This window comes from Paenibacillus silvae (assembly GCF_014639235.1).
GTDB classification, from domain to species: domain Bacteria; phylum Bacillota; class Bacilli; order Paenibacillales; family Paenibacillaceae; genus Paenibacillus; species Paenibacillus silvae.
The window spans coordinates 1-57671 of record NZ_BMFU01000019.1 but is presented as its reverse complement, the minus strand read 5'-3'; the positions used below and the strand labels follow the sequence as shown (position 1 = coordinate 57671).

Below are 57671 nucleotides of genomic sequence, written 5' to 3'. Positions count from 1 at the left end.
TTTTGTGACGCAGACCCATAATTTCACCTTCTGCTGTCTCCGCTGTAATCTCCAGGCAATCCGGCAGACTGCTGCGCTCTACAATCAGGGAATGGTAGCGCGTTGCTGTAAACGGAGAAGGCAGTCCGGTAAACACGGACGTACCCTGATGGTGCATCTCGGACGTTTTGCCATGCATCATACGATCCGCACGAATAACATTGCCGCCGAACGCCTGTCCAATAGCCTGATGTCCAAGGCATACGCCAAAGATCGGAATGCTGCCTTTAAAATGATCAATAACCGCCAGGCTGATCCCCGCCTCATTCGGTGTGCACGGCCCTGGAGAGATCAGAATATGATCCGGTGCCAGCGCTTCAATGCCTGCCAGATCAATTTCGTCGTTGCGGCGAACTTCCACCGTCTCCCCTAATTCACCCAGATATTGAACCAGGTTGTACGTAAAGGAATCATAATTGTCGATAACCAGAATCATATGCCCGCTCCTCCTCATCTTCCGCCGCAGCAAGCGGCAGGTACCTTATTTATTTTAGTTTAGTTACGCCGCTCCTAATTTCGTTGGAACTGTTCCTGATCAAGCTGCTCCTTGGTCTTCGCTTTGACTTCAGACTCTACTTCAGCACGTTCACTATAATTTACAGCTCTCATCATCGCCCTGGCCTTGTTCCGGCACTCTCTGTATTCACGATAGGGGTCGGAATCAATGACAATACCTGCACCAGCCTGCACATACCCTGTACCATCCTTAATTGCAAGGGTGCGGATGATGATATTCAGCTCCATATTACCACTGTAATCTATCCACCCGATGGAGCCAGTATATGGACCCCTACGTACCGGCTCAAGCTCTTCAATAATCTCCATGGTGCGTACTTTAGGGGCACCCGTTATCGTCCCGCCTGGAAACGTTGCGGCAATCACATCAAATACCGACATTCCTTCAGCCAATCTGCCTTCTACCTGTGATACAAGATGCATCACATGGGAATATTTCTCGATGGTCATTAGCTCAGGCACATGGACTGTGCCATATGCAGCAATTCGTCCAATATCATTACGCTCCAGGTCAACCAGCATAATATGCTCGGCCCGCTCCTTCTCACTGCCAAGCAGCTCATCCGCCATCGTCTGATCTTCTGCCGCATCACGACCTCTTCTTCTCGTTCCGGCAATCGGGCGTGCGCTTACTTTGCCATTCTCCACTTTGACCAGTAATTCCGGCGAACCGCTGACCAGCTGGAAGTCTGGACTGCGAAGCATCCCCATATACGGTGAAGGATTCACAATCCGCAGCCATTCATAGATGTGCTCACCACTCGACTGCAGCTTCTTCTCATGTCTGAGCGACAAATTCACCTGAAACACATCACCTTGACGAATATACTCCTGTACCTTGTGCACCGCCTGTTCAAAGTCCTTCTGCGGGAAGGTGGTATGCCATCCTTCCGTCTCCTGCTCCGATTCTTCCGGCCGCAATGCAAGATGTACCTGTCTATGACGCAGCTCCAGAGCCTGCTGCTGCTCTTCTGCCTGGGCAAAGCCCAAAATGTGAAGCCATCGCTGCTGCATGGCTGCTGCGCGCCGCTCTGCTGCCGCATAGAGGCTGCGAAGATCCGTATGCTCCTGCTGCTCTGGATTCAATTCCAGATGCACCATACAGAAGAGCGCCTGCTGTTCATGGTCGTAAGCCCATATCTCTTCAAAACGCATCCACCAGTAATCCGGCAGCGTAGGATGATCTTCAGCCAGTGTTGGCAGCTTCTCCAGCGACCTCGCCACGTCGTAGCTGAGATAACCGGCACAACCACCTGCAAAGTCCGGTGCTCCACTCACCCTCGGTGCGCGGTAAGGAGCCATCCATCTTTTTAATACGTCCAGCGGCTTGCCAAGATCTGTCCGAGTAATTCCTTGAGATACGTCAACAATTGTGGCCTCCAGCCCTTTGCCAGAAACGATAGAAACGGGATTCAAGCCAAGGAATGTGTATCTTCCTCCCTTGCCATTTTCCAGCACAATCGCATTAGGGGAGGCATACTGCCATGCCGCTTCCCACGTCAGCGGTAAACCGCCATGATACAGCCCATCATCCGACCTCGTAATAAAAGGCAGCATCGTCCAGCCTTGAGCAGCCCACGCTTTCCAGTCGGCGTATGTAGTCATCTGGTGTGTCATTGCTGCCAGCCGCCCTTTCCTCTGTCGCTATATATGTTGTGTATTACATGCTCAACTTATATAGTTCTTATTGTTTGATAGTATACTAAAGCGTCGTTGCTTTTAAAAGTATTACGCAAAAAATCCTCCCCACCCGTCAGGGCAGGAAGGATTCATTTTTACAAAGCATACAACAGAATCATCTCGTCAGAATATATGATGCATGCCAAATCGTTATATTATGCTTACGCTTCAAAGTTATACAGCGGTGTGCTCAGGTAACGTTCACCGTTACTTGGCACGATCACAACTACACGTTTACCTGCTCCAAGCTGCTTCGCTACCTGGAGACCTGCACGAATCGCTGCACCGGAAGAAATACCGGACAGGATGCCCTCTTCTTTGGCAACTGTGCGAGCTGTTTCGAACGCATCCTCATTCTCGATGTGAATAATTTCGTCGTAAATTTCCTGATCCAGAATCTCGGGAATAAAGTTGGCTCCGATCCCCTGAATTTTGTGAGGGCCAGGTTTGCCTCCGGCAAGGATTGGCGATGCTGCTGGCTCTACTGCTACAATTTTAATGCCAGGGAATGCTTCTTTAAGCACTTCACCCGCACCTGTAATCGTTCCGCCAGTACCAATACCCGCAACGAACGCATCCACTGTTCCACCTACGGACTGGATTGCCTCAACAATTTCAGGACCTGTCGTTTCGCGGTGAATTTTCACATTTGCTTTGTTCTTGAACTGCTCTGCCATGAAATACGTTGGATTCTCTTTGAGCAGCTCTTCGGCTTTCTTAACTGCACCGTTCATTCCTTCTGCCCCAGGAGTAAGCACCAGTTCAGCACCATAAGCACGAAGCAGGTTACGACGCTCCAAGCTCATCGTTTCAGGCATAACGATAACAGCCTTGTAGCCTTTAGCCGCAGCGACCATCGCGAGGCCGATTCCTGTGTTACCGCTTGTTGCTTCAATGATGGTGCCGCCTGGTTTCAGCTTACCTTCTTTTTCCGCTTCTTCAACAATGCTTACTGCGATACGATCTTTAACACTTGAGCCCGGGTTCTGATACTCCAGTTTCACCAATACTTCAGCGCTGCCTTCAGGTACGATACGGTTCAGACGGACAAGCGGTGTACCTCCGATGAGTTCAGTTACGTTATTAACTACTTTAGCCATATGAATGCCCTCCTTAGTGGGATGAATATATTATAAATTCATGTATGTCAGATCTCGATGTGTTTTTATATCCGAGTAAACGAGTAGGTATTTGATTATTTTCATCTTATCAACGTTACAGGACATTGTCAATATGAGTACTCAAAAAAATACTTTGCCTTAGGCCCAAGGGCTGTAGACAAAGTATTTTTATCCAGATGCAATATCTATAAGACGGGACAATAGTCATTTATAATCATGATCTCACGATGCTGGAATATCAGAGATAATGACGGCTTTGTATTTATCTCGCAGCATCTCTTCCACTTGTGACAACGGATCAGCCTGACTTAGCGCCAGCTGCAACCGAATCTCTTCATGCACTTCCTCAGGAGATTGTTCCTGGCGCTCGGCTTTATCATTCAGCTTGATGACCGCATAGCCTTCTTCCACCTCTACAGGACCACCAAGTTCACCAACTTGCAGTTGGGCCGCAAGCTTCAGCATCGCCTTAGGTTGAAACGGATCATTCTGTTCAATCCAGCCCAGCTTGCCGCCGGAGTCGCGAGAATAGCTATCCACGGATTGCGTGCGGGCTGCCTCTTCAAAGTCCTGCCCGTTCCTCAGAGCAGTCAGCAAAGCCTCTGCTTCCGATTTCTCTTTGACAACAATCATGGACAGGTCATACTTCTCAGGTGTGATGTAATCTTCACGGTGCTCTGCCCAATACTGCTTAATATCATCATCTTTGATCTGTATGCCAGCGGTAGCAATCTTCTCCAGCAGCAAACGATAACCCGCCTCCAGCTCCAGATCCTGTTTTGACAGGCCAAGCTGCGATTTCATCGCATCATAATAAGACTTCTCGGAGTCATACCCATCCATGGCCTCAGCCATTTCTCGGGCAATCTCTTTCGGAGTCACGACCAGATTTCGCTGTAAAGCCTCGGCATATACCGCTTTCCGATTCAGCATCTGAAGCAGAATTTCGCTGCCGTAACGTCGTTTTAATTCCTCAATCCAGGCTTGGTCTGTAATGACTTCCCCATTAATGGTTGCAACCGTGCTGCCCTCTTCCTGATTTGTATCCTGAGGTTTCTCTGCTTCGTCTTTACCTTGGTTAAGCACCTGCATAGCCATCACTGTACCCATAACCATTACGCCCAATGTCAAAATAACAACTGCCGTCCAAAGTCCCTTTTCCTGTCTGTTCATACCTCATCCCGTCCCTGCATCGATCAGCTCTTGGCTTGTTCTAGGATGGTTTCCAGCTGCTCTTTGTTAAAATCATATGTTTCGTTACAAAATTGGCAAACCACTTCGGCCTGTCCTTCTTCCTCAATTAACTGCTCCAGCTCAACCTGACCCAGACTGATTAACGTTTTCTCCAACCGCTCACGTGAACAGCTGCAATTAAAACGAATATCCAGTTCGCCCATAACCTGCACATCTGGCAGAAGACGGCGCAGCAGCTCCTCCAGCTCAAGTCCCTCATTCAGCAAGGTTGTTACGGGTGGCAGAGCACCGATCGCATTCTCAATCTCCGTAATCTCCGGGTCCGTTAATCCTGGCAGCAGCTGAATAATAAAACCTCCCGCGACAATAACGGAGTTATCCGTATCTACCAGGACCCCTACACCAACTGCGGAAGGCGTCTGTTCTGATTGTGCAAAATAATACGTAAAGTCTTCGCCCAGTTCACCCGAAATAATAGGGATGCTGCCGCGATACGGCTCCTTCAAACCCAGATCCTTCGTGATGTTGATGAAACCTTCTGTACCTACGGCTCCGGCAACGTCCAGCTTGCCAAAACGGTTACTTGGCAGATGTACATGCGGATGAGTAACGTAACCCCGTACCTCACCCTTGGCATTGGCATCAGCTACGATCTGACCAATTGGACCGTCGCCCTTAACCTGGATGGTCAGCTTCTCTTCACCTTTCAGCATCGCTCCCATAATAGCCGCTGTTGTGACTGTACGCCCCATGGCTGCTGTAGCCGTGGGAAACGTATCATGTCTTCTTCGCAGTTCTTCCACCAGTTCCGTTGTCTGAACGGCAAAGGCTCTTACCTTTCCGTTCATCGCTGTACCACGGATCAACCGGTCAAGCTTGTTGTTGTTTTCCAAGTCATTCAGCCTCCTTTGGCGTGTAATTTTGGTTCCATTCCTTTAACAGAAAAAAACGGCTCAACATTAAAGCTGATACTCCAGCCTGCTGTATGCCGCCCTTTGTATGTCTACCTCTCCCTGTTCCGCTCATAGATGACTCGCAGCCCTTCAAGCGTAAGCAGCGGGTCCACCTTCTCGATACTTCGGGTCTCTTCAGCAATCAATGAAGCAAGGCCACCTGTTGCAACAACCATGGGATCAGCATTCATCTCTTGACGAATCCGCTCCACAATGCCGTCCACTTGTCCGGCATATCCATAGATAATGCCTGCCTGCATCGCATGCACCGTATTACGTCCAATCACTTTCTTGGGCTTCTCCAGCTCTATTCGCGGCAGTTTGGCTGCCCGCTCATAAAGCGCCTCGGTAGCAATGTGAATGCCGGGCACGATGGCTCCTCCTAAATAATGACCCTTTTCATCAATACAGTCAAACGTTGTGGCTGTTCCAAAATCAACGACCACAAGCGGGCCGCCATATTTCTCTACGGCCGCCACAGCGTTTACGATCCGATCCGCTCCAACCTCACGCGGGTTCTCGTATCGCAGGTTCAGGCCGGTTTTGATGCCCGGCCCCACAAGCAGTGGTTTTCTGCCCACATATTTCTCACACATCGCCTCAATAACATTCACCAGCGGTGGGACAACCGATGAAATAATAACACCCTCGATGTCATGGGCCGAGATACGGGACATATGAAATAAATTATAAATCAATACGCCGTATTCATCCACTGTGGACTGACGGGATGTGCTCAGACGAAAATGGTGCAGCAGTTCACGGCCCTGATATACCCCGAGCACAATGTTACTGTTGCCCACATCGACAACTAGAATCAAAGAGGTTCACCCCTCTTTCTTTTCGTTTAAATCCAGGCTGATGTCCAGGCTCTCAAAAGAATAGGTTAACCTGCCAACTGAAATTACATCCACACCCGTTTCCGCAATTCCTCGAATAGTTTGAAGAGAAACGTTACCAGAAGCCTCCACTTTCACATGCGGAGCCTGTTCACGAATCATTGCAACTGCCTCCCGCATCCGATCAGGCTGCATGTTATCCAGCATAATGATATCTGCCCCGGCATGCAAGGCCTCCTGTACCTGAGCCAGATTTTCCGTCTCTACTTCAATCGTCATCGTATGCGGAATGACAGCACGCGCACGCTGCACCGCTTCGGTAATTCCGCCTGCACCTTTGATATGATTATCCTTGATCATAACGGCATCATATAACCCGAATCGATGATTAGCGCCGCCGCCAACACGTACAGCATACTTTTCCAGCAGGCGATGACCTGGTGTTGTTTTGCGTGTATCGACCAGTCTCGTCTTCAGGCCCTCGAGTGCATCCACGTAAGAACGTGTACGCGTAGCAATACCCGACATTCGCTGCAGCAGGTTTAGCGCGAGCCGTTCCCCGGTCAGGAGGGAGTGTGTGCTGCCCTCAACCTCAGCCAATATCGTACCTGGATGGACAGCATCACCGTCACTCACTTTTGCGGTAAAACGAAGTGCCGGATCAACGACTTGAAATACAAGCTCAGCAATGGGCATGCCTGCAATGATTCCTTGATCCTTGGCATGGATGACAGCTTTGGATTCACTGCCTGTGGGGATGGTCACACTGGTGGTGACATCTCCCGCACCTACATCCTCGTGCAGCCAGCCTTTAATCGTCTCGATTAATTGTTGATTGTATCCATTCAATATCATGACATCCATTCCTCCACAATCGCTTGTTCTCGCTGCTGCAGACTATGCTTCTGCCACATCGCATCGTCTCTGGCCGGGTAATCCTCACGATAATGCGCCCCGCGACTTTCCTCACGATGGAGCGCTCCGCTAGTCACCAGCCATGCACAGGTAAGAAGGTTTGCATATTCCAACTCTTCTCTGTAATTGAGGCTTTGATCCAAAAACGGAAGCTCCTGCTGCAAAGCATCCAGGGCCTGCTGCAAATTTTTACCATTTCTTCTCAGACCGACTTTACGAACCATCATCTTCTGCAAGCTCAGCCGTTTTTCTGATATCGGTTTGGATTGCTGCTGTTCAGCACTTCTATTGTCCATGTTCCGAGATTTCACATCTCTGCCAAGCGACGGAGCAAGGGACGGCAGCGATTCGATACGCTCCACAATTCTGCGGCCAAATACAATCGCTTCAGACAAGGAGTTGCTTGCCAGGCGATTCGCTCCATGTACACCTGTAGATGACACTTCGCCGCAGGCAAATAATCGTGGAATGCTGCTTTCGCCGCTCAGATCGGTTTTGACCCCGCCCATCATGTAATGTGCTGCAGGTGCAACCGGTATCCAGTCTGTTGTCATATCAAGACCATATCTCATACAGGTTTCATAGATCGTAGGAAAACGATGCTTTACCATCTCCGGCGACTCATGTGTAATATCAAGGTAAACAAATGTGCTGTTCGTTAATTCTATCTCGCTGACAATTGCTCTGGCTACGATATCGCGCGGCGCAAGCTCCAGCAGGGGATGATATTTTTCCATAAAACGCTCCCCTTTTACGTTGCGCAGATATGCGCCTTCCCCCCGTACTGCCTCGGATATAAGAAAGCGCGGAGCACCAGGATAACACAAAGAGGTAGGGTGAAACTGAATAAATTCCATGTCACGCACAACGGCACCTGCACGATATGCCATAGCGACTCCATCAGCGGTTGCAACATCAGGATTGGTTGTATAACGGTAGAGCTGTCCAGCCCCGCCAGAGCACAGCACCGTGGCCTTGGCTCTGACAAATACTTTTGAGCCGTCTTCCTTCAAGACCAAAGCACCGATACATTCGCCCTGATCCGTAATCAAGTCGATGACAAAATGCTCATCCCATACATCAATTACCGGATGTTCGTGTACCTCAACGGCAAGTGCACGAACAATCTCATATCCTGTCGCGTCTCCATTGGCATGCAAAATACGGCGGTGGCTATGCGCACCTTCCTGCGTCAACGCCAGCTCGCCGTTCTCCAGGTCAAACAATGTCCCCAGACGGATCAGTTCCCTGACACCTTCTGGCCCTTCATTCACCAATACTTCTACTGCTTCGGAGCGGCATAAACCCGCTCCGGCAACAAGAGTATCCTGCAGGTGGTATGCAGGCGAATCATCTTCAGCAATAACAGCCGCAATGCCTCCCTGCGCATATCGGGTGTTACTCTCAAGTAAAGACTTCTTCGTAATCATCAGCACGCGATGCTGTTCACTGGCCTTAATCGCCGTGAACAGTCCGGCAATGCCTGAACCGATCACGAGCACATCGGTCTCCACCATGGGCAGCGCAGAGAGATCAAAATCATGTATATATTGCGGTATCTGCGGTTTCATCTCATTCACCTGTCTCGGAGCAAGAGTAACGCATGTTACTTCACCAGTAACATACGCTCTAGTGATTCTCTGGCTTTATCAGCAACAGCCGGTGGAACATAGATCTGTGGTTTCATCGTTTCCAGACATTTAACCAGCTTCTTCAGATTGTTGACCTTCATATTCGGACATACAAGGAACTTCGTCGCGAAGTGGAACTGTTTATCCGGACTGTCGAGACGAAGCTGATACCCCGTTCCATCTTCAGTACCTACGATAAATTCCTTTGTTGATGACTTTTTGCAATATTCAAGAATAGCTGTTGTGCTGCCTACAAAATCTCCCATCGCCACAACTTCAGGACGACATTCCGGGTGCACCACGAATTCGGCATCAGGGTATTTGGCTTTCATCTCCACCACGTCTTTGACCGTCAACATATCATGTGTATTGCAGTAGCCTTCCCAGATGATCATCTTTTTGTCTGTGTGCTGCTGCACATAATGTCCAAGATTTTTATCAGGTACCCAAATAATTTCATCAGAATCTACGGACTGGATAACCCGAACTGCATTCGCTGATGTACAGCAAATATCCGTTTCTGCCTTGATCTCAGCCGAGGAGTTAATGTATGTGACTACTTTCGCATTCGGATGCTGTGCCTTCAGCTTACGCAATCCGTCTACGTTCACCATATCAGCCATCGGACAACCGGCACGTTCATCTGGAATCAGAACCGTTTTGTTTGGAGCCAGAATTTTAGCGCTTTCACCCATAAAATGAACACCACAGAACACAATCACATCTGCATCCGTCTGTGCAGCCTTCTGTGCCAGAAGGAATGAGTCTCCACGGAAATCCGCGACTTCCTGTACTTCGTCACGTTGATAGTAGTGAGCCAGAATAATGGCATTACGTTCCTTTTTGAGTTCCATCAGCCGCTCACGCAGCTCACGATTCATCTCAGCCTTGCGCTCTAAAGCCAGAGCTTCCACCTGTGATCCTCTCCTTATCGGGACAGCGCCAAGCGCTGTTTCATAGGGCTAACCTAAGTCGTTATGTTCGCTTGAGAAACGAATCACAAGCGGTTTAACAACTAATGTACACAACGTTCACGACTCTGTCAATAAATGAAAAAAGGCAGGATATCCCCTCATATCCCACTCATTCTATCCGGTTCGCCATCTAGCTCTCGATTATCCGTTTCTCCTTCAAAGGAATAATTGTTACAAAAAAAAAGAGAGCCGCGAGGGCTCTCTTTCTTATTCCGGCTAATTGCCGGTTATATGACATGTTATGATGTTGGCTTGGTGCCGCCATCATTCGGATCATTGCTGCCCTTATCTACGTCTGGAGCTTCGTTAGGAATATCTCCAGCCAGCGGCTCAGATGTTTCATCTTTGCCTTGAATACGGACACGAACATCACCGATGTTATCAATGATTGGTTCGCCACCTTCACTTGGCGTGCCTTCTCCAGTGTTGTCGCCTTCTGCTTTTGGTGTAAGGGAACCTGTTTCGATCAATTGTTTGATCTGATCCATTTCCAGTGTTTCCACCTCAAGCAATGTTTCAGCAATCAGATGCATCTCTTTGGTATGTTTGATCAGCAAAGCTTTACACTTCTCATAACATTCATTAATAAAGCGCTGCATCTCTTGGTCGATCTCATATGCGATAGAATCCGAGTAATTCTGTTCGTGACCGATATCCCGTCCAAGGAATACCTGCCCTTGTGAACTTCCGAATTGCATTGGACCCAGTTTCTCACTCATACCGTATTCCATAACCATGCTGCGCACGATACCTGTCGCTTGCTGGAAGTCACTGTATGCACCGGTACCGATCTCTCCGATAAACAATTCCTCCGCAACGCGGCCCCCAAGGAGTCCGGTTACTTTATCCAGCAGCTCTTGTTTGGTAACGAGCATACGATCTTCTTTTGGCAACATGATTACATATCCACCCGCACGTCCGCGCGGAATGATGGTCACTTTATGTACCATATCAGCATGTTCCAGGAAGTATCCTACAATGGTATGGCCTGCTTCGTGATAAGCGACAATGCGTTTCTCACGGTCACTGATAACACGGCTTTTCTTCTCCGTACCTACAATGACGCGGTCAATCGCTTCATCCACTTCACGCATCGAAATATCTCTTCTGTTACGACGGGCTGCAAGCAGTGCCGCTTCATTCAGCAAGTTCTCCAGGTCTGCACCGGAGAAACCTGTTGTACGCTTCGCAATAATATCCAGTCTCACATCTTTCGTGAGTGGTTTGTTGCGGGAATGCACTTTCAGAACAGCTTCACGGCCTTTAACATCAGGACGATCCACTGTAATCTGACGGTCAAAACGACCTGGACGCAATAACGCAGGGTCCAGAATATCTGCACGGTTCGTAGCAGCAACGATGATAATACCTTCGTTTGCTCCAAATCCGTCCATCTCAACGAGCAACTGGTTGAGGGTTTGTTCACGTTCATCGTGACCGCCGCCAAGACCAGCACCACGTTGACGTCCTACCGCATCAATCTCGTCAATGAAGATAATACATGGGGCGTTTTTCTTTGCATTTTCGAACAAGTCACGTACACGTGATGCACCGACACCGACAAACATTTCAACGAAGTCGGAACCGGAAATACTGAAGAATGGTACACCCGCTTCACCGGCTACGGCACGTGCGAGCAATGTTTTACCTGTACCCGGAGGACCTACGAGCAATACGCCCTTTGGAATCCGTGCACCAACTGCTGCGAATTTACGAGGGTCCTTGAGGAAGTCTACGACTTCGACAAGCTCCTGTTTCTCTTCATCAGCACCTGCCACATCTTCAAATGTAACCCGCTTTTTCTCTTCGTTATAGAGTCGAGCACGGCTTTTGCCAAAGTTCATTACTTTACCGCCGCCGCCTTGTGCCTGATTAAACAGGAAGAAGAACAGCAGGAACATAATGATCAAAGGAATAAAGGAGGTCAGCAGTGTTAGCCAGATGCTGTCACCTTTCATTGGTTCCTGGTGATATTCGAATTTGTTTGTTTCACTTGCAGCTACAAGCTCGTTGATTGCCTCATCCGTAGGAGGAATATACGTTGAGAAATTTTCTGATTTGGCTCCGTCAGGTGTTTGTTTGTATCGACCAGTTACGAGATACGTCTGACCGTTAAACTGAACCGTCACTTCGGAGACATTGTTGGCTTTGATCGCTGCACGCAGCTGATCATATCTAGGATTATCGGTGGCTTCGCCGCCATTGCTGACGAACTGAACGATCCCCACCACAACCAAAAAAAGAATCAAATAAAAAGCAGAATTCCGGATGAACCGATTCATCCCCTACCTCCTCTCGAGACACTTTAATTATTTTAACATAGCCCGACACGGCTTCTCAATAGAAGCCATATACAGCTTCGGGCTTGGGCCCTAGCACGATATTAGCTAGTATAAATTTCTGGTTTCAGAATCCCGATATAAGGCAGGTTCCGATACTGCTCGGCATAATCTAGACCATACCCAACGATGAACGCATCTGGAATGTCAAACCCTGTGTAATGGGCTTCCAATTCCACTTTGCGACCCGATGGTTTATCAAACAGCGTAACCACACGCACCGTCTCGGCACCGCGGTTCTCCAGCAGTTCAATCAAATAGCTAAGTGTGAGTCCACTGTCGATAATATCTTCGACAATCAGAACTTCACGTCCTTCAACAGATACATCCAGATCCTTGATAATTTTGACAACACCGGATGACTTGGTAGATGCACCATAGCTGGACACAGCCATAAAATCCATCTCAACCGGTACCGTTATGTTCTTAACCAAATCAGCCATAAATATAAACGCACCTTTGAGCACGCAAATGACCAAAGGGTTCCGGTTAGCATAATCGGCACTTAGTGTTGCACCTAACTCTTTCACCTTACTCTGAATTTCTTCTTCACTGATCAATACTTCCTGAATGTCGTTCTGCAACTGTGCGAACCTCCTAAGTTATACTATGAAAGCCTTACCTGAACCATAACCACTACCCCTGAATCGCTGAATCGCCTACAGTCATGTACAGGATTGCAGAAGTGCTCTCCCTGACAGGGGCTACATCGGACCGGCGAACTCCCGGTAACCAGATGATGTTGCCTGCTCCATCACATACCACAGGAATACATGGTCTGACAGATGGGGGAATTTTCTCATCGATGAAAATATTTTTCACCTTCTTGCTTCCGTTTAATCCCAGCACTTTCATGGCATCTCCAGGTAACCGTGAACGTACAACCAGCGGCATCATCAGCCTGTCCGCATCAAAAGCGGCTTGATCCGCTGATTCCGGTACATGATAGTTCTCGGGACTCATCGTCATAAACCGAATGTATCGGTTAATCTCGGTGAGTGAAAGCTCATAAGTTCCGCTCCATTGTGCAAGACGATACTCGTAAGATCGATCCTGTACGTCTGTCCGTATGCCAAAAGAAATGAGATCATACTCCCGCGTACAAACGAGTGTCTGTCCTATATCCAGGCTCCAGGTCGTCACATCGGTATCCATAACCTTGCGCCGAATAGTTTCAATACGGGTAAAGTCGACAAAATCACTGTCCAAAGGCAGATAATTCAATATTAGTTTAATCAACCTTCGTTGTAAAGCGACATGTAACTTCAAGAAGGAAGGCGCCTCAAAGGTCTGCCTTCCACCGTTCACCTGCACTAGACACCTGTATGTGTCAAGAGCACTCTGCTCCATGAAATCGTCTTCTTCACCCACAATTTCGGCAAGTCGATTCAGTGACGGCGTGAGTTGTCCATTATATTGCCCCAAAAAAGGCAGCACATCCAAACGAATCGCATTACGCCGATATTTGCGTTGATCATTGCTCTCATCATGAAAGTAAGTAAAACCCTGTGTATTACAAGCTTCTACAAGGTCCGTCTTGTTTATACGAAGGCATGGGCGAATAAGTTCCACATTTTTTTCACGCCGTTTGAATTTCATACCTGCCAGCCCTGACAGGCCGCTCCCCCGCAACAAATGAAGCATAACCGTCTCGGCCTGATCATCGGCATGATGTGCCAAAGCAATGCTTGCAGCACCGTATTTATCAGCTACCTCATGTAAAAAAGCATAACGCCGATTACGGGCTGCCTCCTGTGGTCCTTGCCCTGTCTGCTTCATATAGGAAGGTATGTCTGCTTTGATCCATTCAAATGCAATGCCAAGCTGACTCGCCAGCTCCATCATCTGATGTGCTTCTTCATCTGATTCTTTGCGAAAGCCATGATGTACATGGGCACAGATCAGTTCAAGCGGTACATGCTGCTTGCTGATCTCGTGCAAGATATGCAAAAAAGCCACCGAGTCCGGACCGCCCGATACAGCGACGACAATCCGATCCCCGGGTACCCATAACTGATGCTCTTCCGCTGCATCCAGTACGTTATTCACCAGTGTGTCCCAGCGTAAAGCCTCCATACCTTTTCCTCATTCCTTGCGTTATGTATATGCACCCTTACCGTCTAGAAGCGCAGTGCATAGATGAGTACCCCGATAAGTAAAATGACTGATAAAGCAAAGGCATTTTTCAGCCAACGCGGTGTGCCATTTCTTGAGCGTCTGCGCATAGGCGCAGGGCGTTCCATCAATTCCTTCCACGCCTTTGCAGCAACACCTGCATCCTGAAATTGACCCCGGAGCGCTCGAATAATCCAGTGCCGGAAAGGGCCTAAACGCTCGCTTCGTTCAACCAGCCGCACGAGTTGATTAACATTTCGCAATTGCGGCAGTCCATCTGCAGCCAAAGCTTTCAACGCGTCTGCTTCCATAATATGAATCAGTAGAAGTGCAAAAGCAAACACATCATATGAAGCATCCGCGGTTCGGCTGCCTGCATTCCAGTACCCTCGATCGTACCATTCCGTGAACTGTTTGACACTTCGACCAATCGAAGTAACGCCGCCATAATCAATCAGCTCAACATGTCCATAATCAGAGACGAGTACATTCTGAGGTTTGAGATCGCCAAACACCCAGCCGGCTTGATGCAACTGACCAAGCTTCTGTAACAGCCTTAACCCAACCAGGAGTGTCCAGTCTGTTCCCTGACGCCGAATAAAATGATGCAGCGCCTCTCCCTGAACGTAACGCATTACATAAAAGGGAATATCCCGGCCTCGAACGGCATAATCGTCCACATCTTTAAGATAGGATGGTATGCCGCTCTGCCGAAGGGCTTCATGATTACGCTGCAACTGAAATGATTTGAGCACATTGATCTCAGACTGCAAATCGACCGGATCAAATCCCATTTTGAGTGCATAGTGCTTGCCGTTCTCTCCCCGCTGGACAAGAAACACAACCCCGTTAGCACCTCTGCCCAGCAGCTTCCGAATTGTATATCGGCTTCGATTCCATTTTCCCGTAATAACGGTTCCCGGCGGGAAAGAGGCATCAGACAACGTTGTCACCGAGCATCCCTTCTCTTTCAATGCGATAGTTCCCTTCTATTTCCTGCTGTTCCTCCAGTGTACCATATCGGTAAAAATCAATCACCTTCTGAATTGCAGGGCCTGTCGGTGTCGCTCCCTTGGTCTGCAGCCGTCCAAACAAGGAACGAACCCGCCCCGGATCATCGGTCCAGTCGATGTCCATAACCGCATGCTCTCCGCTGTGGCGGCCTGGAAAATGAAAAACAGAAAGCCGGCTTTTGCCTACCCGTGCCTGCAAGCTTAACATCAAATCCCGTATGCCTTCCTCTACCGCTGCCAGCTTTGGCTTCATGCTTGCGCTGACATCAATGAGCAGGGAAACCTGCAGGGCCGTAGTCTCTGTCATATTGTCCATCACTTCTACAACCTGTGAACGCTGTGCAGGCTCCAGATCAGTGACCGTTTTGGAACCTTCCCCCAAAATTTGAGTTAACTCTCTATTAACCGCTTGCTGAATTGTTTGAACCACCGTTTTTCTTGTCATCATCTGCATCGTATGCGCTAATTGTCTTGTGCCTACAATCTGACTGATTCCCCCTCCTGCTCTGGCAATGTCCTCAATCTCCCGACTTCCCAGCTCTCCAATGGTGCCGTAGTCAATGACACCTACAACATTAACGGTAATGCCCTCCTCCCGCGCCTCAGCTGCTGCAAGTACCGGACTTACACCCACATTGGAACAACCGTCTGTAATCAACAAAATTTGTTTCATCCGATATCCCTCCGTCATTCTTACTCTTCAATTCTATGACTAGCATTGCCAGATTGAAGAGAGTTCAAACGGATGGATCTGGATTGAGATAGCTACTAAGGACATGTCTATATGTCAGGTTAATTAACTCACAGTGCGTGGACGCTCCATACGGCTGATGCCAGGCACCCGCAGGGTTGCCCATTCCGGGCGGAAATGCTCAACTTTTCCAACTACAACGGTCATATCATCTAAAATTTCCTGCTTCTGATACCGAATCACACTTTCGAGCAGACAATCTGCAAGTTCTTGTGGCTCATCGGTATCAATCTCCTGAATGAGACGTTTCATCCACAGCTCTTTGTTCACTGCATATCCTGGCGCATCATAGATTCCATCTGTCATCATGATCAAAATATCACCTGGCTGCAGCTGCAGCGTAACGAGATCCACCTCTATATCTTTAATAATGCCGATCGGCAGATTGCTGGCCGAAACCTGTATAACCTCCTGTCCACGTTTGATAAAGCTCGGTGTAGAGCCAATTTTCATAAACGTTGTCTCTGCTGTGTACTCATCGATGAGTGCCATATCGACTGTGGCATACATCTCTTCCGGAGAACGCAGCATCAGCACCGAATTGACGGATTTGATCGCCAGCTTCTCATCCATACCTGATTGAAGCAGCTGCTCCAGAATGTTCAGTGCAGCACTGCTCTCCATGCGAGCCCGCTCTCCGTTCCCCATTCCGTCACTGAGTGCGACAGCAAACGTGCCATTGCCCAGCTCGACCGTACTGAAGCTGTCCCCTGACATCACATCTCCTCCCTTGGCCGCAGCAGCCACACCTGTTGTGACCTCGAACGTTTTTGCCGAGCCAAAGGTCACGGTTGCCAGTCCCTGGCGTGGGTCGGTCATCGTTTCATGCAGCACAGCAATATGTTCGTCCAGCACGTTAGAGATCAGCGGAGCGATCATTTTGCGGCATTCATCAAACCCCCTTGTATATGCGTGTACAATCTCGATCTCTACATTGCCTGCTTCCAGATTAATAATTTCAATAGAATGAATGGATAATCCAAGGGACTCCAGGGCATCCCGAATCTGTTCCTCCTGCTGCACCATCTCCTCACTCTCGCGTTGAATTTCTTTGGCCAGGTCCTCCATCACCTGGGATACGCCGGATAATTGTTCGGCAACCAATTGACGACTATCAATAATCTGGCGTTTCCATTGCATGTTGTGCTGATGCAGGCCATATTGGGCACGCATCACTTCAAGCACTTCCTCCGGCTTGGCACATACCCTGTTCCATTCAACCGGGATTTGTTTGCCGGACATCTCCGGGTTCGCTTCAATGGAACTCATCACATCTGTCATATAGCTGTAGGTTTGAATAAATTTGGCGTCCCAGCATTGTGCACGCTTGAAGCAGTTGGCACATGTTCCTTCAGCAACTGCATTCATGAAATGTTCCATGCCGCCTTCTTTGTGTACCGGTTCCCCTGTACCGGACATCTGATCGAAGCTGCGGGATAATTGACGGAACACTTGGGAAAAGCGAGTCACTCGCTCCGCTGTAATATCCCGAATGCGTTTCGCATATTCATGCTGGGACTTGGTGTGATCCTGCGTACCCGGTACATATTTGGAAATGGCAGCAAGCATACTCTTTGGCGTAAGCATAAACAACACAATTGCCGCACACGTTTCCCATAATGAATTCATCACATCACCCGGACCACTCAGATAGATGGATAGAATAGAGGAACCCAGCAGCATGCCTAGTGCAACCGCAGCACGTTTTCCCTCTCTAAGCATGCCTGCCAGCATACCGGCAAAAGCAAGCAGACTCATCTGATATACGGCTGACATATCGGCCAGACTGAGAATTAATCCTGTTATCACCCCTACCGACGCACCCAGGGGGGCTCCGCCCACCAGCGCAAAAACTAGAATGAGATATCGGGAGAGCATATGCTCCACCGAAAGCGACTGAATGGACCAGCCCACCGCTCCGGTCATGACCGAGGCCAGCAGAATGATCAGGCACAGGATCTCCTCGTTCTTTAGGATGAATTTCTTTTTGCGATACGTAAAAATCGGAATGGCCTGAATGAACACAAGGGTGAGTACAAAGCTTAGCACCGAATCCATCGTCAGCATCAGCATCGCATACCAGCTGAACGAAGGACCAATCACCACGGCGAACAGCTTTACCATAAAAGTTGTCGTAAATACCATCGTTGGTGCATAAGATAATTCAGCACGATCATGAGATTGCAATCCTCGGAACAGCAGATAGAAGATTGCCATCTCGGAAGCGACAATGAGTGATACCGGAAACGGGGCGAACAGACTGCCGGCCAGCAGCGCCGCACCCACTGGAATGATGTAATCCCTGCGCATAAAAGCAATCACCGCAAAGTATGCAATAGCAAAAGGAGATAGTTCATTCAGAATCATTGCTTTACCCAGCAGAAATCCCATAAAGGCAAGCAGCAGTACCCATTTGCGCGAAGCTACCGCCTGGACAGCCTTGCGGGAACCCAGCCAGTGCTTCAGGCGTACGGACAGCTCCTCCCGAGCTGCAGCGCCTCCTTTGCCTGCTTTCATTCCCGGAATTTGAATGACATTCCACTTCTCCATCATGCTCAAGGCACCCCATTCGATTGATTTGATTTCGTGTTTCATTCTCGATGGTTCTGATTATAGATAGAATGCAAGACGTAGTTTGTCAGAATAGCTGGACGAGCTGCAAAAAGTTTACGACAAAAGAAACATTCGCGGCGCGATGGTGTTAAACCCTCGGCCCTATTGTGGTTTCTCGTATTCCAGAGCAGACCTGCTCCGATCCGCATGTCTGATTTTGAACGTGAAGCTGGAAGGTGTCGCCACGATCTGAGCAGGATAACTGGGGAATGCCACGGAAACCTGTCGGTAAAAACTGGTAGACGACAAATGTTCTTATCATTCCGTCTAGCGGTACGGTGGAGTGCGGGAATGATGTCATGGCTCAGCATAAAACGAATTCCTCTCCGATGTTTCGCCGAAATCAGAATCGGAATACAACGCCAATTCAACATTCACTGAAAATAACCTGGGGAAGCACAAAAAAACCGTCAGCCGATTGGCTAACGGTTCTGCTTATATATTCAAATCAGGTTGGACAGATTACACACGCTTCGCGCCACGGCCGCCGCGTTTGCCCTCTGTATTCTTCTTAAGCGAAGAAATACGTTCTTCACTATCTTTCAGGAAGCGTGACATTTTATCCTCAAATGAAGGTTTGCCTGCTGCGGGCTTGAAAGAACGGCCTCCGCGGTCACGGTTAAATCCACCGCCGCCACCACGACCTTGGCCACCACTTGGGCCTCCGCCGCCGAATCGTTCGCGATCTCCTCCACTGCGTTCCGGTCTAGGAGCTCTTGGGGGTCTGGATTGTGTTTGTTGCTCAACCGGTTTGTCAACAGCCTGTTTGATGGAAAGTCCGATCTTGCCGTCCTTGTCAACGTTGATAACCTTTACTGTGACTTGGTCATTCAGCTTCAGGTGGTCGTTGACATCTTTGACATAATTGTCGGCGATTTCCGAGATGTGAACGAGACCCGTGACACCTCCTGACAGATCCACAAATGCTCCAAAATGCGTGATTCCTGTCACCTTGCCCTCTAACTTGGTGCCCACTTCAATTGCCATAGAATAAAATGATCCTCCCTTAAAAATATACAACCCGATTTTTTGAATGCCAAAATCAATGCTGCGCTACTTGTAATTATACCTTATGCCATAAACCAAGGTCAACTGAGCAAGCGCCCATTGGAGAGCCTATTTTTTCCGATTTAACCGCATAAGACGTATTGAAATCAGGCCTTGCTCAGCAAAGGACCAAATTCCATTAGTTCCCTGCCCCTTCAACCTGAATTGGTGTTTCTTCAGGCAGGTAGTATCCTTTTTTTCGTGCCAGCTGTCCTATGTATTCAGGGTCCTTCAACCGGCTGACTTCATACTTCAGCTGTTCCAGCTGCTGCTTCGTATCCTGCTGGGATGTTTGCTGTTGGGCCAAATAAGAACTCTTGTCCGAAATTTGCGCATTCTGCACCAGAAAGGTATATCCCGCCCAGATGGCAAAACAGGTTACAAATGTCAACCAGATCATAAGACGTCTTCGCGCACCGGCAGACTTCCCTTGATTGGCTGGACTTTTCTTTCTGTTCACAGGTGTTCTACTCATTACCTGGACCTCCTTGAAACCAGCGTTTCCATATCGCTGCAATTCTTGTACCCGCCTGGACCATCCATCGAGGCGTTACCCAATATCTCAGTAGCGGCCTGAACATCCAGCGGAACAATTTGCCGAAAGGGATTAAACATTGCAGCACCAGTTTGCCCAGGAATATTAGTATCGCAAGCATAAAGCCGAATAATACACGTACTAATCGATATATTCCCTTCACTGGCATCACAATCAGGATGTTAAGGATATGTCCACACCACTGGATCAGTGTTCTTGCGAGTTTAATTAACATTACCACAAAACGCTGGGTTGTAACACTTAAAAGCCAAAAATAGAAGCAAACCCCGATAATCAGCCCCAAAAAGACATAAAACCGCAGCTGTCCATGGTTTCCGGCGTACAGCATCCGAAACACGAACAGCGCGGAAGCAACCCAGTACAACAGATCAAGCGTATGGATGCTCCACCTTGGAAATCGCAGCTGACCAGACAGTACCCGGTAACTGTCGTAAGCCACGCCCATCACGACTCCCGATAACAGCATCCAGGTCAGTGTGATCCACTGCGCATCCAGAATCATCGGAACATCTTGCCGAACAGGCCTTTACTGTTTTTGGACTGGGAACCGGGGTCCAGATATTGAAGCGAGCTGACCGTGCCCTCAATGGATAACAAACCTTCCTCCAGGCTCAGGTTTTTGATATGTAAATTATGCCCCCGGATGGTCAGATGCCCAAGCTCGGTCTGTAGCAGAAATTCCTCACTGTCAAAGCTCTCCACATTGGAGACTCCTGTCAAATCCAGCAGTTTCCGATTTTGCATGCTCAAATGATGCTGTTTGGCCTTCCCTCCGTGCTCAACCATGGCATGTACCCCTCCTTCTTTAGTACATAGCTTATGGATGAGTGCCAGAGAATAGAACCTCTGCCCACAGATCAATTCCTTTCTCTCTTGCTGCAGGCATAAAAAACGCCCTTCCGATACCGGAAGGGCGTTTGAAACACTATAAAATGATACATGTACGGAACCGGAACTACCAGTCCATCCCGTTATCCTTGGCAATCGGCTCTTCCTTAACCAAGGTATAGAGGCTGCTCGCCTCATCCTTCTTGGTACTCTCGGCAAGACGCTCCACCTTCACGGTGACCAGCTTCTGACCAAACTGAACCGTCAGCTCATCGCCTACTTTAACAGCAGCGCTAGGCTTCGCTTCCCGTCCGTTCACCAGAACACGTCCTTGTTCAGAAACGTCTTTGGCTACCGTGCGGCGTTTGATCAGCCGAGATACCTTCAGGAATTTATCAAGACGCATTATTTTACAGCTTCTTTAAGTTTGTTACCTGCTTTGAATGCAGGAACAGTGGACTCAGGAATCACGATCTCATTCCCTGTTTGCGGGTTACGTCCGGTACGACCGGAGCGTTTGCGGGTTTCAAAAGTGCCAAAGCCGATCAATTGTACTTTGTCGCCGCTAGCAAGTGCATCTGTAATTTCGCCCAAAAAGCCATTCAATACGGACTCGACATCTTTCTTAGTCAAACCGCTTTTGTTAGAAATGTTGTTGATCAAGTCTGTTTTGTTCATGTTAAAAGCCTCCCAAATTGAAAAAAAAGTATCTGCGGGCCTAGCAGCCTTATGTGGGCCAAGCTAATCCTCGCACGGGTTACTACACATGTATTCTGGCTTGCATGCTGAATTCCTGCCTTGGTCTGCGACTTTTTTTAGCATTTGTCGCACGATCGCAGAGATTCGTCTAAGTCCAGTACCCGAAACGTTCTCTTGTTAAACACCGCCAATTACCTGTAATTCCATTCATTTATCAGGTTTCGCATATCGTCATGAACACATGTTCGTATAATCATAACATATGGGCTGGCTTCATTGAAATAAGAAGTTTGGATCGTTTCGCAAAATAAATTCCTATAGTCCTGCCTTCTTGGCTTGCTGCCAGAACTGTTCCATCTCATCTACGGAGCTGTCCGCAGGAGTTTTGCCCTGCTCACGCAGTCGATCCTCGATGAATTGGAATCTGGCGACAAACTTGCGGTTGGTGGCTGCAAGGGCCTCCTCCGGGTCAGTATCAATAAAACGCGCCACGTTAGCTGTAGCAAACAGTACATCCCCGAGTTCCAGCTTGCGAGCCTCGGCATCATGCCCCTGCTGCACGGCTTCCTTCAGTTCGGAAAGCTCTTCCTCGATTTTGGCAAACACGCCCTCCACATTATCCCAGTCAAAGCCAACTTTGGCCGCTTTCTTCTGGAGCTTGTAGCCCTTCATAAGCGCAGGCAGATCACGTGGTATGCCATCCAGCACAGAAGCCTTCTGCACATCCTGACCTTTGCGCTTTTTCTCCTCTGCCTTCATCTGTTCCCAGTTCTGCAACGCTTCATTCGCATCTTCGGCCTGATTATCACCAAAAACGTGAGGATGACGGAAGATCAGCTTATCATTCAACCCCTCGATCACATCATACACATTAAATGTGCCGATCTCTTCTTCCATCTGGGAGTGCAGCATGATCTGCAGCAGCAAGTCCCCCAGCTCCTCCTTCATATGGTCTGGGTCATCCTCATCAATGGTTTCAATGACCTCGTATGTTTCTTCAATCAGGTTTTTACGAATGGACTGATGTGTCTGCTCCTGATCCCACGGGCAGCCACCCGGGCTGCGAAGAATGTTGACGATCTCATGCAGCCGCGCAAAGGAGCGACGGCGCAGCGTATCATCTGTATTTTTAGGAACGTAAATTAACGACAGATTGCCATAGCCGGGGGTACGATCCAGTTCATGCAGCGGCACCTTGTGAATGACCTCCTGACCCTGCACACCAAGTGCATGGCCTACATACACGGGATAATCATCAGGGTAAACCTCCATCAAACACAGCTTCACATCCGAAGCAGTGAATACATCGTATACTTGCCCGATTAACGTGTGCAGCTGCGGCTGAACCAGTTCAGGATTCAGACTGCTGGCGTCCAGCAGCTGAAAGCCTTCAATGGGGTCGAAGCCCAGACGGATAAATGCTTCATCCAGAAAGCTCTCCCCGCCCATGATTCGCAGAGAAATTCCCTGCTGCGGGCAGCGCTCCTTCAGCAGTCTTACACTGGCTTCGGCTACCATCGGATGGCCCGGTACGGCATAGACAATCTCGGTACCCACAGCCCCTGTACGCGCAGCCTCGATCAGTTGGCTTGCAATCTCCTCGTAGACCTCCGGGAAAGAGGATTTGGACTCATAGATGGCGTCAAACGACGTCATCTCCAGCCCCTCCTGCTGCAGATCATTCAATACCGGATGATCCAATGTGCGTACATATAATGTAGCCGCATGCTTCATTTTTTTAATAATACCTAATGTAAGTTGGTCCGCATCCCCGGAACCCAAGCCTACCACTGTTAACGCTGCACTCATTGCGATTAAACCTCCATCCGAACCGCCCTGCTCGTAAATGCTTATTTCTTTGGCCCTTTGGCACATTTATGAACAATAAACAAGTCTATTCCGACCGAACAGGTTGGCGCTCGATAATTACACGTATTATAACAGAATCTGTAGATATCCAATAATTTCATCTGCATCACGGGTGTTTGGCAGACCTTCCGCTGCCCATTCTTTGCATTCTTGCACACAAGAAAAAACACGAAGCATATCCTGCTGGTTTTAAGCCTGGCACTTATATAATCGGGAAAATAGTCAGCAGGGCAGGGCAGACACTGGCTGCAGCTGCGATGCTTGGGTTAGCGCAGTACACGCAGTCTGCGCAGCAGCCCCGCCAGACGCGGCCCCAGCTTCGGCAAGGCCGCCAGCTCTGCGGCGGTCAGCAGCCCTGTCCGGGCCGCGGCCAGCACAAACACGGCTGTGCCTGCGGCAATGCCCAGCAGGCTCACGCCCATCGCAGCCAGCCGATGCGTGGCTGCGATGCCCACGCCGCCGAGCACCGCTTCGGCGGCCCAGGCCATGCCCAGCGCCGCCAGGCTCATGGCGGCGATCACCAGCGCCGGCTTCGCCAGGACGGCGCCAGGGGCAGGGCGCATGGCGGTAAGCCGCGCCAGCAGCGCCACATTCAGGCCAGCCGCCAGCATATAGGCGGCTGCGCCCGCAATCGCCGCGCCGCTGATGCCCAGCGCCGGCACAAGCATGACGTTCAGCAGCACCTTGACGCCTGCGGCTGTCAGCATGCTGAACGCGGGAGCGCGCACGGCGCCGAGGCCCTGCAGCAGCGCCGCCGCGATAATGCTGACGGTGCTGCCCGCTGCCGTCAGCGCCATATACCGCAATGCTTCGGTGCCTGCGGCATCCCCGTATAGCATGCGGTTAATCGGATCAGCCAGCACCGCAAGACCTGCGGATGCCGCCAGACCGATAAGCCAGAACCAGCGCAGCGCTGTGCCTGCTTGCTGCCTGACGGCTTCCGGCCCGCCCTTCAGACGTGCTTCGGCCATCGCCGGAATAAACAGCACCGAGAGTGACGTAGCCAGCATCGTCACCAGCTGCACCAGCGGCAAGCCGCGGTTGTATATGCCGAACGAGACCATCGTCTGCACTTCATCCAGCCCTTCACCCTGCAGCAAACGCGGAACCGTGAACGTATCTACCAGATTCATCAACGGCACTGCGAGTGAGCCAAGACAGACAGGGATGGCATAGATCAGCAATGTGCGTATCCATTCTGCAGTGGTACGCTTCAGCTCGAGAGCTTGTCCACCGGCTTCTGCCACAGCAGCATTGCGCAATGCCCCCGTTTCCCCCGCATTTTCATCTTTCTTGTTCCTGCCTCCAGCATATCGGGGACCATCTTGCAAAGCTCTCCCGAACTGTCCCGTCTTTTCCGTATCCTCCACCCGCTCCGAACTAGCATACAACGCTTCTCCAACCACCATACGCTCTGCATGCTCTGTCCGCTCTTTCCTACGATGCCAGTATACGAATGTTAGCATCACGGCAAGTCCGGCGCATCCGCCCGCCACCGAGCCCAGCATTGCACCTGCGGCAACCGTTTCGATCGAAGCCTCCTGACGAATCAGCCATAATAGTACAACGATCATAACCGTTACTCTCACCGTCTGTTCGGCCACCTGAGATATCGCTGTAGGCATCATCTGCTGCATACCTTGAAAATATCCGCGCAAACCTGTCATGAGCGGCACACATAACAGCGCCAGGGATGCAGCACGAATCGACGGAATAACATGCTGATTGCCGATCAGTGCTGCAATCCATGGCGCGCTGGCATACATCACAATAGCCGTGAGGAATCCGAATCCTGCGAGCAGCATTGAGGATATTCGAATGATCCTGCGACTCTCTTCCCCTTGGCCCAGCGCTTGCTGCTCTGCTACAAACTTGGACACAGCCAACGGCAGCCCTGCAGCGGCAAGCGTAATGATAAGCATATATAACGGATAGACCGTGTTGTAGATGCCAAAAACACCGTCTCCTCCAAGATTTTGCAATGGAATCTTCTGAAAAGCACCGATGATTTTGGAGATGATGGCGGCAAGCCCTAGAATAAACGCTCCCTGGAGCAGCCTTGTGCCTGAAGATGACTGTTTCATAACTTTTTGGTTCCTCCTGTATGCACCCTGACATTCAACAAACGGAGCATAAAGCTCCCTTAGCTATTATACCTGCCAGAAGGCACACAGACGAACATCCTTTGATCAGCAACCTGTGATTCAGATTAAGACCTCTTCCTGTCTGCCCCACCCTATATAAGTTGGAAGGTTATTCTGTCATCGGAGTACTTGTGTAAATACCTTTAGTTCAACTTATATGTAAAAAGCAAAAACTCCCGTATGCCCGTTACAGGCTCACAGGAGTTCAGCTGCTGTCTATTGTTCCATTTGCTTGCCAAGGAAACCTGCAGCGGTCTCAGCCATTTTGGTTTCCATCTGAGACATCTTCACCGATTCATCCTTGTTGTACAGGATGACCGTTCCAATCGGATCGCCTCCAGAAATGATCGGCGCAATAACAAACGAGGATAACGTCTCATCATGATCTTTGCTAATCTCATAGGTGCCGCTTGTTGTTTCCATCATCGTTTTGCGGTTCTCCATACAGCTCTCTACAAGGCTGCCAATCTGCTTGTCCAGATATTCTTTCTTGGAGCCGCCTGCCACCGTGATAATCGTATCCCGGTCAGAAATCATCGTCACGTGACCTGTACTCTCATATAACGATTCTGCATATTCTTTGGCGAAATCGCCGAGCTCGCCGATCGGTGAATATTTTTTTAATATAACTTCACCATCCCGATCCACAAAAATCTCAAGCGGATCTCCTTCACGAATACGTAACGTACGACGGATCTCTTTTGGAATGACCACACGACCCAGGTCATCTATACGGCGGACAATACCAGTAGCTTTCATTTTACATGTTGCCCCACTTTCTCGAGAAGATTTTTCAACTACTGTTCCTTAATGGGTAGAGGAAAGTCCCAGAACGTTTAGTGTGATTTCTTGACCATAGTATTCATCTGTTCCCAAGTCCTTATACATGCTTTAAGGAATATCGTTAATAATCTTTTGCAAAAAGAAAACAAAGCACAGAAAGAACCTTGTCGTTCTTTCTGTGCTTCATATAGGAGCTTGTCCTGTATAACGCCGCCGTAACCCGTCTTGTCAGGTCTTCAGAGCTTTCCTGAAGTGCATCGCAAGGCAGCCTTACACTTTATTTACTGCTTGTACCCTCTTCGGTTTTCGAATCCGTAGTTGTGCCCGTTCCTTGATCTGTCTTCGCATCCGTGCCTTTGGAATCGGTTTTGGATTCGTCTGTCTTGGTTCCCTCTGTACCTGTCGAACCTTCTGTACCTGTTCCTGTTGTGCCTTCTGAACCTGTTGTGCCTTCCTCTTTCTTCTCCGTCTTAGGCAGCTTCACTTCTTTAACGATTTTATCTAGCTCATTTTGCATGAACGTATCGATTTCAGCTGCAGCCAGCTGGCTTTTCAGTGTTTCTTTCTGTTCAGCCGTCAATTTGGCATAATCTGCCTCTGTACGAGCTTCCACCTTCATGATGTGGTAACCGTACTCGGTTTCAACCGGATCACTGATTTTGTTCAGTGGCAATGTTTTGGCTGCTTCCTTGAACGCCTCTACCCAAGTGGAAACCGGTGTATTCTCATACAGTCCGCCTTTTTCAGCAGAACCTGGATCTTCAGAGTATTTTTTTGCAATTTCAGCAAAGTCCGCTCCGCCATCCAATTTAGCTTTTACTTCTTTTGCAATTTTCAAAGCGTCTTCTTTCTTACGCTCTTTTTGTGTTTTAGGGTCTGTAAAGTTAATCAACACATGACGTACAGATGCCGTTGTGAACTGATCCTTGTTTTTCTCAAACTCGGCCTTCAGGGCATCCTCGGTTACACCTGTCTCTTTGTCCTTGATGACCGTCATGATACGAGTCATATAGTCTTTAATGTTCTGATCTGTCAGATTTTGAGCTTTCAACATCTCAGTCCATTGATCTTCCTTCACAGAAGCCTTCATTTTGTCGAATTGCTCGGTTGCTGTTTTTGCACCTTCTGTTTTTGCTTCCTCGCTCGCTTTGCCGCTCAAATATTCATAAGCAACTTCCTGTTTAACCAGGTATTCCTTGAAATCATCCATATCCATCATTTGTGCATATTCTGGATAGAGGAACTTCATGACACGCTGCTCCAGATCGAATTCATTCGCTGTGATCGTGCCACCATCATATGTTGCTACGACAGCACTGGTATCCTTCGACTCCGGCGCTTTCGCTTCTTCCTTCTTGCCGCATGCAGCAAGCAAGGACAGGGACAGTACTGCCACCAAACCTACGGACAGCACTTTTCCCACTTTTTTATACTTTGCTAACATCTTTTAGTTCCCCCTTTGATTTAAAAGCAGTCTTCATGGACTCCAGAAATTTCTCTACCAGCTCCATCAGTTGCTTATCCCCAAGCCCCTTGCCTTTGACATGAATCAGCATTTGAGGTCCTTGTTCAAATTGTACACGTCTTTCGAACTGATTTCCAATGTGTGAGATTTTTGAGAGCTCAAAGGCATTTTCACGCCCCTCATAGAACTTCACTGTGAGGTCATCCCCGCGCTGTGTAATCGACTCAATTCCGTAGATTTTGCCGTACACCTTGAGACGCGCCACCGACATCAGGTTAATGACAGCCTCTGGCAGATCACCGAAGCGGTCAACCAGCTCATCTTCCAACTCCATTGCATCGTCGAAGGAAGAGATGACGGCCACCTTTTTATAAATCTCGATCTTCTGAATACTGTCATAAATATAGTCAGATGGCAAGTAGGCATCCATGCTGAGATCCAGTGTTGTATTCCACTGATCCGAAGGCACAGGCTCTTCACCCAGCATGGTAACTTTACGTTTGTTGATCTCTTCAGCGAGCATCTGCGAATACAGATCGAATCCGACCGAAGCAATGAATCCATGCTGCTCCGCTCCAAGCAGGTTACCTGCACCACGAATGGACAAGTCACGCATCGCAATTTTGAAGCCTGAACCCAGCTCTGTGAATTCCTTGATGGATTGCAGACGCTTCTCCGCCACTTCGGTCAGCACTTTGTCCCGCTGGTATGTGAAATACGCATAGGCAATCCGGTTGGACCGACCTACCCTTCCACGCAGCTGATAAAGCTGTGACAGACCCATTTTATCCGCATCATGCACAATCAATGTATTTACATTCGGAATATCTACACCTGTCTCAATAATGCTGGTGCTCACCAGTACGTCATACTCTCCGTCCAGGAAGTCGAGGATTGTCTTCTCCAGCTCGGTTTCGGTCATCTGACCATGTCCTACGCCCACTTTGGCTTCCGGCACCAGCTCCGAAATTTCCGCAGCCATTTCCTGAATTCCCTGAACGCGGTTGTAGAGGTAGTATACCTGACCGCCACGGGCCAGCTCACGCTCAATCGCTTCACGAACCAGCGCCTGGCTGTGCTCCACTACATACGTTTGAACGGGGAAACGATTCTCTGGCGGTGTTTCGATAACAGACAAGTCACGCACACCCAGCATCGACATATGCAACGTACGAGGAATCGGCGTCGCTGTAAGGGTCAGCACATCCACGTTGGTTTTGAGCTTTTTCAGTTTCTCCTTATGAGTTACACCGAAACGCTGCTCTTCATCAACAATGAGCAGTCCGAGATCTTTAAATACCAGATCCTGTGACAGCAAACGATGCGTACCGATAACAATATCAACTGTACCGGATTTAATGCCCTTTGCTGTCTCATTTTGTTCCTTGCGGGAACGGAATCGGCTAAGTACATGAATGTTGAACGGATAACCCGAGAAGCGCTCGCGGAACGTCTCATAGTGCTGCTGGGCCAGAATTGTGGTCGGAACAAGCACCGCCACCTGTTTGCCCTCGATCGCCGCTTTGAAAGCAGCCCGAATAGCCACTTCCGTTTTACCGTAACCAACGTCTCCACACAATAAACGATCCATTGGACGGTTTTGTTCCATATCTTTTTTGATTTCCTCAATTGCACGCATCTGATCCCGTGTCTCATCGTAAGGGAACATGTCTTCAAATTCCTGCTGCTCCGCAGAATCCTTGTCAAAGCCGTATCCTTTGGATGTTTGACGTTCAGCGTACAGCTTGATCAGATCATCAGCGATATCCTGAACGGAGGAACGAACTTTATTTTTAACCCGTGTCCACTCGTTGCCGCCCAGCTTGTATATCTTCGGCTCCTTCTCTTCGGAACCCACATACTTCTGAATCAGATCAATCTGCTCAATAGGCACAGACAATTTGTCTCCGCCTGCATACAGAATGTGCATGTAGTCCTTGTGAATGCCAGCGACTTCAAGTGTGCCGATTCCGAGATATTTACCAATCCCGTGGTTCTGGTGAACGACATAATCGCCCACTTTCAACTCGCTATAGGATTTAATGCGCTCGGCATTGTCGATGTTTCGAATCGGCTTGCGGGCTTTACGCTGCTTCTGTGAAAACATCTCGCCTTCCGTAATGACCGCCAAATGGATGGACGGCATCTCGAAACCGGTCTGCAAGTTGCCATTCAGCATCTCTGGCTCAGGGATGTCGTAATCCTGCAGCACGCGGCGCATCCGATCCATACGCTCCTCGCCATTAGCCAGCATCAGCACTTGAACGCCAGCCTTCTGCCAGCGTTCCATCTCCGCCTTCAGCACGTTCATCTGCCCGTGGAAGTCCTGCATGCCGCGGCTAATAAAGTTCAGAATGTTCTGAGGCTGTGTATGTGGCACCTGACGCAGGAAGATCGACATAAATATGGTCTGGAACGAACGCTCATAGAGCAGCTCATCCCCATCTGCTGATAGCGGCAGATCGGGCAGTGTTTTACCATTTTGCATCAGATGCAGGTTCCACTCCGATTCGTCCCTGTCCAGTTGTTTCGAGGTTTCCGACAATCTTGCTGGCTCATCCATCACCAGAATTGTATCTTCTGGCATATAGTCATAAATCGTTTTATTTTCTGGATAAAGCGGGGAGATGTATTTGTACATTTCCGAAAAATACACATGCTGACGCAGCAGCTCAATCTCCCGGTGCATCTCTTCCCGCAGCCGCAGCTTGGCCTGACGATCCGTCATTTTCTCCAGCTGCTGCTCGAGCAGAATTGCCGCCGTGTCGGCTGCTTTCTCCATACGCTCCCGGTCTGCGATCAATTCCTTGCATGGCAGTACCTTAATCTCTTCTATCCGTTCAATCGAACGCTGGTCTGCCGGATCAAACGTACGGATCGAATCAATCTCGTCGTCAAATAACTCCACCCGATATGCAATCGATGAAGTCACTGGATAAAAGTCAATAATTCCTCCACGAACGCTCATCTCACCGCGAGATTCAACGCGCTCCACGCGCTCATATCCCAGTGTCACCATCTCCAGCAGAAATGAATCCAGCTGAAGTGTATTGCCCTGTTTAATCTGAATTTGAGCATTCGCCATAACTTCCGGCAGCGGAACGTAACGTCTTACCCCCGAAAAAGGAATCACAACAATGCCCCTGAACCCTTGGGCACAGCGGACCAATACCTCTATACGCTGAGCAAGCGTCTCCGGACTTGATACGGCTGCCTCAGCGGCAACAAGTTCATTGGCCGGGTAGATTAACACCCGCTCCGGTGAAAGCGCTTCCTGCAAATCTTCTGCAATCTTTTGTGCGGAAAACATATTATGTGTCACGACGAGCAGTGGACGGTCCATCTCCTGGTGCAGCGCGGCCAACATAATCTGACGAGCCGAACCGGATAAGCCGGAAACCAGCTGCTCCTTCATGCCGGATTTAACCCCGGCCGTAATGGACGTAAAGTCCGGGTCTTTGGAAAAAGCCTGTATGAGTGCTTGTAACAAAAGGGGCACCTCTCTTATAACTTTCTTGAATATTGCACATATCTGTGCAGCATTTTGATGGTCAACGTTTTTTATAATTGGATAGTTATTCCTTTTTTGTCCTGTTTCATCATAAAGCATTACTCGGAACATTGCCACATCTGTTCCTATGGCTTACCCTGGAATTCAACTTCGAGCAGGGTGACTGAATCAGCCCCTGATTTTGTTCCAACTGAAAAGAAGCCTCAGCAGGCTGCCAAGGCTATAAAAGGCGGGCCGCAATCATATTGCGGCCTTCCCATCTGTCATTTGTTCAATGTTCATCATTCGTAACGTACTTCAACCATCGCCACCTGCGTTGTCTATTGAAGCGGACTAGCAAGCAGGCTTAGCTCGGGGTTATGCTCCAGCGCTTCCTTACAATAATCACATGTAATGCGAACGGTCACATCACCACCGGAATTATACGCTATTATATCCCTCCGCTCGTCGGGGGTCAAGAAATGAAAACCGAGCTGTGCTTCTGTAATTTTAGCCGAATCAATCTGTCCAATAAAAGTACGGCAATGCCGACATACATAATTCACTGACATAGTTATGCCTCCTGAACATGGTTTATACATCCAGTATGTCCAGATTGTCCGAATTGAAGTCGTCACTTTGATCTTTTTTCCAGCCGTACTGGATGATATTAACCGTTGAATTTGGCCATCGTATGCTCAAACGTATTCTTCAGGCTGTATTCGAGCGCATCACATGTCTGCTCAATGGTTTGCTCCAGCGCTTCTTTTTCTTTCTTCATAAAAGTAGACAGCACATAATCCACAATGGCATGTCCCGGATCAGGTCTTGATATCCCCATGCGAACCCGGTTAAACTGCTGTGTACCCGTATGCTGAATAATGGACTTGATTCCATTATGTCCGCCTGCACTGCCCTGATAACGCAAACGCACCTTGCCAATCTCGGTATCCATATCGTCGTACACAACAATCAGATCTTCCAGACTTACTTTATAAAAATCCATATAAGCCCTTACGGATTCACCGGAAAGGTTCATATAAGTCATCGGTTTGATCAGCACCGTTTTGACGCCACCAATGTTGCCCTCACCGATAAGAGCTTTGCATTTATTTTGCGTAACCGAGATGTTATGGCGTTCTGCAAAACGATCGAGTGCCATAAAGCCGATATTATGCCGCGTTTTGGCATAGTTTGATCCTGGATTTCCAAGTCCGACAATCCACTTCATCGTATTCCCTCCTTCGGGTTAGCCTGAGGCGAGGCATAGACTTCGAATGTTATATTTCATATAATATCAGGAAAGCACATATCGAACATTTTATCCACCTAGGAAGGTGAGCGGGTTTTGCGCGAAGATAACGGACAACTGACTCAACATAGTGACTTTATTTATCATCTGGAGCATCACGTACCTGTACAGGTATATGACCGTGACACCCATATCGAGATTGGTTTAATTACTCGTTTCGATAGTCAATTTGTCGAAATTGCCGATACACTTTTTCACAGACGCCGCTTTCGCTTTATTTCCCGCCCGGGATATTAATGCGCGTTGGCACCCTTTGTTTATGTTATTTAAAAAAACGGCACGCCGACAGGGGTTACATTTTCCGTTCAACCGGAAGACGTAACCCCTCTACTACTTTATGCAGACATCTTATTCAATTTCAAACAGCTTGCTGATGGACAATTCCTCATGAACACGGATAATCGCTTCCCCAAGCAATGGAGCTACAGACAATACTTTGAGTTTGCTTGTCGGATTGGCATGTGTAATTGGAATCGTATCTGTTACGATGACTTCCTTCAGCGGTGCATTCTCCAGACGCTCCATTGCAGGACCGGACAATACCGGGTGAGTACAGCATGCGTATACTTCCTTCACGCCGCCTTCCATCAAAGCATTAGCTCCAAGAACAATCGTTCCGGCCGTATCAATGATGTCGTCGATCAGAATGGCTGTTTTGCCTTCGATGTTACCGATAATGTTCATGACTTCACTGACGTTCGGCTCAGGACGACGTTTGTCAATGATTGCGAGCGGTGCATTCAGGAAATCAGCCAGCTTCCGCGCACGCACGACACCACCGTGGTCAGGTGACACAACCACCGGGTTTTCAATCTGTTTCGAGCGGAAATATTGTGCCAGAATCGGCACACCAAGCAAATGGTCAACCGGAATATCGAAAAATCCTTGAATCTGCATGGCATGCAGGTCCATTGCGATCACACGTGTTGCCCCTGCTTTTTCAATCAGATTAGCAACCAGCTTCGCCGTAATCGGGTCACGTGAACGTGCTTTGCGATCTTGACGTGCATAGCCGTAATACGGGATTACAACGTTAATGGTCTTGGCCGATGCACGTTTCAATGCATCAATCATGACCAGCATTTCCATCAGGTTATCATTAACCGGCAAACAAGTGGACTGTACGATATATACGTGACAGCCGCGAACACTCTCGGAGAGTTTCACTTGAATCTCGCCATCGCTAAAGCTGGTTGTATGAGATTCACCCATAGGAATCCCGATATAATCCGCAATTTGATGGGCAAGCTTGGGGTTAGAATTGCAAGTAAATATTTTTAGTTTCGAGTCAAAATAAGTCATAAAATAAAAACCCTCCGTGCTGGTTCATTGGAATCTATAAGCGTCTGCGACATGTCGGCACCTCCCGTATTCCGGGAGGTGATGGTTATCAAAACCCTTTATTCGGGTTTAGCGTTTTGTTTCTTGGCCTTGGCGCGTCCGCGAATTTTCTCCGCGTAACCGGCCTTGTTCTCCTGACGTGCACGAGCAATCGCCAGATCATTCTCAGGAACATTATGTGTAACTGTGGAGCCTGCAACAACATATGCACCTTTACCAACGGTGATTGGTGCAATCAGGTTGACATTGCTGCCTACAAAGGCATTATCTTCAATCGTTGTTACAGCTTTATTATAACCATCATAATTGACTGTTATTGCTCCGCAACCTACATTTACGTTTTTGCCTACCTGTGCATCCCCGATATAACTCAGATGGGACACTTTGGAGCCTTCATCAATTGTAGCATTTTTCACTTCGACAAAGTCACCAATTTTTACGCTTCGGCCTAATTTTGTACCAGGACGCAAATTAGCAAATGGACCTACTGTCGCATCTGGACCAATCTCTGCCTTGGATACCACGGAATGTTTGATGGCTGCACCGTCTTCTATAATGCTGTCCTCAATATCCGCATGTGGGCCAATATGGCAGGCTTCACCGATTGATGTAGTGCCTTTAAGAACGGTTCCCGGATACAATACTGTATCTGCTCCAATGGTAACATCTGCTCCGATATATGTCGATGACGGATCGATGATCGTTACACCATTCAGCATGTGGCGCACAGCCAGGCGTTCACGCATATATGCTTCTGCTTGTGATAATGCAAGTCTGTCGTTAACACCGATGGACTCTGAAATATCATCAGACATATACGCCTCTACAACTTCGCCGTCATTCTTGAAGATGCCAATGACGTCTGTCAGATAATATTCGCCTTGAGCATTCTCGTTCGTTACTTTCTCGAGTGCTGCGAACAGCTTGGCGTTATCGAAGCAATACGTACCTGTATTGATTTCCTTAACTGCATCCTCCTGCGGCGTGCAGTCTTTCTGCTCTACAATCCGCTGAACGGAACCATCTTCGCCGCGGATGACACGTCCGTATCCCTTGGGATTATCCAGTTCAGCCGTCAGCACTGTTGCAGCTGCTCCATTTTCCTCATGCAGCTTCATCAGACCTTCCAGCGTTTCACTTGTCACGAGCGGAGTATCACCACAAACCACAATAGTTGATCCACTTTCATTGCCCAGCAGCGACTTCACCTGCTTCACGGCATGTCCCGTACCGAGCTGTTCTGCTTGAAGCGCGTATTCTGCTCTGGAACCTAAAAATGACTGCACCGCTTCGGCCCCATGTCCGACAACGACCACGCTGCGTTCCACGCCAGCGTGAAGTGCTGCATCCAGCACATGTCCGACCATAGGTTTACCGCATACGGGATGCAGCACTTTGTACAATTTGGATTTCATTCGTTTGCCCTGACCTGCGGCCAGCACAATTGCCATGCGTTTCAAAATTAACGACCTCCTGTTCTGAAAATCCCCTTGGTTTCTGTACCTTGTTGTCTCCAAGTGAGTATCGTTCAGCCGGCTTCAAGCCGGTTTTGTCCATCGCCTGCTGACGCTGTAATCACGCGTAACAACGAAGTCGCGAGTAACTCGCAACCTCTATCGTACGCCGTGTGCCCTGCGGGCTTAATTGAATTTCAACGATTCATGAGATGCCGCTCTGCAACCAAACGCAATATGCGCTCTGGTCCTCTTTTGAATAAACTCAATACTGAATATATCTTATTCCGGTCAAAAAGAAAAGAGAGCCATAAGACATGGCTCTCTTTTCCTTCGAACCCCAATAATGTTCTCAGGCACCTTCTTCAATGACTTCTTCCTCAGTCGCTGCTCGATCATACTCAGTTAATACTGCTGCCTGAATCTTCTCACGCGTACCGGAAGAGATCGGGTGGGCGATATCACGGAACTCTCCGTCAGGAGTCCGCTTGCTCGGCATTGCAACAAACATTCCGTTGTTACCATCGATGACACGAATGTCATGTACGACAAATTCATTATCGATGGTAATGGATGCGATAGCCTTCATTCTCCCTTCCGAGTTAACGCGGCGGAGTCTGACATCCGTAATTTGCATGTGTGTGTTCACCACCTTTTTCCATCAGAACTTGGTGTATAATTCCACACAGCCTATACGAACTCCTTCTTTTTATGACCATAAAAATATCCTAATATCAGGAATTTTTTTATTTAATACACAATTCGACAACGTTAGCGCCAGGTCGATGGAAAAGAACCTTTCCCGACATGTTATTCGCCATGATTCTACATGTCAAAATAGTTACCTGGCGAGACAGATATATGTCTGCTCTTCGCATCAACAGCTGTCAGCTTCGCGAGAGATACATAATCCGTCAGAAGACGCTCCTCGGAGTCTACCGAACCCGACTCCACCAGCACGCCTACCCCCGCTACCGTTGCATTAAACTCTGCCAGCAGATCAATCATACCTTGAACTGTACCCCCGGCTTTCATAAAATCATCCACAATCAGAACACGGGAATGCTCTTTCATTGCCCGGCGGGATAGGGACATGGTATGCAGACTTTTGTGGGACCCGGATACATAATTAATACTTACGGCCGATCCTTCCGTAGCCTGATGGTCCCTGCGAACGAGCACAACAGGAAGGTTAAGCTGGGCTCCAGTCGCATATGCAAGCGGGATTCCCTTGGTTTCCACCGTCATGACTACATCAATGTTCATATTGCCAAAAGCTGTTGCAAAGATCTTGCCCGCTTCATTCATCAAGGCCGGCTGTCCCAGAAGGTCTGACATATACAGATAACCTCCCGGCAAAATCCGGTCTGGCTGTGCAAGCTGTGTGGACAATCGCTCAGCAAAAGCAAGAGCATGTTCCACAGGCACCTTCGGAATCCACTTCACTCCACCAGCAGCTCCTGCCAGTGTATGCAGTTCTCCCGACCCACCTTCTTCGAACACTTCCTTAATAATGGCCAGATCTTCACTGATCGACGACTTGGCAGCACCATAACGTTCGGCAAATGTGGTAAGCGGAATTACCGTATGTGGTCTCGACAATAAGTATTGCGTCATTTCAACCAGCCTTGCGCTTCGTTTTAACTTCTTCACAGAGATCCATCCTCACGATCACGGAAACATCCAAATCCGAATAATTATTTAAAAATATACCACCTTTATACGTGTTTGTACATTATAAAAGTAAATTTCACGTTAACATCCGTACAGCGTAAACTTCTTTGCAGAAGCCACGAAGGCCGTTGTAAACCCGAGCCACTTTGGATTCCTTAGACACAAGTCCAAATACGGTTGGCCCACTCCCGGACATCAGCACTCCGTCTGCACCAAGACGAATCATCGCATTCTTGAGATGCTGCACTTCCGGATACAGCTTCAAGGTCACATCCTCCAGCACATTGCCCATCTGATCGCAGACCTCTGCGAATGATTGATTACGAATCGCCTGCTCCATTTTGGCGGCACTTGGATGCCGAACAATCTTGTCGCTGCGAAAACGTCCATACACATCGGCAGTAGACACATTGATTGGAGGTTTGGCTAAAATAACCCAGCATTGTGGCGGATTAGGTATCGGGGTCAGCTTCTCTCCCCGTCCTGTTGCAAGCGCCGTTCCGCCTGTAATACAGAACGGCACATCCGAACCCAGCTCGGCACCCAGCTCCTGCAATTCCTGATCTGGAATGTCCAGGCGCCACAGACGGTTCAGCCCGCGAAGTGCAGCTGCTGCGTCACTGCTGCCCCCGGCAAGACCGGCAGCAACCGGAATTTTTTTGTCCAGATGTATATGAACTCCCGTACGTACGTTGTAGCGCTCCTTGATCAGTCTGGCTGCCTGAAATGCCAGATTCTTCTCGTCCAGCGGAATATATCCCGCCTGGCTGGAGATCACAATGGTATCGCGCGGCAGTTCAGACATCTCAAGCCGATCGGCCAGATCAACCATCGTCATGATCATTTCAACTTCATGAAATCCATCACTTCTTTTATGTAGGACATCCAACATCAAATTAATTTTAGCTGGCGCTTTTTCGTAAATTTTCAAGACGTTCACCCGTCCTCACCTTTTCCCTAAGACAACTTAACATATTATATCAAAATGGGACTGTCAAGTCATTTCTATTCCGCATCTATGGGGAAAAAGCAGGGGTATTCCAAATGAAATATCCCCGCTCTCCAATCCGATGAACATTGACTATGATTTACGCGCTGCCTGCTCTGCCATCTGAATCGCCCGCTTCACCATGTTACCGGCATCCTTGGCCTTGATCCCGCCCCAGCCCTCCTGCTGAACCGTATCATAGAAGCCGAGATCCTTCGCCAGCTCATATTTCAGTTCCTCCGACATGACACTTCTTCTTCTGCGACTCATGGTTGATCCTCCTCCATAGAAAAGTGATGTGTAATCGAGGTGATAAGGCCTTCTAATTCCAGAATGCAGTGTATCCCAGGTCCTGGTCTGCCTGAAATCTGATGCAGGGGCTCTACATGACCTGTCCCGTTAGTATGCCGTTCCTGCAGGCTCCTCATTCTTTCATGATCTCTCCATATAAACTCTTCATTAGATTCGCATATAAACTCTTCATTAGTTCCGCATATAAAAAGCGACCCGCCCTCTAGGGGTGAGCCGCCTGTAAACCAATGCTTACGTCTCCATAAAGGAGTTCGTCTCGCTGCCAGGATCAAAAACCATGACCTCTACAGACTCCGTAAGTATATCCGCATAACTGTATGATACTCGCTTGAAGGTTTCCTGCTCCTCATCAAGCTTAACAATAAAAACAGAAGGGTACGTTTCTTCCAATACACCCGTACGCTCAATCGTCTTACGGCGGCCACCATTAGCCCGCAGCGTAATTTTCTGACCAATATGTGCATCGAGATTGCGTTTGATATCCAACAGCGTATTTTTAGCCATTGTGGACGTCCACCTCTTTTCTTGTCCATTATACCGTATTTTACAGTCATTGTCAAATCAAAGATAAATATTATATCAGCAGTAAAAAGTTATTGTCAATGATTTTTTTTACAAACAAAAAAGCCCTTTTCAGGGCCCTCTCAAAATTTTCTTATACTGCGGAAGGATTTACTTTTAAAGTGGATAAATCGTTAAGCCCCGGCAGACCTACCCGATAACTGCCCTTGGTTTCCACACCACCAACACCCTGGATACCGCTGATGGTGTTGTGGAGCACGTCATTCATGTTTACCGTATCTCGAACCGACGTAAAGGAAGCCTTGGCAGCCACGTAGACCGGATCAAGCGCATGGATGAGAATTCTGCCAGGGGAGCTGGCAAAATTCGCTCCAGCACGCAGCAGTGCCTCAAAATGAGACTGACATGCTCCCGCAATAATGGTCAGTGCGTCCAGATGACGCTCATACTGCCTTGCCACCTGGATAGCAGAAACGAAATTTTGCGAATTTTTGTAGCTTCCAAGACTGTACAGATCATATGGCTGCCTTGTCTTTAATACGCCATCATGACCTGTGATCACTACGATATCAGGACGGACTTTGGGCAGCAGGCGGTATAACGTATCTGCCATAGCAGACTCATGCACATACTGCCCTTCTGCAGGAACGCGAAGCTGCTCATACAGGTTCATGCTCTTTTTCAGATAGTTCGGATCCCCATCCAGATGCAGCACCTTGCCGGGCATTTCAAAATATGCCGGTTCCTGCTGTGCAGCCCATTCTTGCATCAGACCTTCCCGATTACGCTCTGCCTGCTCCATCCGGTGCTGCTGAAGCCGTGAGAGTGTCTGATGGGCTTTAATATGTGCCTGCCTTGTCTTTGCAGTCTGTGGTTCATAGGGAACCTGTATCAAATCATCCACCGGGGAGTCTGCCATCAGCCGGAACTCAGTCCCTTTAATGACCGCAGCATCCACCTGTAGTCCCTCTACCCGAAAAGTCACATCACCACCGTATGACTTCCGAACGACCAAGTCTCCGATATTCATCAACATTATCACCTCTACCCCATCGTATGGGCAGAGACCCGGATTGGTTCATTCGAATTTACAGGTCGCCGCGAACTCCGGCTTCCCACATGACGGTGCTGAGAGTCGCATACTCCTGCAAGCTTAATGTTTCTCCACGCCGGGAAGGCTGAATGCCTGCCTGTTCAAGAAGCTGATCTGCCTGCTCCCTGTTCTCCTTCGTGAAGAAGCGTGCTTTCAGATTGTTAGAGATCGTTTTCCTTCTCTGGGCAAAAGAAGCCTGTACGACCTCGAAATAATGCTTCTCGCTCGGAACCTGTACTGGCGGCTGCTCACGCACCTTCAGCTTGATTACCGCCGACTCTACATTCGGCTGCGGAATAAATACAGTAGGCGGAACCACACAAACCAGTTCCGGCATACTGTAATACTGCACGGCAATGCTAAGGCTGCCGTAATCCTTGGACCCTGGTGCAGCTGCCATTCGTTCAGCAACTTCCTTCTGAATCATGACCACTATGCTGTCCACCGGCAGCTTCTCCTCCAGCAGCTTCATCATAATCGGGGTCGTTACATAATAAGGCAGGTTGGCAACAACGCTAACCTTATCCACTGAAGCAAAGTCTGTGGCAAACAGCTCGGCCAGATCCAGCTTGAGTACATCTCCGTGATGAACCCGTACATTCGGATAAGGCTCCATTACCTCTCCGAGAATCGGGAGCAGACGCTGGTCAATCTCTACCGCCGTAACCGGACCTGCCACACGAGCCAGACGCTCTGTGAGCGCACCGATGCCCGGTCCGATCTCCAGCGCACCTTTGGATTCTTCAAGATCGGCAGCGCCGACGATTTTGTTCAATATATTTTGATCAATCAGAAAGTTTTGACCCAGACTTTTTTTGAAGGAGAATCCATGCTTTTGAATAATCTCCTTGGTGCGTTTCGGTGTAGCTATTTCAATGGTTTGATCCATGTCCTTCATATGTTCACAATCCTTCACGTTCAATTTGCGCCAGTGCAGCGGAGAACTCTTCTCTGGTAATCTGAAATACACTCAGTCGTTTGTGAAACTGCTTGCCGTTACAGTATCCGATCCCGAGCAGATTGCCCATCTCCATCCGGCGTGCAGCAGCCTGTGGATGTACAATCAGACCTGCCTCGATCAGATCTTCCCAGTCAATGAGAGGAGGTGCACCCTCATAGGAGGTATGTACACGTGCCAGTGCATGACGAATGGCTTCCGGAGAAGCATTCTCAACCCCGATATCGCCTTTGCGTGTTGCATCTGCCTCTGGAATAAATGCATGCTTGCAGCCAGGAATTTTATTCGCAATAATTTTGCGGATTCGCTCTCCGGCATGATCGGGATCGGTCAGGATAATCACACCTCGTCTCTCCTGAGCAAGTGCGATTCGCTTCAGTACACGCTGATTAATTGCAGAACCTCCAGTTTCAATGGTGTCCGCTTCAACCGCCCGGCGAATGGCTACCGTATCGTCACGGCCTTCCACCACAATCACTTCTTTTATCATGTTCCTTTTCTTCCTTTCTAACGCAAAAAGAAGAGGAATATCCTCTTCTCTGCCAAACGGCGGAGGAGACTGAATTCAGACCCCTCCGCCGCATATTCCGCATGAATCATTCATGCAACTATTTTATAGCATTCCCATATCAAAGTAAAACGATTTTAGTTCGCTTCCGGCTTCACCGGTCCAATCACGTAGACCGTTTTGCCTTTTTTACGTCCGAAATTCAGGGCATGCTTCACACTGTCGTAGTAAACGTCAATTTTATTACCTTTAATCGCACCGCCTGTATCTTCCGCACGACGGAAGCCAAGGCCCTCGATGTATACCCACCAGCCAATAGGAATGACTTTAGGATCAACCGCGATGGTGCGCCCTTCTGTTACACGAGTACCAGAAGCCGTTTTCGTACCAATACCTGGCTCTTCGGCAGAGTAGGCAGTCATGGATACATTTTTCAACACTTTGGAATATTTAAAAGAAGTCCCGGCGACCGTAATCACCTTGCTGCCCGAGGCAGATGTTTTCGTCGAGTTCGTTGTTGTTGCTTTGCTGCTTGAGGTTTTGGCCGATACCAGTTGAACCTCAGGTGCTTTCACTACTGGTTTGGCTTTCGTACCTACCGCGATGACCTTATCTACACGATTGGTCGCAATCGTTTTGCCCACCATTTTTTTGGAGACGAGTTCCCCATCTTGAAATACCTTTTCGATATGTTGCACCAGTGTGCCTTCTTTACCGTTTACGACAACACGGTTATCCCCTTTGAACAAACTTGGATCTGCCGTTTTTACAACCTTGTAAGCTATCGGCTGCTTCACATCCACTGTATGCTTTGTTACACGCACTACCCGAATCTTCATATCCGCTTTAATTGCGGTTCCGAGCGCTGGGTACACCTTATCATGATTTGCAACTTCAATACCTGATTGCTGAATTACATCTTGTACCGATGAATCGGTTGTATACAGAGTCTTGGTGTCTCCGTCTGCCGTAATTTTAACTGGAACGGCCCGCTCGATAACGATTCGGTCTCCATCTGCAATGGCCCCGTTCATGGGTATGGATACCTTGTCGTGAGGGCTGACTGTGATTGACTGCTCCTCCAACATTTCGTGAAGCATTCCTGTACGAGTCTCTACCACTTGAGCTTTGCCGTCAATAACCAGCGAAATTTGCTTCCCGGCCTGACCGTAAACGACTAACAAGATCATGATTGCAAGCGCAATTGAGAATATCGCGATCAGTGCCATTTGACGCAAGTTCTCATGCTTCCACCGCAACGCGAAAGACTTACTGGATGATCGTGACTCATGGGTCTCTTCTGGTTGGAATGTGCCCACTTCTCCGTCCTCCTTCATAGCCTCGCCGTCTAAAGTAATGCATGATGTATGTGACGCGACTATACCAAATTTTCCTACAGAACACAGATCAGAGGTAATGACCGGTTCTGCACCATGAACCCCTCTTCGCAACATGATGCCATCTTCAGAAAGCTTGCCGTAAGATGACGTTATTTCTTTTATTCAAAACAAAAAAAGCCAAAGAAAGAGTGTTAAGAGACTCTTTCGTGGCTTCCGAATGATTTTGAATATCGGAAATTCATGCACGAGGTTGCCTCTCTTTTTCCGCTTGCGAGGTTAGCTGTCGGGTTCGGGCGAAAGAGAGCCGCCCTATCTTAGGTCACCCGCTCATGGCGGACGCCCTTGAATTCACCCCGAGACCCAAAGAAGAAATCAAATACGGCTTCGCAGTTCCATCCGCTGCTTTTGGGTCAGCGAACGATGCGCACCGGTTGCAATCACCGATGTTTAAGCCCTATTGGTTCCCCCGCTCTCCGATTACGGAGACTCAGCGAGATTGATTCATGAAAGTATTGTTGTCTTATCGGAAAGTGTCCCTTTGTTCATCCCCCGAACATCTGTCCAATTTTCCGCACAACAATTCACTGAAAAGATGATATCCTGTTTTGATGCATGTTGTAAAGCATGGATCAAGTACGTTTTTCTAAATATTTGGTTAAAATATTGTAATATTCTTCAATTATTCAGATCAAAGAGCAGATTACCTCTCTATAACTCCCTTTTTCACCTGATTTACTCGATTTCTTATCTAATTCCAAATCGTTCCATTGCATTTTTGGTAGTAATTTCAGCAATTTCCTCCACCGAAATGCCTTTAATTTCCGCTGCCGCCTCGGCAACCAGACGTACATGCGCTGTTTCATTTCGTTTTCCACGATAAGGATGGGGTGTAAGATAAGGGGAGTCCGTTTCCAGGAAAAATCGATCCATCGGAACCTTCGCAAGCACCTCTTTGGGCTGCTTCGCATTTTTGAAAGTAACCGGCCCACCGAAGGATAAGTGGAACCCTAAATCCAGACACATTTTCGCTGTTTCCCAGCTGCCTGAAAACGAATGCATGACTCCGCCAACTTCACCAGCCTTTTCTTCACGCAAAATACGAACAATATCCTCATGAGCATCCCGATTATGAATAACAATAGGCATATTTATCTCACGAGCTAATGCAATTTGTTGTCGTAATACGCGATGCTGTACCTCCTTGGGTGAGGTGTCCCAGTGATAGTCCAAACCAATCTCGCCAATGGCTACCACCTTTTCATGTTTGCACAATGATGCAATCCACTCCAGGTCACCCTCCTGCATCGTAATTGCATCCACCGGATGCCATCCTACCGCCGCATAGATAAAATCGTACGTTTCCGCCAGCTTCATCGTGGTCGGGATCGTCTCCCGATTGAAGCCGACATTGATCATACGTGTGACGCCTGCATCTACAGCCCGCTGGATCATGTCCTCCCGGTCTTCGTCGAATTGTGGCGCATCGAGGTGTGTATGTGTGTCGAATAACATGCTATTTATTTCTCCCTTCATGTCGAAATACAAATTCAAATTATTTCTGTATCAGACTCTCAAAATTATTTTTTTCTTAACCAATTGATCGGGACAAGTCATTATTTCTTTATTTTCATTTTGAACAGTCCAGCAACTATATATAGAAGAAAAATGAAAATTCAAATCAATATCTTGCATCTAGATTGCATCAGGAACGGAACATTTACTCTCTTCAATTACAAAATTATGTCGATCTACATTTACTCCCCATTAAAGCAGATTAATGTATCATGTAAAATAGCTCTCTTAGAAAGTCTTTCGATATCGAAATGTTATGTTCACCCTGCTGCACCACCCGGAATTACAGAAAATAGGGGCGTATATGGGACGGCAATTCATGCAAAATGGCATCCACCTTGTTTTGCGGGTAGTACAGATGATGTTTCCCCAGATGAAGACCGCTGATTGAACGCACAATATCGGAGACCTCTGACAATTCTATGAGTTTGTCCTGCCGATCCAGCAGAAGAATCTGTTTATCAGTAGATTGATCTGGACGAAACACATCATATGGATTATCCGTTGGAAAATCAATCTCAAGATCATATTCGGGATTAAGCCCTAAGTGAACAAATGCCTCCCGAATCTCTTCAATGATGTTCAAGTCGATCTGTTCAAGCTCCACATATTTGTACAACTTGCGATCCATAAAACGCTCGCACAGCTCGCTCAGAACAGCATCGTCCTCTTTACGCCACTGCATAAAGGCTGTCTGTATCAATGCTTCATCAAGCTGCAGATACTCATCAACCGAGATTTCACCACCAAACAGCTGCGGCAGTGGCTCCACCATGAAACGGAATGAAAATTGCTGCTTCACAAGCTGCTTTGCCCTTTTGAAAATTTGACGCAAAATAATTTCGGAGCTGCGCGTCACTGGATGAAAGTAAATCTGCCAGTACATCTGGTATCTGGACATGAGGTAATCCTCAACGGCGTGCATGCCAGACTCTTTAACGACAATCCGTCCATGATACGGACGCAGCATCCGAAGAATTCGGTCCAAGTCGATGGTACCATAATTTACTCCGGTAAAATAAGCATCTCGGAGCAGATAATCCATTCGATCAGCATCCAGCGGACTGGTCACCAGATTTACAACAATCGGTTTATCATAGGTTTTCTGGATGACAGAAGCAATTCTCTCTGGAAAATCAGGAGCGTACCGTCTTAGAATCGCCCCTACTTCGGTATCCCCCTGGATAATGCGGCAAGTCCAATCTTCATGATGCATATCAAATGCCTCTTCAATGGAATGTGAAAAAGGTCCATGTCCAAGATCATGAAGCAGGGCAGCACAAAGTGCCACCAGCTTTTCTTCCTTCGGCCAGTCCGAATAATGACTTCGTTCAAACTGAGAGATAATTTTGCGTGTAATTTCGTATACACCTAAGGAATGGGAAAAGCGGCTGTGCTCTGCCCCGTGAAAAGTAAGATAGGACGTCCCTAATTGACGTATGCGGCGTAGCCGCTGGAATTCAGGTGTGTTGATGAGTTGCCAAATAATCGGTTCTTGCACATGGATGTAATTATGTACCGGATCTTTGAATACTTTTTCTTCCGTCAGACGATGTTCCATATCCATTCACTCCTTTTAAAATTTCTCTTGCTATAGATATTACCGCGTTTGGCTTCGTTTTTCACCAAGGATTCGACACACTTTGACGAATTTTGTCGAACAAAGGTGTTTTAACGTTTTCCAAATCGACAAAGCTGACATGGATGTTTAAATGCGAAATATTGCTCTCAATCCCTTACCACCAGTAAACTCAACAAAAACCCCCTTTATTTTAAGCTAATTTTAAGGTTGACTGTTTTGGGAATCGTTGGTATGATGAGTATCATAAAACATAAAATAATGTCGAATAATGACAATGATAGTTAGCTGAGAGGAGCACTGATTATAATGATGAAATCAACAGGTATTGTAAGAAAAGTGGATGAACTGGGACGGGTAGTTATTCCAATCGAATTGCGCCGTACGCTCGGTATTGGTGAAAAAGATGCTCTGGAAATCTACGTAGACGGCGAGCGCATCATGCTGAAAAAATACGAGCCAGCTTGTATCTTCTGTGGTAACGCAGAGAACGTAACTTACTTCAAAGGCAAAATCGTTTGTAACGAATGTATTTCCGAAATCCCTGCACCAGTAGCAAAATAAGAAAAAACAGGCATCATTGAATTATTTTTATCATTAATTCTAATCTTTTCATATTCCTAAATGTCCCTCCCGGTGTGTACCCCACCGCTGGAGGGATTTTTTCTACCCATTTATGAAGAGCTGTCACAATTCTTTCACTTTTTATTGCAATGCCCCATTTTCATTTTAAGGTTTTACTAAGGTTAGATTTAAGTTCTCTTTCAGGTCATTTACCCCATTTTTAGAAAATGTTATTTGTCCCAGCCTTTTTATTCGATCAGCGCGTTGTAAACATCCCGTTTGGTCAGACCGCGATCCCCTGCTGTTTTCTTCATCGCATCCTTTCGGCTGTTTCCTTCATTTTCATAGTGCGCTACATGCTCTTCAAGTGAAAGAACCTGCCACCAGGCTTCCCGTTCAGCCTTACGCTCCTCTTCCCGGATTCCTTCAACCAACAGACAATATTCACCCAATGGTGGGTGTTGCTCCAGCCATTCAATACATTCCTGCAAATTACCTCTTACAAATTCCTCATGCCGCTTGGTCAGCTCTCGTGCCAATACAATCAAACGATCGCCCAGAATCTCTTCCAGGTTCATTAACGTTTTGCGAATACGATGAGGGGATTCATAGAACAACAGCGTTCCATTGGATTCGTTAAAGGATTCCAGCACTTTCCGCATATCCTTTTTCTCCCGTGGTAAAAAACCACCAAACGTGAATCGTTCCGTTGGCAACCCGGATACGATCAAAGCGGATAATGCAGCATTCGGACCTGGAATCGGAACCACCGTAATTCCCGCTTCAATTGCAAGCTTCACCAGATCAGAACCCGGGTCCGAAATGGCTGGAAGACCCGCATCACTGACCAGCGCCAAATTTTTTCCTTCTATTATATAGCGTATCAATTCAGGGCCACTTGCACTCTTATTGTGCTCATGATAACTGAATAGCATAGACGGTGTGATTTCAAAATGAGTCAGCAGCTTTCGCGTTTGGCGAGTATCTTCTGCGGCAATAATGTCACAGCTCTGCAGTGTCTTGATTGCACGGAAGGTCATGTCCTCCAGATTGCCAATCGGTGTACCCACCAGGTAAAGCTTACCAGCATGATCAGACTGCTCACTGAAACTTTTTTGAACATGCAATGTCATCTAGTTTCCTCCCTCCTTCGTACGTTCGGCCTGCTGCTGGCCATAATAAATGTCCATAATCTCATCACAGTAATTCCCCTGTTCATTGTAAACAATAAGCGGCGGCAGCATGCGCACCTCTGGCTTGCCATCCTTCATCGCTTCTATCAGCACCATATTGGCTTCCAGATGAGCACGCGGATGCACCATACGAATTCGTTTGGGCTCCAGCTTGTACTGACGCATTAATGATATGATTTCACCCAGTCGCTGCGGGCGGTGAACCATCGATACTTTTCCCCCATTACGTACAAGACGATTACATGCCTGAATGACTTCCTCCAGGGTGCAGCCAATTTCATGACGTGCCATAGCCTGATGTGTATTGGCTTTAAGATCACTCCCATTCAGAGGCATGTAAGGTGGATTAACAGTAATTGCATCGTAGACGGCATGTCCTGTCTCATTTACCAGTTCACGAAGGTCTCCCTCACGAATCAGAATGGATGTTTCAAGCTCATTAAGCTGTACACTTCGGCGTGCCATATCAGCCAGCCTCGGCTGAATCTCGATTCCCTCCAGGCTTGCCTGTGTACGTGTTGTCAGCAGAATAGGCACAACGCCGTTACCTGTGCATAGATCAAGAACACGTCCGCGCTTCGGTACAGATGCAAAACGTGCAAGCAATACAGCGTCCATGGAAAAACTGAACACTTCATCACTTTGAATAATTCGCAAGTCGTGAGAGAGCAGATCATCAATTCGCTCCGACTCCTGTAAAATCACTTCATGGTCTGTCATATGTTACACTCATCCTCCGGTATTCTATAACGTTTATAACCTTGAAAAAAAACCGTAGGGAATCCCTACGGCCATTTCATTTATTCAAAAAAGACAGGCAGAACAGACAATCACCTTCCGTCCGCAAATGTCCATAATAGACGTTGCAGATGTGGAAGCCTTCATGATACAGCCGGGCCAGATTATCGTAACCCTCGCCTACAACATCTTCACCCGTAGCCGGGCCAGCCGGTCTTGCTACAGGTGCAAGCGCTGAGGAGATCGGCAGATCAGCCGGCGCTTCACGCTTCAGCAGTTTGCGTAACTGCTCATTCTCAATGGTAAGCCGCTGATTATCCTCCAGCAGCTCTTTAACAATCATTTTTAATTCTGCTAAATCACCGTGCAACTGACCCATTTGGGTTTCCATTTCATGAATGTGTGTAAACAGATTTTTCTTTTCCAAGTTTCCACCCCGAAGCAACCTTTATGGTTTACTTGATAACGACGTCATCCAGCGGAAGTTCTTTGACTTTACTGATGTCGAACAGTTGAACATGCACCGTGCGGTTACCTGCGTTAATTCCGACAACTTTACCTTCACCCATTGAAGTGATGACCAGTTTGCCTACTGCCGGCAGTTCTTCTCTCACACTTTCATAATTATCATGCTCAAATTTCAGACAGCACATAAGTCTTCCGCACAACCCTGAAATTTTCGTCGGATTCAGTGACAAGCTCTGATCTTTAGCCATCTTGATTGATACCGGCTCAAAATCTCCCAGCCAGGAGGAACAGCATAATACACGTCCGCAAGGTCCGATTCCACCAAGCATTTTTGCCTCATCACGGACACCAATCTGTCTCAGTTCAATTCGTGTCCTGAAGATGCTAGCCAGATCCTTGACCAGCTCGCGAAAATCTACTCTTCCTTCTGCCGTAAAATAAAAAATGATTTTATTGCGATCAAACGTAAATTCTACATCAACCAGCTTCATCTTGAGGCCATGGTCTCTGATTTTATTTAAACAAGTACCGAAAGCTTCCTTGGCTGCACGCTTGTTCTCATCCACTACGCGGGCATCTGTATCACCAGCAACGCGGATAACCTTTTTGAGCGGCAGTACTACATCAGCTTCGCCTACTTCCTTCTTACCCACGACAACCTTACCATACTCAACCCCTCGTGCCGTTTCCACGATCACGCAGCTTTCTTGCTCAATAGGAAGGTCCAGGGGATCGAAGTAATAAATTTTGCCCGCTTTTTTGAAACGGACACCCACTACACTGTACAAAAAATTAACCCCCTTGTAAGCCAACCCCACTTCGTCTGAAGCCCTGACTTCTTAGGGAACCCGCCGAAGTTATAACCGTTTGCATAGGATTGGAACTCACATGATGCTCTCCAGCCTTATGCCAAACCGATCAAAAATTGCTCCAGACAAAGCTGGCCATTGACATTAAAACGCAATTTTTTTCTGCATGCCGCGGCCAAATCCATATAGGAGACCCACTGCTCCGTGCTGCGGGTTTGTGCCAACTGAGACAGCATGTCTAACTGATCTATAAAAACGATATGTTCATGCCTACCGTACTGAACATACAGCATGTCCCTGAACCATAGATGGAACAAACTAAGCAGCATGTCCAGATGTTCCGAGAGTCCTGTTTTAAAAAGCTTCTGCTGTGCCGAGATCAAGGATGTGCTTCCTCTACCCAGGGACTCCTTCCCTAATTGTAACATTACGTTTCTAATTTCTGCAAACCAATTCTGCTGGAGAATTTCTCTACATGCTTCCAGTCCTGACGCTAAATGGACAGCGGGCCGGGCCAGATTCACAGGATACTCTTCCTCGATCAAAATCTGAAGCATTTCCTCCGGATTGAGCGCACTGAACGGCACCAGTTGGGAACGCGAGCGGATCGTAGGCAGCATAGCTTGACCGTTATCTGTAAGCAGAATACCGACTGCAGGCACCTGAGGTTCTTCCAGAAATTTCAGCAGGCTGTTCGCCGCCTGAACCGTCATTTTCTCCGCCTGCTCTATGATATACACCTTGGGGTGTCCCGCCTCTGACCGGTAAGAGAAAATGCGCTGTAAATCGCGGATCTGATCTATTTTAATGTTATTCCCATCCGGTGCCAGCGTCGTCAGATCCGGATGGTTTCCATGTTCTATTTTACGACATTCAAGACATTTCCCGCAGGCGTCATCCTCAAGCTCTGTGCAGAAGATTGCCTTGGCGAATGCCAGAGCTGTTTGCAGCTGCCCGCTCCCGGGCGGACCACTGAACAAATATGCATGGCTGACCGCGTGACGTCTCAAACTGCTTTGTAACAATTGCTTGGCTGCCTGTTGGCCCTTAATCTGTTGAAAGGACATACTTCCTCCTCAAAAGCTTAAATTAATAAGCATCCCCCTAATTTCTCCTACTTGTTGTAAAAGAGTGATCTTCCCTTCTTCTGTATCCAGCAATTCATCCGCCATAGATAACAGAGCCGAGTCAATCTCATCAATCAGTTTGTATCGTTTACCTCTGCCCCGACGATCCCACCCGCGAGTTTCCTTCATCGTGACACCACGGCGGACCGTCTCTTCAAGGAACCTTTTGACTAGCTGTTTGTAAGCCTTCAGCTCACGAATCGTCATAGAACGACTCAAGCGTTCACCCTGAAGCTGAATTTCACTTAGTCGGCGATTAAGCTCTGCTTGTGAAGCCCGCTCTCCCTGGTGATTCATCATATCAGAGAAACTTTTGGATTGAACCGGCTTGGAGCCGGAATCATTCGTATTGATTCCACTCTGCATCGGCCTGAATCCAGGATTGATTTTCATGGATACGCCTGCTTTCTATTCATCGTTAGGCCAATCGCACATCAGCACAGAGCGCGCTGCGCCTGTGCGTAAGATGTTTCTTATATGTTTGAACTGCACTGTATATATAGTGGTAGAAAAGAAGAACTTATCTACCATTGTGTTCTAACTAGCCTCTCCCCGAAGAAGGTCCTCACTCTGGAGTAAAGTCTTCTTTTGGAGAGAGTGTGTGCCGGTTCTTGTCATCAAGAAGGGCGCTCCATAAGTGGCACGTATGCATAGGATACGTCCTTTTACATCATTCCTTATCATCTTGCAAGATACAATCATGCTATTGATAATGAAAAATACTCATGGATTTCATGCACAGACAAATTAGAAATGCTCGAAACGATCTACCGGAAGAACAAATACGGTTGCTCCACCAACTTGAACTTCAACAGGCAGCGGCAGGTACGAGTCGGTCGTTCCGCTCATAGGTGTAACCGGAGTTACGAGCTGTTCACGAACCTTACAGCTGCTGCGAATAACGTTCATAACGGATTCGACCTGACTATCATCGACACCGATCATAAACGTCGTGTTGCCTGCCTTCAAAAATCCACCCGTACTGGCAAGCTTGGTTGCCCGAAAGTTCGCTTTGACCAATGCGCTGGATAATCGGTTGCTGTCTTTATCCTGTATAATCGCAACAATCAGTTTCATCCTGCATAACCTCCTTCAGAATAAGCACTTTTAGCAAAATGCCATGTCTATATATTAGACAATTACTCGTCAAAATCCTTCAAAATCCCGTTCTCCAGCGACAAAATCATCGCTCTCTCCACCTCATCCGGAGTCTGTGAAGCATCGATCATTTGGATACGATCTGGAAATTTCCTCTGTAGCAGGAAATACGCTTCACGTACTTTACGATGAAACTCCAGATTCTCCAGATCCAGACGATTGACCTCACGACCATCGTGGGCATCAATACGCCCAAGTCCCTGTTCCGGCTCAATATCAAGATAGAGGGTTACATCTGGCATTAAATCTCCAATTGCAAAACGATTAATCGCCCAGACATTCTCTATTCCTAGGCCGCGAGCATAGCCTTGATAGGCCAGACTGCTATCGACAAACCGATCACAGATGACCGTTTTGCCTGCTTGCAGTGCAGGCTCTACCTTCTCCGCCAGATGCTGGCTTCGTGCTGCTGCATAGAGCAGTGCTTCGGTTCGGGCATCCATCGCCGTATGAAGAGGGTCAAGGATGATGCTGCGTATTTTCTCTGCAATCTCAATCCCGCCAGGTTCCCGTGTGACTACGTAAGGTATACCCCGTTTCTCAAAATAAGAACCGATTCTACCGATCATCGTCGTTTTCCCTGAGCCCTCTCCTCCTTCCAGCGTAATGAATTTACCTCTGCCCTGCATATGCTTCCCTGCCTTCTGTATTCATAGCTGCATCCATTCAAGGCTATTATGCAAGTGCCTAGACCCTCTTACATCAGGATATGATGCCACTTGCCCAGAGGTGTATCGTAAACAACTGCATTTAATAACACTAAAATAATACAAGCTTGTTTTCTTTCTATCATACTATAAGGAGGCTGTTCGTCCAACATGAAACGTAAGACCTTTTTCAACCAAGATATATATCACTTTAAATCAAACAGGTGACAAGCACCCTATTATCGTCTTAACCTGCCGTAAAGGCAAATAGCAGCTCCATTAGTGATGGCGGATAACAAGACCAAGAGCAATATCCATAGAAGCATCTCAACTGAAGATGTGCTCTACATATCTGAGTCTGCTGCAAGCTAAACACTAGTGAGCTTTCTATTCTTCACACATCGTTAACGCTGCTCCATGACCTTTAATGTACGTGCTATATGATCGGATATTCCGTGAAACCTGGCTCCTTCCTCGCGTAAAGTCCTTATTCGTGCTACTACCTTGGAACTTATGCGCTCTCCAGGATACAACAGGGGAATCCCCGGGGGATACGGAATAACCATTTCTGCCGCACGGTAACCTGCACTGTCTTCAATGGGTAATTCGATAGTGTCTGTCTCCTTGATCGGTTGAAGGGAGAACACTACAGGCTCCGAAACAGCACTGTTTTGTTCCTTAATGTTCCACGTGGAAACATATTTTGGTGGATTGTTCTCGGCAACTGACTGTGCAGACCCGATCAAAGGCAGCGGATGCTCAGGCGGCATATTGTCCTCATGTATATGTCGCAAAGCCTCTAGCAGCTGCTCGGCATCCTGCAAGGTCGAGCCAAGACTGAAGAGCAGCACGACGTTCCGCTCGTCGCTCATCTCGGGCACGCAGCCGCAGGCTTCCAGCTGCTGCTGCAGCCCATAACCGCTCAGCACCCCTGTGTCGTCATATATGACGACCTTGAATGGGTCCTGAGCGGTATAGCCGGCGCGGCCAGGCATCGCCGCCGGCACTTCATGGCCGCACGGCGGCCCCTGCTGCAGCGGCACATCCGCAGGCTGCAGCAGTTGGAAGCGCGGCAGCTCTGCCAGGCCGCGCTTGAAGGCTTTCACAGCAGCAAGCCCTGCCGTGAAGGCCTCTGCGCCGTGCACATGCAGCAGCCGGCGCGACAGATCAAGCGAAGCCATCACCGGGTACGATGGGCTCGAGCTTTGCACCATGGCCAGACGCTGCCGCAGCAGGGACCGGTTCAAACGCGGTCCCCGAACGTGCAGCATGGCTCCCATGGTGAATGCGGCCAGCATCTTATGCGTCGACTGCACTACACCGTCTGCTCCGCAGGACAGTGCAGACGCAGGCAGCTCCGAATGCTGCCCATAATGCGCGCCATGCGCTTCATCCACGAGTAATGGCATGCCAGCTTCGTGGCAGATCTCGGCAATTGGCGTCAAATCCGCGCCCATGCCATAGTAATTCGGCAACGTGACAAATAGGCCCTTTGCCTCAGGATACTTCTGGACAGCAGCCTGAACCGTCTCAACCGACGGCATGACAGCAAGTCCAGATACAGGGTCAACCCATGGCTCCAGAAATACCGCCCTTGCGCCCCCCAGCATTAAACCGTGAATGACCGATTTATGTACGTTGCGCTGAACCAGCACAATACTCTCCGGCTCATCACACACCGTCAGCAGTAAAGACAGATTGCCTGCGGTACTGCCACCCACCAGAAAAAAGCTTTCTTCCGCACCAAAACAATCCGCTGCCAGCTCCTGCGCCTCCCTGATGACTCCCTCAGGATGATGAAGATCATCCGTGCCCGTAATCTCCGTAACGTCCATCTCCATCATCTCCAGATACGCACGAACGGGTACAACTGAATTTTGGAAACAGTCTGCATCATACAATCGGCCTGCAGGATTCTGCTCGTCAACAGGATTCATTGAATTCACTCCCGTAAAGACAGCCTTCCCCTGTTCATGCTCCCTCTTTTGTCCAGTTTCTGTAACCCTTTTTTTCTCAGCGAACGTTCCTGTCCATTTTTGTTTACGCTCTGTATCTTGCTTCGTATGCCCTATCCACTGATGATAGACTTGTCCATTTTTGTGCCCGGGCACATGAAATGAACGCTGCTTCGAATGACGGTATGCAAGTAATGCTTCATATATAGGTGCCTTCTCTTTGCCAACCTTTGATTTATCATTTTCGTTCATAAGTTAACCATCCTGTAACTGTTATTCTTTTTTAGCACAATGAACCTGTATTCGTTATAATCAGCATACGCCTTCTATACAGACCACACAAGATACTGCCCCACATCACATAACAAAAAAAGGCCCAAAGGCCCCTTCAATTCAGTAGCAAAAGAATATGAATTTCTAACGTTTACGCGGAAAATATAAACCTTCATGAAACGCTCATTTGGCAGCCACCTCAAGCGTTCTTTTGTACCCATATCTGTTTCATCTGATGAATAAAAAAATTATACTTCGCATCCTGCGCATCGGTATGAACCATCTCAGCTTCACAAGTATCGCATATGAATTCAGATACAATAAAAATGCCTTCTTTCTTCCTCTGTTCGCAAATAATACATGTGTGTTCGGCATGTTCTTCCATGAACCATCCCACCTTGTTTTACGTTTACTATCAGTATTGCACAGTTTCTATTATTTTAAACATTTTCATAGTGCTTTCTTTCTATAAAATATATATATTCGCTTCCCCCTCTATAGGTGTCTGTACCGAAAATTACAACCGGTAATCTATGCTCACCATCATTTGCATGGATACGATTACCCATTTCCCTTTTCATACTCCAAGGTTAACCCTTTGTACAGCCTTGCGGTAATCCAAACTTCATAATAATAATCTTAAAAAATCTTGGAATTTCAGCCGATATATAAGATATGATAACGATATCAGAGTTTTCCAACCCTATCATCCACATCACCAAAATACATACGCATAGCCCATTCTATTACTGTATACCTGAAGGAGGATTTATAATCGTATGATCGCCGAACCGGAGAATAAGGCAACCTTTTATCAGTACCGTCTTCTGAAAAAAAAGGCTATTGCCCGCAGTGTCATATACAGCTACCTGTGTTTACCCGTTATGATGCTCTTTTTTAATCTGCTAGCCTTCTCCTGGACCGGCCTCTTCTTCTTTTTGCTGGCAGGGCCGATTACCCTATGGATTCATTATGTCATCGCCAGAACCATCCTGCTGCTGGTACGTACCTCCTATGCGAAGCGCTGGCGCTGGAACCTCAGAATGCCTTGGTTCGGCTACGTTCCAGATCAGCATTTCAGTTATCGCATGTTTGTCCGTGTTCATCTGAACATGAGCTGGATCGGTTTATGTATCATTACTGTGTGCCTGTTATGGTCGCCGGTGTCCTTCACGATGTCACTGCTATTCTGGCACCTCTGGATGCTTGGACCTCGCTTCTACGTCATAATCATCCTCGCTCGCGGACGTAAAGATGGCCTCATTAAATTAAACGAGCAAGATGTCTCTTATTATCTTCAGTAAAATAATTTCGACCTCCCGACATCTCATGATAAGATTAGCATCTATCATCCAAAAAGGTTATCCACTGTGGATAACCTTTTTTCATTCACCCATTTTTCATGACCTTCATCTTATCCACAGCATCGGGTTTTTTAACTCTTCCCTTTTATCTAAAAGTCCTTTTCTATGCCCTAACATATAACTCTGGCGATAACCTTCTCCTTCTCCTGCTGTTTAAAAAAATAAAAAAGCCCTCATCGTATCGAAGAGGACATTCAGTATATGGGAACATTACATTGTTAATTGTTACGTCACATCATGAATCCGATCAATCATCTTCACCAAGTGATTTAACGGTCGTTTGCGTTGTTTCATTCCGAGGAACCATTAAAGTAAAAGACCCATCATGAACAGCTAACTGTACAATATGTCCTTCCTTCGCGAAAACATGCAGGTTGCTGGAAGTGTTCGAGGATTGTTTAGTCTGCTTTTCTGTCCATCCCCAACTTTTGATCTCGTCAAGATAAACCTCGGGTAGGCTCATACCTTCATTAATTCCAGACAATGTATATCGAACGTAATCCATATCCGAGTTATTCTCGGACTGGTCAGATTTATTCGCTACTTTGGGTACCGGAAAACTCTTCTCGTTAACCGCACCTTCATAGGAGGTCCATACAGATCCTGAAGCTTCACCGCAGCCTGCAAGAACAATCGCTAGACAAAGCAACAGTATGGAATGAAGTCCAACTCTCCGCCAACTTAACACACACACCCTCCTTTTCACAGCTGCACAATCCAGCTCTTCGGTCAGGTACTTTTAGCATATTTAACATAGTCCTATTATACTGGTTTTACCCCTGCCATCCGTAACAAAAATGTTACCTTCACATAACGAAGATGTAAGCGCCTCATATGCAAAAAAAGCTAAAAAAATAAAAACCACCACCGAACATCATCGGCAGTGGTTCTTTGCTTGGCGGCGTCCTACTCTCCCAGGACCCTGCGGTCCAAGTACCATCGGCGCTAGAGGGCTTAACGGTCGTGTTCGGGATGGGTACGTGTGGAACCCCTCCGCCATCGCCACCAAACGCGGGTTGGATCGAAGTTTACCTTCTTTCCATTTCCATCAGAGTGTTGTTCTCTGAAAACTAGATTCGAAACGAAACGCTCGCAAATTAGACTTGCATATTTGGATAAGCCCTCGACCGATTAGTACTGGTCAGCTC

General features: G+C 47.9%; 55 protein-coding genes, 1 rRNA gene and 1 riboswitch (1 of these 57 running past the window's edge). Of the genes, 3 read left to right on the top strand and 53 right to left on the bottom strand.

The genetic code is table 11. The annotated features are described in order from the left end of the window. The 28 genes from pabA to pth all read right to left on the bottom strand — a co-directional run. On the bottom strand, positions 1 to 475 hold the 5' portion of the coding sequence (gene pabA, locus IEW26_RS28285; RefSeq protein WP_188594815.1) for an aminodeoxychorismate/anthranilate synthase component II. It extends 104 nt beyond the left edge of the window; the window shows 475 of its 579 coding nt (coding positions 1–475); its start codon is at positions 473 to 475; its stop codon lies off the left edge, out of view. A gap of 74 nt (positions 476 to 549) precedes the next feature. Then, entirely contained in the window at positions 550 to 2172 is a 1623-nt protein-coding gene (locus IEW26_RS28280) for an anthranilate synthase component I family protein (RefSeq protein WP_188594814.1), read from the bottom strand. Between the two features lie 224 nt (positions 2173 to 2396). Beyond that, a complete protein-coding gene (gene cysK / locus IEW26_RS28275; protein WP_188594813.1) occupies positions 2397 to 3335 on the bottom strand; it encodes a cysteine synthase A in 939 nt (312 codons plus the stop codon). A 243-nt stretch (positions 3336 to 3578) separates the two neighbouring features. Then, on the bottom strand, positions 3579 to 4529 hold the full coding sequence (locus IEW26_RS28270; protein WP_188594812.1) for a peptidyl-prolyl cis-trans isomerase: 951 nt from the start codon (positions 4527 to 4529) through the stop codon (positions 3579 to 3581). 23 nt (positions 4530 to 4552) lie between these two features. After that, entirely contained in the window at positions 4553 to 5443 is an 891-nt protein-coding gene (hslO, locus tag IEW26_RS28265; RefSeq protein ID WP_184190136.1) for an Hsp33 family molecular chaperone HslO, read from the bottom strand. A 110-nt stretch (positions 5444 to 5553) separates the two neighbouring features. Next, a complete protein-coding gene (locus tag IEW26_RS28260) occupies positions 5554 to 6324 on the bottom strand; it encodes a type III pantothenate kinase (RefSeq protein ID WP_111273270.1) in 771 nt (256 codons plus the stop codon). Between the two features lie 6 nt (positions 6325 to 6330). After that, complete coding sequence (gene nadC / locus IEW26_RS28255; protein ID WP_145406567.1) at positions 6331 to 7197, bottom strand: carboxylating nicotinate-nucleotide diphosphorylase; 867 nt, start codon at positions 7195 to 7197, stop codon at positions 6331 to 6333. Continuing rightward, the gene (gene nadB / locus IEW26_RS28250) at positions 7194 to 8828 is read right to left on the bottom strand and encodes an L-aspartate oxidase (protein WP_188594811.1); all 1635 of its coding nucleotides are present in this window, start codon (positions 8826 to 8828) and stop codon (positions 7194 to 7196) included. Before nadB ends, nadC begins: the two co-directional genes overlap by 4 nt. Before the next feature lie 35 nt (positions 8829 to 8863). Next, complete coding sequence (gene nadA / locus IEW26_RS28245) at positions 8864 to 9802, bottom strand: quinolinate synthase NadA (protein ID WP_111273267.1); 939 nt, start codon at positions 9800 to 9802, stop codon at positions 8864 to 8866. A 299-nt stretch (positions 9803 to 10101) separates the two neighbouring features. Next, entirely contained in the window at positions 10102 to 12144 is a 2043-nt protein-coding gene (gene ftsH / locus IEW26_RS28240) for an ATP-dependent zinc metalloprotease FtsH (protein WP_188594810.1), read from the bottom strand. A gap of 101 nt (positions 12145 to 12245) precedes the next feature. After that, positions 12246 to 12785, bottom strand: a complete 540-nt coding sequence (gene hpt, locus IEW26_RS28235; protein ID WP_090924626.1) for a hypoxanthine phosphoribosyltransferase — start codon at positions 12783 to 12785, stop codon at positions 12246 to 12248. Between the two features lie 52 nt (positions 12786 to 12837). Continuing rightward, the gene (tilS, locus tag IEW26_RS28230; protein ID WP_188594809.1) at positions 12838 to 14277 is read right to left on the bottom strand and encodes a tRNA lysidine(34) synthetase TilS; all 1440 of its coding nucleotides are present in this window, start codon (positions 14275 to 14277) and stop codon (positions 12838 to 12840) included. A 44-nt stretch (positions 14278 to 14321) separates the two neighbouring features. Continuing rightward, the gene (locus IEW26_RS28225) at positions 14322 to 15269 is read right to left on the bottom strand and encodes a serine/threonine protein kinase (RefSeq protein WP_145406570.1); all 948 of its coding nucleotides are present in this window, start codon (positions 15267 to 15269) and stop codon (positions 14322 to 14324) included. Next, entirely contained in the window at positions 15253 to 16002 is a 750-nt protein-coding gene (locus IEW26_RS28220; protein WP_188594808.1) for a VWA domain-containing protein, read from the bottom strand. The genes IEW26_RS28225 and IEW26_RS28220 overlap by 17 nt, the downstream gene beginning before the upstream one ends. 123 nt (positions 16003 to 16125) lie before the next feature. Then, positions 16126 to 18633, bottom strand: a complete 2508-nt coding sequence (gene spoIIE / locus IEW26_RS28215; RefSeq protein WP_188594807.1) for a stage II sporulation protein E — start codon at positions 18631 to 18633, stop codon at positions 16126 to 16128. A gap of 522 nt (positions 18634 to 19155) precedes the next feature. Next, entirely contained in the window at positions 19156 to 19680 is a 525-nt protein-coding gene (locus IEW26_RS28210) for a S1 domain-containing RNA-binding protein (protein WP_110899216.1), read from the bottom strand. A gap of 199 nt (positions 19681 to 19879) precedes the next feature. Beyond that, complete coding sequence (locus IEW26_RS28205) at positions 19880 to 20215, bottom strand: FtsB family cell division protein (RefSeq protein ID WP_188594806.1); 336 nt, start codon at positions 20213 to 20215, stop codon at positions 19880 to 19882. After that, positions 20208 to 20798, bottom strand: a complete 591-nt coding sequence (gene yabQ, locus IEW26_RS28200) for a spore cortex biosynthesis protein YabQ (protein WP_145406573.1) — start codon at positions 20796 to 20798, stop codon at positions 20208 to 20210. Before yabQ ends, IEW26_RS28205 begins: the two co-directional genes overlap by 8 nt. After that, complete coding sequence (yabP, locus tag IEW26_RS28195; RefSeq protein ID WP_110899219.1) at positions 20795 to 21082, bottom strand: sporulation protein YabP; 288 nt, start codon at positions 21080 to 21082, stop codon at positions 20795 to 20797. Before yabP ends, yabQ begins: the two co-directional genes overlap by 4 nt. 169 nt (positions 21083 to 21251) lie before the next feature. Then, positions 21252 to 21530, bottom strand: coding sequence for an RNA-binding S4 domain-containing protein (locus IEW26_RS28190; RefSeq protein ID WP_090924618.1), 279 nt, complete (start codon positions 21528 to 21530; stop codon positions 21252 to 21254). Next, entirely contained in the window at positions 21530 to 21820 is a 291-nt protein-coding gene (locus tag IEW26_RS28185) for an HU family DNA-binding protein (protein ID WP_477529280.1), read from the bottom strand. Before IEW26_RS28185 ends, IEW26_RS28190 begins: the two co-directional genes overlap by 1 nt. 318 nt (positions 21821 to 22138) lie before the next feature. Then, the gene (yabN, locus tag IEW26_RS28180; RefSeq protein ID WP_188594805.1) at positions 22139 to 23632 is read right to left on the bottom strand and encodes a bifunctional methyltransferase/pyrophosphohydrolase YabN; all 1494 of its coding nucleotides are present in this window, start codon (positions 23630 to 23632) and stop codon (positions 22139 to 22141) included. Positions 23633 to 23958: 326 nt separating this feature from the next. Continuing rightward, positions 23959 to 25776, bottom strand: a complete 1818-nt coding sequence (locus IEW26_RS28175) for a putative polysaccharide biosynthesis protein (protein WP_188594804.1) — start codon at positions 25774 to 25776, stop codon at positions 23959 to 23961. 276 nt (positions 25777 to 26052) lie between these two features. Beyond that, positions 26053 to 26595 (bottom strand): stage V sporulation protein T, encoded by a 543-nt coding sequence (gene spoVT, locus IEW26_RS28170; RefSeq protein WP_111273257.1) that lies wholly within the window; start codon positions 26593 to 26595, stop codon positions 26053 to 26055. Between the two features lie 301 nt (positions 26596 to 26896). Beyond that, a complete protein-coding gene (locus IEW26_RS28165; protein WP_188594803.1) occupies positions 26897 to 28063 on the bottom strand; it encodes a peptidylprolyl isomerase in 1167 nt (388 codons plus the stop codon). Further along, complete coding sequence (mfd, locus tag IEW26_RS28160) at positions 28047 to 31574, bottom strand: transcription-repair coupling factor (protein WP_188594802.1); 3528 nt, start codon at positions 31572 to 31574, stop codon at positions 28047 to 28049. The genes IEW26_RS28165 and mfd overlap by 17 nt, the downstream gene beginning before the upstream one ends. 341 nt (positions 31575 to 31915) lie before the next feature. After that, a complete protein-coding gene (fin, locus tag IEW26_RS28155; RefSeq protein ID WP_111273255.1) occupies positions 31916 to 32146 on the bottom strand; it encodes an anti-sigma-F factor Fin in 231 nt (76 codons plus the stop codon). A 98-nt stretch (positions 32147 to 32244) separates the two neighbouring features. Beyond that, complete coding sequence (pth, locus tag IEW26_RS28150) at positions 32245 to 32805, bottom strand: aminoacyl-tRNA hydrolase (RefSeq protein ID WP_145406578.1); 561 nt, start codon at positions 32803 to 32805, stop codon at positions 32245 to 32247. 117 nt (positions 32806 to 32922) lie between these two features. On the opposite strand from pth, the gene IEW26_RS28145 reads away from it, so the two are divergent. Then, the gene (locus IEW26_RS28145; RefSeq protein WP_110899227.1) at positions 32923 to 33123 is read left to right on the top strand and encodes a hypothetical protein; all 201 of its coding nucleotides are present in this window, start codon (positions 32923 to 32925) and stop codon (positions 33121 to 33123) included. A gap of 111 nt (positions 33124 to 33234) precedes the next feature. Here IEW26_RS28145 and IEW26_RS28140 read toward each other — a convergent pair whose 3' ends face one another. The 13 genes from IEW26_RS28140 to IEW26_RS28080 all read right to left on the bottom strand — a co-directional run bounded on the left by IEW26_RS28140 (position 33235) and on the right by IEW26_RS28080 (position 46209). Continuing rightward, positions 33235 to 34188, bottom strand: coding sequence for a ribose-phosphate diphosphokinase (locus tag IEW26_RS28140; protein ID WP_017691370.1), 954 nt, complete (start codon positions 34186 to 34188; stop codon positions 33235 to 33237). Positions 34189 to 34286: 98 nt separating this feature from the next. Continuing rightward, positions 34287 to 35678, bottom strand: a complete 1392-nt coding sequence (glmU, locus tag IEW26_RS28135; protein ID WP_373288600.1) for a bifunctional UDP-N-acetylglucosamine diphosphorylase/glucosamine-1-phosphate N-acetyltransferase GlmU — start codon at positions 35676 to 35678, stop codon at positions 34287 to 34289. A gap of 355 nt (positions 35679 to 36033) precedes the next feature. Next, positions 36034 to 36318: a septation regulator SpoVG gene (gene spoVG, locus IEW26_RS28130; RefSeq protein WP_017691372.1), complete on the bottom strand. Its 285-nt coding sequence runs from the start codon at positions 36316 to 36318 to the stop codon at positions 36034 to 36036. Positions 36319 to 36506: 188 nt separating this feature from the next. Next, positions 36507 to 37334, bottom strand: a complete 828-nt coding sequence (gene purR / locus IEW26_RS28125; RefSeq protein ID WP_145406580.1) for a pur operon repressor — start codon at positions 37332 to 37334, stop codon at positions 36507 to 36509. A 97-nt stretch (positions 37335 to 37431) separates the two neighbouring features. After that, positions 37432 to 38286 (bottom strand): 4-(cytidine 5'-diphospho)-2-C-methyl-D-erythritol kinase, encoded by an 855-nt coding sequence (ispE, locus tag IEW26_RS28120; RefSeq protein ID WP_111273286.1) that lies wholly within the window; start codon positions 38284 to 38286, stop codon positions 37432 to 37434. 150 nt (positions 38287 to 38436) lie between these two features. Further along, positions 38437 to 38613, bottom strand: coding sequence for a small, acid-soluble spore protein, alpha/beta type (locus IEW26_RS28115; RefSeq protein WP_090924606.1), 177 nt, complete (start codon positions 38611 to 38613; stop codon positions 38437 to 38439). A gap of 273 nt (positions 38614 to 38886) precedes the next feature. After that, positions 38887 to 39159 (bottom strand): biofilm formation stimulator Veg, encoded by a 273-nt coding sequence (gene veg / locus IEW26_RS28110; RefSeq protein ID WP_110899231.1) that lies wholly within the window; start codon positions 39157 to 39159, stop codon positions 38887 to 38889. A 151-nt stretch (positions 39160 to 39310) separates the two neighbouring features. Beyond that, a complete protein-coding gene (yabG, locus tag IEW26_RS28105) occupies positions 39311 to 40207 on the bottom strand; it encodes a sporulation peptidase YabG (RefSeq protein ID WP_188594801.1) in 897 nt (298 codons plus the stop codon). A 58-nt stretch (positions 40208 to 40265) separates the two neighbouring features. Continuing rightward, positions 40266 to 41168 (bottom strand): 16S rRNA (adenine(1518)-N(6)/adenine(1519)-N(6))-dimethyltransferase RsmA, encoded by a 903-nt coding sequence (rsmA, locus tag IEW26_RS28100; RefSeq protein WP_373288598.1) that lies wholly within the window; start codon positions 41166 to 41168, stop codon positions 40266 to 40268. A 4-nt stretch (positions 41169 to 41172) separates the two neighbouring features. Next, on the bottom strand, positions 41173 to 41718 hold the full coding sequence (gene rnmV / locus IEW26_RS28095) for a ribonuclease M5 (protein ID WP_111273250.1): 546 nt from the start codon (positions 41716 to 41718) through the stop codon (positions 41173 to 41175). Positions 41719 to 41873: 155 nt separating this feature from the next. Next, positions 41874 to 43055 carry a resuscitation-promoting factor gene (locus IEW26_RS28090; protein ID WP_188594800.1) on the bottom strand — a complete coding sequence of 394 codons (1182 nt, stop codon included), beginning with the start codon at positions 43053 to 43055 and terminating at the stop codon, positions 41874 to 41876. A 270-nt stretch (positions 43056 to 43325) separates the two neighbouring features. Further along, positions 43326 to 43579, bottom strand: a riboswitch (cyclic di-AMP (ydaO/yuaA leader). A gap of 241 nt (positions 43580 to 43820) precedes the next feature. Beyond that, entirely contained in the window at positions 43821 to 44588 is a 768-nt protein-coding gene (locus tag IEW26_RS28085; protein ID WP_145406584.1) for a TatD family hydrolase, read from the bottom strand. 343 nt (positions 44589 to 44931) lie between these two features. Beyond that, positions 44932 to 46209 (bottom strand): HD domain-containing protein, encoded by a 1278-nt coding sequence (locus IEW26_RS28080; protein ID WP_188594799.1) that lies wholly within the window; start codon positions 46207 to 46209, stop codon positions 44932 to 44934. Positions 46210 to 46536: 327 nt separating this feature from the next. On the opposite strand from IEW26_RS28080, the gene IEW26_RS28075 reads away from it, so the two are divergent. Further along, positions 46537 to 46791 carry an AbrB/MazE/SpoVT family DNA-binding domain-containing protein gene (locus tag IEW26_RS28075; RefSeq protein ID WP_017691383.1) on the top strand — a complete coding sequence of 85 codons (255 nt, stop codon included), beginning with the start codon at positions 46537 to 46539 and terminating at the stop codon, positions 46789 to 46791. A 248-nt stretch (positions 46792 to 47039) separates the two neighbouring features. Here the strand turns inward: IEW26_RS28075 and rsmI are convergent, their stop codons facing one another. From rsmI to IEW26_RS28025, 10 genes are all read right to left on the bottom strand, one after another. Next, positions 47040 to 47924 (bottom strand): 16S rRNA (cytidine(1402)-2'-O)-methyltransferase, encoded by an 885-nt coding sequence (gene rsmI / locus IEW26_RS28070; protein ID WP_188594798.1) that lies wholly within the window; start codon positions 47922 to 47924, stop codon positions 47040 to 47042. Beyond that, positions 47925 to 48704: a tRNA1(Val) (adenine(37)-N6)-methyltransferase gene (locus IEW26_RS28065; protein ID WP_188594797.1), complete on the bottom strand. Its 780-nt coding sequence runs from the start codon at positions 48702 to 48704 to the stop codon at positions 47925 to 47927. It abuts the gene before it with no gap. Positions 48705 to 48780: 76 nt separating this feature from the next. Continuing rightward, on the bottom strand, positions 48781 to 49149 hold the full coding sequence (yabA, locus tag IEW26_RS28060; protein ID WP_110899238.1) for a DNA replication initiation control protein YabA: 369 nt from the start codon (positions 49147 to 49149) through the stop codon (positions 48781 to 48783). A 28-nt stretch (positions 49150 to 49177) separates the two neighbouring features. After that, the gene (locus IEW26_RS28055; RefSeq protein WP_111273244.1) at positions 49178 to 49978 is read right to left on the bottom strand and encodes a PSP1 domain-containing protein; all 801 of its coding nucleotides are present in this window, start codon (positions 49976 to 49978) and stop codon (positions 49178 to 49180) included. Positions 49979 to 50094: 116 nt separating this feature from the next. Then, on the bottom strand, positions 50095 to 51066 hold the full coding sequence (gene holB, locus IEW26_RS28050) for a DNA polymerase III subunit delta' (protein WP_188594796.1): 972 nt from the start codon (positions 51064 to 51066) through the stop codon (positions 50095 to 50097). A 9-nt stretch (positions 51067 to 51075) separates the two neighbouring features. After that, positions 51076 to 51519: a YaaR family protein gene (locus IEW26_RS28045; RefSeq protein ID WP_111273242.1), complete on the bottom strand. Its 444-nt coding sequence runs from the start codon at positions 51517 to 51519 to the stop codon at positions 51076 to 51078. Positions 51520 to 51873: 354 nt separating this feature from the next. Further along, positions 51874 to 52203, bottom strand: coding sequence for a cyclic di-AMP receptor DarA (gene darA / locus IEW26_RS28040; protein WP_047914178.1), 330 nt, complete (start codon positions 52201 to 52203; stop codon positions 51874 to 51876). Between the two features lie 62 nt (positions 52204 to 52265). Continuing rightward, positions 52266 to 52913, bottom strand: a complete 648-nt coding sequence (gene tmk, locus IEW26_RS28035) for a dTMP kinase (protein ID WP_188594795.1) — start codon at positions 52911 to 52913, stop codon at positions 52266 to 52268. Positions 52914 to 53335: 422 nt separating this feature from the next. Next, complete coding sequence (locus IEW26_RS28030; protein ID WP_188594794.1) at positions 53336 to 55138, bottom strand: aminotransferase class I/II-fold pyridoxal phosphate-dependent enzyme; 1803 nt, start codon at positions 55136 to 55138, stop codon at positions 53336 to 53338. A gap of 220 nt (positions 55139 to 55358) precedes the next feature. Next, a complete protein-coding gene (locus tag IEW26_RS28025; protein ID WP_145406591.1) occupies positions 55359 to 55544 on the bottom strand; it encodes a sigma factor G inhibitor Gin in 186 nt (61 codons plus the stop codon). A 394-nt stretch (positions 55545 to 55938) separates the two neighbouring features. Between IEW26_RS28025 and IEW26_RS28020 the strand changes: the two genes are divergently transcribed. Beyond that, positions 55939 to 56463, top strand: coding sequence for a hypothetical protein (locus IEW26_RS28020; protein ID WP_145406592.1), 525 nt, complete (start codon positions 55939 to 55941; stop codon positions 56461 to 56463). 307 nt (positions 56464 to 56770) lie between these two features. Here IEW26_RS28020 and IEW26_RS28015 read toward each other — a convergent pair whose 3' ends face one another. Together IEW26_RS28015 and rrf are read right to left on the bottom strand one after the other, a co-directional pair. After that, entirely contained in the window at positions 56771 to 57211 is a 441-nt protein-coding gene (locus tag IEW26_RS28015) for a hypothetical protein (RefSeq protein WP_145406593.1), read from the bottom strand. Between the two features lie 205 nt (positions 57212 to 57416). After that, positions 57417 to 57533 (bottom strand): 5S ribosomal RNA (gene rrf, locus IEW26_RS28010). Positions 57534 to 57671: the final 138 nt, after the last annotated feature.

Coding starts and splice junctions, on each gene's coding strand:
- IEW26_RS28280 (WP_188594814.1), bottom strand. CDS start 2,172: ATGACACACCAGATGACTACATACGCCGACTGGAAAGCGTGGGCTGCT.
- cysK (WP_188594813.1), bottom strand. CDS start 3,335: ATGGCTAAAGTAGTTAATAACGTAACTGAACTCATCGGAGGTACACCG.
- IEW26_RS28270 (WP_188594812.1), bottom strand. CDS start 4,529: ATGAACAGACAGGAAAAGGGACTTTGGACGGCAGTTGTTATTTTGACA.
- nadC (WP_145406567.1), bottom strand. CDS start 7,197: ATGATATTGAATGGATACAATCAACAATTAATCGAGACGATTAAAGGC.
- nadB (WP_188594811.1), bottom strand. CDS start 8,828: ATGAAACCGCAGATACCGCAATATATACATGATTTTGATCTCTCTGCG.
- ftsH (WP_188594810.1), bottom strand. CDS start 12,144: ATGAATCGGTTCATCCGGAATTCTGCTTTTTATTTGATTCTTTTTTTG.
- tilS (WP_188594809.1), bottom strand. CDS start 14,277: ATGGAGGCTTTACGCTGGGACACACTGGTGAATAACGTACTGGATGCA.
- IEW26_RS28220 (WP_188594808.1), bottom strand. CDS start 16,002: ATGAAACAAATTTTGTTGATTACAGACGGTTGTTCCAATGTGGGTGTA.
- spoIIE (WP_188594807.1), bottom strand. CDS start 18,633: ATGATGGAGAAGTGGAATGTCATTCAAATTCCGGGAATGAAAGCAGGC.
- IEW26_RS28210 (WP_110899216.1), bottom strand. CDS start 19,680: ATGGCAATTGAAGTGGGCACCAAGTTAGAGGGCAAGGTGACAGGAATC.
- IEW26_RS28205 (WP_188594806.1), bottom strand. CDS start 20,215: ATGAGTAGAACACCTGTGAACAGAAAGAAAAGTCCAGCCAATCAAGGG.
- yabQ (WP_145406573.1), bottom strand. CDS start 20,798: ATGATTCTGGATGCGCAGTGGATCACACTGACCTGGATGCTGTTATCG.
- yabP (WP_110899219.1), bottom strand. CDS start 21,082: ATGGTTGAGCACGGAGGGAAGGCCAAACAGCATCATTTGAGCATGCAA.
- IEW26_RS28190 (WP_090924618.1), bottom strand. CDS start 21,530: ATGCGTCTTGATAAATTCCTGAAGGTATCTCGGCTGATCAAACGCCGC.
- yabN (WP_188594805.1), bottom strand. CDS start 23,632: ATGAGTGCAGCGTTAACAGTGGTAGGCTTGGGTTCCGGGGATGCGGAC.
- IEW26_RS28175 (WP_188594804.1), bottom strand. CDS start 25,776: ATGAAACAGTCATCTTCAGGCACAAGGCTGCTCCAGGGAGCGTTTATT.
- spoVT (WP_111273257.1), bottom strand. CDS start 26,595: ATGAAAGCTACTGGTATTGTCCGCCGTATAGATGACCTGGGTCGTGTG.
- IEW26_RS28165 (WP_188594803.1), bottom strand. CDS start 28,063: ATGTTAGCAAAGTATAAAAAAGTGGGAAAAGTGCTGTCCGTAGGTTTG.
- fin (WP_111273255.1), bottom strand. CDS start 32,146: ATGTCAGTGAATTATGTATGTCGGCATTGCCGTACTTTTATTGGACAG.
- pth (WP_145406578.1), bottom strand. CDS start 32,805: ATGAAGTGGATTGTCGGACTTGGAAATCCAGGATCAAACTATGCCAAA.
- IEW26_RS28140 (WP_017691370.1), bottom strand. CDS start 34,188: ATGACTTATTTTGACTCGAAACTAAAAATATTTACTTGCAATTCTAAC.
- glmU (WP_373288600.1), bottom strand. CDS start 35,678: ATGGCAATTGTGCTGGCCGCAGGTCAGGGCAAACGAATGAAATCCAAA.
- spoVG (WP_017691372.1), bottom strand. CDS start 36,318: ATGCAAATTACGGATGTCAGACTCCGCCGCGTTAACTCGGAAGGGAGA.
- IEW26_RS28115 (WP_090924606.1), bottom strand. CDS start 38,613: ATGAGTCGCAGAAGAAGAAGTGTCATGTCGGAGGAACTGAAATATGAG.
- veg (WP_110899231.1), bottom strand. CDS start 39,159: ATGGCTAAAAATACGCTGTTGGATATCAAACGCAATCTCGATGCACAT.
- yabG (WP_188594801.1), bottom strand. CDS start 40,207: ATGAATATCGGAGACTTGGTCGTTCGGAAGTCATACGGTGGTGATGTG.
- rsmA (WP_373288598.1), bottom strand. CDS start 41,168: ATGAAGGACATGGATCAAACCATTGAAATAGCTACACCGAAACGCACC.
- rnmV (WP_111273250.1), bottom strand. CDS start 41,718: ATGATAAAAGAAGTGATTGTGGTGGAAGGCCGTGACGATACGGTAGCC.
- IEW26_RS28085 (WP_145406584.1), bottom strand. CDS start 44,588: ATGTTATTCGACACACATACACACCTCGATGCGCCACAATTCGACGAA.
- IEW26_RS28080 (WP_188594799.1), bottom strand. CDS start 46,209: ATGGAACATCGTCTGACGGAAGAAAAAGTATTCAAAGATCCGGTACAT.
- IEW26_RS28075 (WP_017691383.1), top strand. CDS start 46,537: ATGATGAAATCAACAGGTATTGTAAGAAAAGTGGATGAACTGGGACGG.
- rsmI (WP_188594798.1), bottom strand. CDS start 47,924: ATGACATTGCATGTTCAAAAAAGTTTCAGTGAGCAGTCTGATCATGCT.
- IEW26_RS28065 (WP_188594797.1), bottom strand. CDS start 48,704: ATGACAGACCATGAAGTGATTTTACAGGAGTCGGAGCGAATTGATGAT.
- holB (WP_188594796.1), bottom strand. CDS start 51,066: ATGTCCTTTCAACAGATTAAGGGCCAACAGGCAGCCAAGCAATTGTTA.
- IEW26_RS28045 (WP_111273242.1), bottom strand. CDS start 51,519: ATGAAAATCAATCCTGGATTCAGGCCGATGCAGAGTGGAATCAATACG.
- darA (WP_047914178.1), bottom strand. CDS start 52,203: ATGAAACTGATTGTTGCGATTATACAGGATAAAGACAGCAACCGATTA.
- tmk (WP_188594795.1), bottom strand. CDS start 52,913: ATGCAGGGCAGAGGTAAATTCATTACGCTGGAAGGAGGAGAGGGCTCA.
- IEW26_RS28030 (WP_188594794.1), bottom strand. CDS start 55,138: ATGAACGAAAATGATAAATCAAAGGTTGGCAAAGAGAAGGCACCTATA.
- IEW26_RS28025 (WP_145406591.1), bottom strand. CDS start 55,544: ATGGAAGAACATGCCGAACACACATGTATTATTTGCGAACAGAGGAAG.
- IEW26_RS28020 (WP_145406592.1), top strand. CDS start 55,939: ATGATCGCCGAACCGGAGAATAAGGCAACCTTTTATCAGTACCGTCTT.